51 protein-coding genes (1 of these 51 only partly in view) are annotated in these 55,437 nt (G+C 69.6%); 22 read left to right on the top strand and 29 right to left on the bottom strand.

Features of this window, described 5'->3' with window-relative positions:
• On the bottom strand, positions 1 to 951 hold the 5' portion of the coding sequence (locus AC1DMS_RS15795) for a Bug family tripartite tricarboxylate transporter substrate binding protein (RefSeq protein ID WP_012748670.1). Its footprint begins 54 nt before the window's first position; only the first 951 of its 1,005 coding nucleotides appear in the window; its start codon is at positions 949 to 951; the stop codon falls past the left edge of the window.
• A 105-nt stretch (positions 952 to 1,056) separates the two neighbouring features.
• Between AC1DMS_RS15795 and AC1DMS_RS15790 the strand changes: the two genes are divergently transcribed.
• Positions 1,057 to 1,581, top strand: a complete 525-nt coding sequence (locus tag AC1DMS_RS15790) for a MarR family winged helix-turn-helix transcriptional regulator (protein WP_018906324.1) — start codon at positions 1,057 to 1,059, stop codon at positions 1,579 to 1,581.
• Here AC1DMS_RS15790 and AC1DMS_RS15785 read toward each other — a convergent pair.
• Positions 1,553 to 2,563: a Bug family tripartite tricarboxylate transporter substrate binding protein gene (locus AC1DMS_RS15785; protein ID WP_436311303.1), complete on the bottom strand. Its 1,011-nt coding sequence runs from the start codon at positions 2,561 to 2,563 to the stop codon at positions 1,553 to 1,555. The two genes, AC1DMS_RS15790 and AC1DMS_RS15785, sit on opposite strands and share 29 nt — an antisense overlap.
• A gap of 125 nt (positions 2,564 to 2,688) precedes the next feature.
• Between AC1DMS_RS15785 and AC1DMS_RS15780 the strand changes: the two genes are divergently transcribed.
• Both AC1DMS_RS15780 and AC1DMS_RS15775 read left to right on the top strand, forming a co-directional pair.
• The gene (locus tag AC1DMS_RS15780; RefSeq protein ID WP_026284198.1) at positions 2,689 to 3,657 is read left to right on the top strand and encodes a LysR substrate-binding domain-containing protein; all 969 of its coding nucleotides are present in this window, start codon (positions 2,689 to 2,691) and stop codon (positions 3,655 to 3,657) included.
• Positions 3,654 to 4,871: a DUF418 domain-containing protein gene (locus AC1DMS_RS15775; protein ID WP_478181355.1), complete on the top strand. Its 1,218-nt coding sequence runs from the start codon at positions 3,654 to 3,656 to the stop codon at positions 4,869 to 4,871. Before AC1DMS_RS15780 ends, AC1DMS_RS15775 begins: the two co-directional genes overlap by 4 nt.
• Here the strand turns inward: AC1DMS_RS15775 and AC1DMS_RS15770 are convergent.
• Positions 4,844 to 5,470 carry a LysE/ArgO family amino acid transporter gene (locus AC1DMS_RS15770; protein ID WP_478181354.1) on the bottom strand — a complete coding sequence of 209 codons (627 nt, stop codon included), beginning with the start codon at positions 5,468 to 5,470 and terminating at the stop codon, positions 4,844 to 4,846. The genes AC1DMS_RS15775 and AC1DMS_RS15770 overlap by 28 nt on opposite strands.
• Before the next feature lie 107 nt (positions 5,471 to 5,577).
• Here AC1DMS_RS15770 and AC1DMS_RS15765 point away from each other — a divergent pair, with 107 nt between their 5' ends.
• On the top strand, positions 5,578 to 6,036 hold the full coding sequence (locus AC1DMS_RS15765) for an Lrp/AsnC family transcriptional regulator (protein WP_478181353.1): 459 nt from the start codon (positions 5,578 to 5,580) through the stop codon (positions 6,034 to 6,036).
• 19 nt (positions 6,037 to 6,055) lie between these two features.
• Here the strand turns inward: AC1DMS_RS15765 and AC1DMS_RS15760 are convergent, their stop codons facing one another.
• From AC1DMS_RS15760 to AC1DMS_RS15750, 3 genes are read right to left on the bottom strand one after another with little or no spacing between them, the layout of a single operon-like run.
• On the bottom strand, positions 6,056 to 7,117 hold the full coding sequence (locus tag AC1DMS_RS15760; RefSeq protein ID WP_018906330.1) for a mechanosensitive ion channel family protein: 1,062 nt from the start codon (positions 7,115 to 7,117) through the stop codon (positions 6,056 to 6,058).
• Complete coding sequence (locus AC1DMS_RS15755) at positions 7,117 to 9,357, bottom strand: FUSC family protein (protein ID WP_478181478.1); 2,241 nt, start codon at positions 9,355 to 9,357, stop codon at positions 7,117 to 7,119. The genes AC1DMS_RS15760 and AC1DMS_RS15755 overlap by 1 nt, the downstream gene beginning before the upstream one ends.
• Positions 9,357 to 10,418 (bottom strand): inositol monophosphatase family protein, encoded by a 1,062-nt coding sequence (locus AC1DMS_RS15750; RefSeq protein ID WP_278880231.1) that lies wholly within the window; start codon positions 10,416 to 10,418, stop codon positions 9,357 to 9,359. Before AC1DMS_RS15750 ends, AC1DMS_RS15755 begins: the two co-directional genes overlap by 1 nt.
• Positions 10,419 to 10,539: 121 nt before the next feature.
• On the opposite strand from AC1DMS_RS15750, the gene AC1DMS_RS15745 reads away from it, so the two are divergent.
• A complete protein-coding gene (locus AC1DMS_RS15745; RefSeq protein ID WP_478181352.1) occupies positions 10,540 to 11,271 on the top strand; it encodes an RNA methyltransferase in 732 nt (243 codons plus the stop codon).
• Complete coding sequence (gene cysE, locus AC1DMS_RS15740; protein WP_478181477.1) at positions 11,268 to 12,122, top strand: serine O-acetyltransferase; 855 nt, start codon at positions 11,268 to 11,270, stop codon at positions 12,120 to 12,122. The genes AC1DMS_RS15745 and cysE overlap by 4 nt, the downstream gene beginning before the upstream one ends.
• A gap of 168 nt (positions 12,123 to 12,290) precedes the next feature.
• Here cysE and cadR read toward each other — a convergent pair whose 3' ends face one another.
• Positions 12,291 to 12,764 (bottom strand): Cd(II)/Pb(II)-responsive transcriptional regulator, encoded by a 474-nt coding sequence (gene cadR / locus AC1DMS_RS15735; protein ID WP_478181351.1) that lies wholly within the window; start codon positions 12,762 to 12,764, stop codon positions 12,291 to 12,293.
• Between the two features lie 73 nt (positions 12,765 to 12,837).
• Between cadR and AC1DMS_RS15730 the strand changes: the two genes are divergently transcribed.
• Together AC1DMS_RS15730 and AC1DMS_RS15725 are read left to right on the top strand one after the other, a co-directional pair.
• Positions 12,838 to 15,117: a heavy metal translocating P-type ATPase gene (locus tag AC1DMS_RS15730; RefSeq protein ID WP_478181350.1), complete on the top strand. Its 2,280-nt coding sequence runs from the start codon at positions 12,838 to 12,840 to the stop codon at positions 15,115 to 15,117.
• An 85-nt stretch (positions 15,118 to 15,202) separates the two neighbouring features.
• Positions 15,203 to 16,465, top strand: a complete 1,263-nt coding sequence (locus AC1DMS_RS15725) for a cation:proton antiporter (RefSeq protein WP_478181349.1) — start codon at positions 15,203 to 15,205, stop codon at positions 16,463 to 16,465.
• A gap of 7 nt (positions 16,466 to 16,472) precedes the next feature.
• Here the strand turns inward: AC1DMS_RS15725 and AC1DMS_RS15720 are convergent, their stop codons facing one another.
• Both AC1DMS_RS15720 and AC1DMS_RS15715 read right to left on the bottom strand, forming a co-directional pair.
• Complete coding sequence (locus tag AC1DMS_RS15720) at positions 16,473 to 17,804, bottom strand: heavy metal sensor histidine kinase (RefSeq protein ID WP_478181348.1); 1,332 nt, start codon at positions 17,802 to 17,804, stop codon at positions 16,473 to 16,475.
• Positions 17,801 to 18,478 carry a heavy metal response regulator transcription factor gene (locus tag AC1DMS_RS15715; RefSeq protein ID WP_012748654.1) on the bottom strand — a complete coding sequence of 226 codons (678 nt, stop codon included), beginning with the start codon at positions 18,476 to 18,478 and terminating at the stop codon, positions 17,801 to 17,803. The genes AC1DMS_RS15720 and AC1DMS_RS15715 overlap by 4 nt, the downstream gene beginning before the upstream one ends.
• A 162-nt stretch (positions 18,479 to 18,640) precedes the next feature.
• On the opposite strand from AC1DMS_RS15715, the gene czcI reads away from it, so the two are divergent.
• The 4 genes from czcI (at position 18,641) to AC1DMS_RS15695 (ending at position 24,958) form a co-directional block, all read left to right on the top strand.
• Positions 18,641 to 19,015 carry a cation efflux protein, CzcI family gene (gene czcI, locus AC1DMS_RS15710; RefSeq protein WP_018906339.1) on the top strand — a complete coding sequence of 125 codons (375 nt, stop codon included), beginning with the start codon at positions 18,641 to 18,643 and terminating at the stop codon, positions 19,013 to 19,015.
• 103 nt (positions 19,016 to 19,118) lie between these two features.
• The gene (locus AC1DMS_RS15705) at positions 19,119 to 20,441 is read left to right on the top strand and encodes a TolC family protein (protein WP_478181347.1); all 1,323 of its coding nucleotides are present in this window, start codon (positions 19,119 to 19,121) and stop codon (positions 20,439 to 20,441) included.
• Positions 20,442 to 20,458: 17 nt separating this feature from the next.
• Positions 20,459 to 21,760, top strand: coding sequence for an efflux RND transporter periplasmic adaptor subunit (locus AC1DMS_RS15700; protein ID WP_478181346.1), 1,302 nt, complete (start codon positions 20,459 to 20,461; stop codon positions 21,758 to 21,760).
• Positions 21,761 to 21,769: 9 nt separating this feature from the next.
• Entirely contained in the window at positions 21,770 to 24,958 is a 3,189-nt protein-coding gene (locus AC1DMS_RS15695; protein ID WP_478181345.1) for a CusA/CzcA family heavy metal efflux RND transporter, read from the top strand.
• Here AC1DMS_RS15695 and mog read toward each other — a convergent pair.
• Both mog and yjgA read right to left on the bottom strand, forming a co-directional pair.
• On the bottom strand, positions 24,948 to 25,532 hold the full coding sequence (mog, locus tag AC1DMS_RS15690; RefSeq protein ID WP_018906343.1) for a molybdopterin adenylyltransferase: 585 nt from the start codon (positions 25,530 to 25,532) through the stop codon (positions 24,948 to 24,950). The two genes, AC1DMS_RS15695 and mog, sit on opposite strands and share 11 nt — an antisense overlap.
• Positions 25,533 to 25,653: 121 nt before the next feature.
• The gene (gene yjgA / locus AC1DMS_RS15685; protein WP_307592049.1) at positions 25,654 to 26,310 is read right to left on the bottom strand and encodes a ribosome biogenesis factor YjgA; all 657 of its coding nucleotides are present in this window, start codon (positions 26,308 to 26,310) and stop codon (positions 25,654 to 25,656) included.
• Positions 26,311 to 26,415: 105 nt separating this feature from the next.
• Between yjgA and pmbA the strand changes: the two genes are divergently transcribed.
• Positions 26,416 to 27,786, top strand: coding sequence for a metalloprotease PmbA (gene pmbA / locus AC1DMS_RS15680; RefSeq protein ID WP_478181344.1), 1,371 nt, complete (start codon positions 26,416 to 26,418; stop codon positions 27,784 to 27,786).
• Between the two features lie 16 nt (positions 27,787 to 27,802).
• Here pmbA and AC1DMS_RS15675 read toward each other — a convergent pair whose 3' ends face one another.
• Complete coding sequence (locus tag AC1DMS_RS15675; protein WP_018906345.1) at positions 27,803 to 28,597, bottom strand: fumarylacetoacetate hydrolase family protein; 795 nt, start codon at positions 28,595 to 28,597, stop codon at positions 27,803 to 27,805.
• A gap of 174 nt (positions 28,598 to 28,771) precedes the next feature.
• Between AC1DMS_RS15675 and AC1DMS_RS15670 the strand changes: the two genes are divergently transcribed.
• Complete coding sequence (locus AC1DMS_RS15670) at positions 28,772 to 29,716, top strand: helix-turn-helix transcriptional regulator (RefSeq protein WP_412511391.1); 945 nt, start codon at positions 28,772 to 28,774, stop codon at positions 29,714 to 29,716.
• On the opposite strand, the gene AC1DMS_RS15665 is transcribed toward AC1DMS_RS15670, so the two are convergent.
• Positions 29,713 to 30,648, bottom strand: coding sequence for a LysR family transcriptional regulator (locus AC1DMS_RS15665; RefSeq protein ID WP_062366385.1), 936 nt, complete (start codon positions 30,646 to 30,648; stop codon positions 29,713 to 29,715). The genes AC1DMS_RS15670 and AC1DMS_RS15665 overlap by 4 nt on opposite strands.
• Before the next feature lie 94 nt (positions 30,649 to 30,742).
• Here AC1DMS_RS15665 and AC1DMS_RS15660 point away from each other — a divergent pair, with 94 nt between their 5' ends.
• From AC1DMS_RS15660 to AC1DMS_RS15635, 6 genes are all read left to right on the top strand, one after another.
• Complete coding sequence (locus AC1DMS_RS15660) at positions 30,743 to 32,578, top strand: gamma-glutamyltransferase family protein (RefSeq protein ID WP_478181343.1); 1,836 nt, start codon at positions 30,743 to 30,745, stop codon at positions 32,576 to 32,578.
• 52 nt (positions 32,579 to 32,630) lie between these two features.
• Entirely contained in the window at positions 32,631 to 33,596 is a 966-nt protein-coding gene (locus AC1DMS_RS15655) for a Bug family tripartite tricarboxylate transporter substrate binding protein (protein ID WP_062366389.1), read from the top strand.
• Positions 33,589 to 34,152, top strand: coding sequence for a GAF domain-containing protein (locus AC1DMS_RS15650; protein ID WP_244883753.1), 564 nt, complete (start codon positions 33,589 to 33,591; stop codon positions 34,150 to 34,152). The genes AC1DMS_RS15655 and AC1DMS_RS15650 overlap by 8 nt, the downstream gene beginning before the upstream one ends.
• Positions 34,153 to 34,230: 78 nt before the next feature.
• Positions 34,231 to 37,299 (top strand): helix-turn-helix transcriptional regulator, encoded by a 3,069-nt coding sequence (locus AC1DMS_RS15645; protein WP_478181342.1) that lies wholly within the window; start codon positions 34,231 to 34,233, stop codon positions 37,297 to 37,299.
• 119 nt (positions 37,300 to 37,418) lie between these two features.
• Entirely contained in the window at positions 37,419 to 37,778 is a 360-nt protein-coding gene (locus AC1DMS_RS15640; protein WP_062366395.1) for a group I truncated hemoglobin, read from the top strand.
• A gap of 70 nt (positions 37,779 to 37,848) precedes the next feature.
• Positions 37,849 to 38,319 (top strand): cupin domain-containing protein, encoded by a 471-nt coding sequence (locus AC1DMS_RS15635; protein ID WP_018906353.1) that lies wholly within the window; start codon positions 37,849 to 37,851, stop codon positions 38,317 to 38,319.
• A 3-nt stretch (positions 38,320 to 38,322) separates the two neighbouring features.
• Here the strand turns inward: AC1DMS_RS15635 and AC1DMS_RS15630 are convergent, their stop codons facing one another.
• On the bottom strand, positions 38,323 to 38,598 hold the full coding sequence (locus tag AC1DMS_RS15630) for a DUF4242 domain-containing protein (protein ID WP_012748641.1): 276 nt from the start codon (positions 38,596 to 38,598) through the stop codon (positions 38,323 to 38,325).
• 70 nt (positions 38,599 to 38,668) lie between these two features.
• On the opposite strand from AC1DMS_RS15630, the gene AC1DMS_RS15625 reads away from it, so the two are divergent.
• Positions 38,669 to 39,211: a nucleoside 2-deoxyribosyltransferase gene (locus AC1DMS_RS15625; protein WP_038107903.1), complete on the top strand. Its 543-nt coding sequence runs from the start codon at positions 38,669 to 38,671 to the stop codon at positions 39,209 to 39,211.
• A 24-nt stretch (positions 39,212 to 39,235) separates the two neighbouring features.
• On the opposite strand, the gene AC1DMS_RS15620 is transcribed toward AC1DMS_RS15625, so the two are convergent.
• Positions 39,236 to 40,141 carry a LysR family transcriptional regulator gene (locus tag AC1DMS_RS15620; protein WP_012748639.1) on the bottom strand — a complete coding sequence of 302 codons (906 nt, stop codon included), beginning with the start codon at positions 40,139 to 40,141 and terminating at the stop codon, positions 39,236 to 39,238.
• A gap of 102 nt (positions 40,142 to 40,243) precedes the next feature.
• Between AC1DMS_RS15620 and AC1DMS_RS15615 the strand changes: the two genes are divergently transcribed.
• Positions 40,244 to 41,011: a sulfite exporter TauE/SafE family protein gene (locus tag AC1DMS_RS15615; protein ID WP_478181341.1), complete on the top strand. Its 768-nt coding sequence runs from the start codon at positions 40,244 to 40,246 to the stop codon at positions 41,009 to 41,011.
• 24 nt (positions 41,012 to 41,035) lie between these two features.
• Here the strand turns inward: AC1DMS_RS15615 and AC1DMS_RS15610 are convergent, their stop codons facing one another.
• From AC1DMS_RS15610 to AC1DMS_RS15545, 14 genes are all read right to left on the bottom strand, one after another.
• Positions 41,036 to 41,509 carry an NUDIX domain-containing protein gene (locus AC1DMS_RS15610; protein WP_278880448.1) on the bottom strand — a complete coding sequence of 158 codons (474 nt, stop codon included), beginning with the start codon at positions 41,507 to 41,509 and terminating at the stop codon, positions 41,036 to 41,038.
• Complete coding sequence (locus AC1DMS_RS15605) at positions 41,509 to 41,961, bottom strand: GatB/YqeY domain-containing protein (RefSeq protein ID WP_018906356.1); 453 nt, start codon at positions 41,959 to 41,961, stop codon at positions 41,509 to 41,511. The genes AC1DMS_RS15610 and AC1DMS_RS15605 overlap by 1 nt, the downstream gene beginning before the upstream one ends.
• Before the next feature lie 107 nt (positions 41,962 to 42,068).
• Positions 42,069 to 42,281 (bottom strand): 30S ribosomal protein S21, encoded by a 213-nt coding sequence (gene rpsU / locus AC1DMS_RS15600; RefSeq protein ID WP_007833691.1) that lies wholly within the window; start codon positions 42,279 to 42,281, stop codon positions 42,069 to 42,071.
• Positions 42,282 to 42,431: 150 nt separating this feature from the next.
• On the bottom strand, positions 42,432 to 43,664 hold the full coding sequence (locus AC1DMS_RS15595) for a BaiN/RdsA family NAD(P)/FAD-dependent oxidoreductase (RefSeq protein WP_478181340.1): 1,233 nt from the start codon (positions 43,662 to 43,664) through the stop codon (positions 42,432 to 42,434).
• Between the two features lie 5 nt (positions 43,665 to 43,669).
• On the bottom strand, positions 43,670 to 44,458 hold the full coding sequence (locus AC1DMS_RS15590) for a YaeF family permuted papain-like enzyme (RefSeq protein WP_418145686.1): 789 nt from the start codon (positions 44,456 to 44,458) through the stop codon (positions 43,670 to 43,672).
• The gene (locus AC1DMS_RS15585; protein WP_012748633.1) at positions 44,458 to 45,588 is read right to left on the bottom strand and encodes a sterol desaturase family protein; all 1,131 of its coding nucleotides are present in this window, start codon (positions 45,586 to 45,588) and stop codon (positions 44,458 to 44,460) included. The genes AC1DMS_RS15590 and AC1DMS_RS15585 overlap by 1 nt, the downstream gene beginning before the upstream one ends.
• 111 nt (positions 45,589 to 45,699) lie before the next feature.
• Complete coding sequence (locus AC1DMS_RS15580; RefSeq protein ID WP_478181339.1) at positions 45,700 to 46,590, bottom strand: ABC transporter permease; 891 nt, start codon at positions 46,588 to 46,590, stop codon at positions 45,700 to 45,702.
• 353 nt (positions 46,591 to 46,943) lie between these two features.
• Complete coding sequence (locus AC1DMS_RS15575; RefSeq protein ID WP_478181338.1) at positions 46,944 to 47,861, bottom strand: ABC transporter permease; 918 nt, start codon at positions 47,859 to 47,861, stop codon at positions 46,944 to 46,946.
• Between the two features lie 4 nt (positions 47,862 to 47,865).
• Complete coding sequence (locus AC1DMS_RS15570) at positions 47,866 to 49,134, bottom strand: ABC transporter substrate-binding protein (RefSeq protein ID WP_012748630.1); 1,269 nt, start codon at positions 49,132 to 49,134, stop codon at positions 47,866 to 47,868.
• 88 nt (positions 49,135 to 49,222) lie between these two features.
• Positions 49,223 to 50,341, bottom strand: coding sequence for an ABC transporter ATP-binding protein (locus tag AC1DMS_RS15565; RefSeq protein ID WP_478181337.1), 1,119 nt, complete (start codon positions 50,339 to 50,341; stop codon positions 49,223 to 49,225).
• Positions 50,342 to 50,481: 140 nt separating this feature from the next.
• Entirely contained in the window at positions 50,482 to 51,288 is an 807-nt protein-coding gene (gene cobA / locus AC1DMS_RS15560; protein ID WP_478181336.1) for a uroporphyrinogen-III C-methyltransferase, read from the bottom strand.
• Complete coding sequence (ybiB, locus tag AC1DMS_RS15555; RefSeq protein WP_478181335.1) at positions 51,285 to 52,190, bottom strand: DNA-binding protein YbiB; 906 nt, start codon at positions 52,188 to 52,190, stop codon at positions 51,285 to 51,287. Before ybiB ends, cobA begins: the two co-directional genes overlap by 4 nt.
• Positions 52,191 to 52,237: 47 nt before the next feature.
• A complete protein-coding gene (locus tag AC1DMS_RS15550) occupies positions 52,238 to 55,033 on the bottom strand; it encodes a nitrate reductase (RefSeq protein ID WP_478181334.1) in 2,796 nt (931 codons plus the stop codon).
• A 23-nt stretch (positions 55,034 to 55,056) separates the two neighbouring features.
• On the bottom strand, positions 55,057 to 55,437 hold a 381-nt coding region (locus AC1DMS_RS15545), incomplete at its 5' end, for a nitrite reductase (NAD(P)H) small subunit (protein WP_478181333.1).

Genomic DNA, 55,437 nt, shown 5'->3' with positions numbered 1-55,437 from the left:
GTCCTCGCGCATGGTCTTGAGCAAGGCCTCGCTGCCGTCGGCGATCGGGTACATGCCGTTTTGCAGCAGCAGCTGGCGCACCTCGCGGGCATTGACGGCGCGGGTGAATTCGGCGCGCAGCTTGTCGATGACGGGCTGCGGCGTCTTGAGCGGCGCATAGTAGGCAAACCAGGCGGTGGCCACCACGTCCTTGTAGCCGGCCTCGACGAAGCAGGGCAGGTTGGGCATGAGCGGCGAGCGCTTCTCGCCGCTGGTGGCCAGCACCTTCGCGCGGCCCGTGGGCAGCATCTGCTGCGCGCCGCCGACGGTGTCGAAGTACACGGGCACGGTGCCGCCCATCAGGTCCTGCCGCGCGGGCGTGGAGCCGCGGTAGGGCACGTGCACCATCTTGAGCCCGGCCGCGCGGTTGAGCATCTCGCCAAGGAAGTGCGAAGGCGTGCCCGCGCCGTAGGAGCCGAAGCTCAGCTTGTCGCCCTGCGCCTTGGCCCAGGCGATGAATTCGGACAGCGTGTTGGCGGGCACGTCCTTGTGGACGGTGAGCGCCAGCTCGAAGCGCGCCGCGTTGATGATGGGCACGAAATCCTTGATCGGGTCGTACGACAGGCTGCGGTACGCGCTCGGGAACATGGTCATCATGCTGGCCGTTCCCAGCAGCAGCGTGTGGCCGTCGGGCGCGGCCGTCTTGACGGTTTCGGCCGCGATGCGGCCCGCCGCACCCGCGCGGTTGTCGATGATGAGCGGGCCCAGCGCATCGCGCACCTGCTGCGCGATGGCACGCGTCAGCACGTCCTGCGTGCCGCCGGCGGGCACGCCGATCAGCACCTTGATCGGCTGGCCGGGCCTGAAGGCCTGGGCCTGCGCGTCGAGCGCGAGCGGCGCCAGGGCGAGTCCGCCCAGCGCGGCAAGTGCGCGGCGGCGGTCGAAGCTCAAGGAAAGGGGCGTGCTGGGCATGGGGCGTTGTCTCCGGGGTCTTATAGGGTTGGCGTTGGATCCCGAAGGACTTTAGAGACGCTACATTCGATTGATCTAATCAACCATCCCCCGGACTAACCCCGAATGACCGCGCCGCGCCGTTCGCCCGACGACCTGCTGCTGTACCGGCTCGCGCGGCTGATCGGGGTTGCGGGCAGCATGGTGATCCGGCTGTGCGAGGGCCGCTTCGGCATCACGCGGCGCGAGTGGCGGCTGATCGCGGTGCTCGCGAGCCGCGGCGAACTGGGCTCCTCGCAGCTGGCCGAGCACGCCCAGCTCGACCGCGCCCGCACCTCCAAGACGATCGGCTCGCTGGTCGAAAAGCGGCTGGTCTCGCGCGTGGCCCGCGCGGGCGACCGGCGGCAGGTGCTGCTGGGGCTGACCGAGAGCGGGCAGGCGCTGTACGAGGAGCTTTTTCCGCTGGTCACCCAGATCAACGCCGAGCTGATGGAAGCGCTCGACAAGGAAGACGCGGCGCGCCTGGACGCATTCCTGGACCGCCTGCAGGCGCAGGCCGAGCGCATGGTGCAAAAGGCCGTGCTGCCCAAGGCCGACCGCGGGCGCCGCGGCGCGGGCGGCATCAGTCCACCTTCATCCCGGTCGCCTTGACGATGCGGCCGTAGCGCGCCTGGTTGGCTGCCAGGCGCTCGGCCGCAGGTGCGCCGGTCTCGCCGAGCGCCACCATGTCGAGCGAAGCCAGGCGCGCCTTGACCTCGGGCAGCGCCAGCGCCTTCTGCAGCGACTGGCGCAGCACCTGCACCACAGGCTCGGGCGTGGCGGCCGGCACCATTGCGAGGTAGAGCACCTCGAATTCCAGGTCCTTCAGGCCGAGCTCGCCCACCGTGGGCACCTCGGGCAGCAGCGGCGAGCGCTGGCGGCCGGTCACGGCCAGTGCGCGCAGCTTGCCGGCCTGCACCTGCGGCAGCAGGCCCGGCGTGGCGAGGATGCCGGCCTGCACCTCGCCGCCCAGCAGCGCCATCACGGCCGGCGCATTGCCCTTGTAGGGCACGTGCGTGATCCGGGCGCCGGTTGCGGTCGAGAAGATGCCCGCCGCAAGATGGCCCGGGCTGCCGTTGCCGGCCGAGCTGAAGGTGGCGGGCTCGGCCTTGGCCTGCGCGATGAATTCCGGCAGCGTCCTGGCCTTCACGGCGGGCCCGACGCCGAAGCTCAGGCCGGACGAGCTGAAGATCATCAGCGGCTTCAGGTCCCTGGCCGCGAAGGGCATCGACGCGTACAGGTGCGGGTTGATGGTGAAGGTGCTGTCGATGCTCAGCAGCACCGTGTAGCCGTCGGGCGGGCTCTTGGCGACGAGGTCGGCGCCGATGTTGCCGCCGGCGCCCGGCCGGTTGTCAACCACGAAGGGCTGCCTGAGCTCCTTCTGCAGCACGTCGCCCAGCGCGCGGCCGAGAATGTCGAGCGGACCGCCGGCCGGGAAGTTGGTGATGAACTTCACCGGCTTGGCGGGGTAGGCCGCGTCGGCATGCGCGGCCGGGCTGCCGAGCGCGAGGCAAAGCGCAGCACAGGCGGCGGCGGCAAGGGCCAGGCGGCGCGATGCGCCCGGGGCGTTCTTCTTCGAGAAACCGGTGGTCATGTCTTTGCTTGTCTCCGTATCGGGGGCCACTCTAGAAGGCGGAAGCGGCCCGCACAACTGAAAGCTCTTCTGCCAGCTATTCCCTCTGGTTATATTTGGATGGCCGCTCCACAGGGGAGACACCCATGTCAGCCATGAACAACTTTGCGCGCCTCAAGCTGCGCCACCTGCAATGCCTGGTGATGGTGGCGCAGGAGCGCAACCTCGTGCGCGCGGGCAAGGCCCTGGCGCTCACGCAGCCCGCGGTGTCCAAGACCATCGCCGAACTCGAGGAGATCGTCGGGCGCCAGTTGCTGCTGCGCCGCCGCCGCGGCGTCGAGCTCACGCCGGCGGCCGAGGTGCTGGTGCGCCATGCCGTCTCCGCGCTGCGCGGACTGCGCGAAGGCATGGGCCTGGCCATGGACCAGCCCGAAGCCGACCAGCTGCGCGTGGCCGTGGGTGCCCTGCCCAACATGGCGGCCAACCTGCTGCCCGAGGCCGTCGCGCGGCTGTATGCCTCGCACCCGGCGCTGCGCGTGCGCGTGGTGAGCGGCACCAACGCGCAGCTGATGACGCAGCTGCGCCAGGGCGAGATCGACCTGGTGCTCGGCCGCCTCGCGCAAGCCTCGGCCATGGCCGACCTGGCGTTCGAACAGCTCTACAGCGAACCGCTGCTGCTGGTGGTGCGACCCGGCCATCCGCTCGCCGCGCGGCGCAGGCCCACGCTCGATGCATTGGCCGCCCATCCGCTGGTGCTGCCGGTCTCGGGCACGCTGATCCGGCATACGGCCGATGCCTTCCTGATCGCACAGGGCATGGCGCTGCCCAGCCGGCTGGTGGAGGCGACGGACACCAGCTTCGTGGTCGGGCTGCTGCAGCGCTGCGATGCGGTGTGGTTTGCGCCGCAGGGCGCCGTCGAGGGCTTGATTGCTCAGGGCGCGTTGAAGCGCGTGGCCATCGACACCTCGGGCACCGAAGGGCCGGTGGGCTTCACGGTGCGGCGCGGCGGCGAAGCGGGCGAGGGCGCGCGGCTGCTGGTCGAGGCGATCCGCGGCATCGTCGCGGCCGCGGCGCGCGGAGGCCGGGCCAATGCCGGCATCGGGAAACCCGCATGAACACGGCCCCGAACGAACGCCAGCAGATGGTCGATGCGCTGCGCGGCTTTGCGCTGCTGGGCATCCTGGTGGTCAACATCGCGAGCTTCGCATCGACCTACTACGGCCTGGGCATTCCCGATCCGATGGCCATCTCGCCGGCCGACCGCGGCGCCTCGTTCGTGCGGGCCCTTGTGTTCGAGAGCAAGTTCTACCTGCTGTTCTCGTTCCTGTTCGGCTACAGCTTCACGCTGCAGATGCGCGCGGCCGAGCGCGACGGCAAGCCTTTCGTGCCGCGCATGGTGCGGCGGCACTTCGGGTTGTGGGTCCTCGGCGTGGCGCATGCCGTGCTGCTCTACTACGGCGACATCCTCACTGCGTACGCCGTGCTGGGTGCCTTGCTGCTCATGCTGCGGCGGCGCAGCGATGTGTTCCTCGCGTGCGCGGCCATCGCGCTGGTGCTGCTCACTTCATTGCTGTGGGCCGCCGTCGGCCAGATGTACACGCATGCGGACATGCTGATGGCGGCGCAGGCGGCCTACGGCGAAGCCGCCGCGGCGCTGGCCGCCTACCGCGCCACGCCCGCCATGGTGGTGGTGCAGCACTTGCGCGATCTCTCGCAGACCTGGTGGATCACGGCGCTGGTGCAGGCGCCCGAGGCGCTGGCCATGTTCCTTGCGGGCTTCATCGCCGGCAAGCGCGGGCTCCTCGCGCAGGCCGAAGCGCATCGCACGCTGTGGTGGCGCGTGTTCTGGTGGGGGCTTGCCCTCGGCCTGCCGGGTGCGCTGGCCTACGCCTGGCCGACCCTGCGGCTGAACGACCCGGTGCGCGACATCCAGGGCCTCGCGCTCACGCTGCTGACGGCGCCGTTCCTCTCGGCTGCGTATGCGGCCGGCCTGCTGCTGGTGTTCCAGCGCCGGCGCGGCCGGTGGCTGGCGCAGCTGCTGGCGCCGGCGGGCCGCATGGCGCTGTCGAACTACCTGCTGCAATCGGCGGCCTGCGCGTGGATCTTTCTGGCCTATGGCCTGCGCTGGATCGGGACGGTCGGGCCGCTCGCCACGTTCGCAATTGCCTTCGCGATCTTCGCGGGCAACCTGGCGCTGAGCCATTGGTGGATGCAGCGCTTCGCCTACGGCCCCGCGGAGTGGCTGCTGCGGGCCTTCACCCACCTCGAGCGCCCGCCGCTGCGCCGGCGCCGTCATGCGGATCAGCGCGACAGCAGCGCCGCGAGCTGAAACACCGCAAAGCCCAGCAGCAGTGCGCCCGACAGCCGGTTGATGGACTGGAGCACCTGCGCACCGAGCCTGTGCCGCACCATCGACACCACGGTCGACAGGCCCAGCCACCACGTCGCCGACCCGAGGAAAACGCCCGCCACCATCGTCATGGCAGCGCCGCTGCCGTTGCTGCTCGCATGCCCGGTGCCGATCGATGCGAACACCGCGACGAAGGACAGGATCGTCATGGGGTTCGCGAGCGTGAGCATGAAAACGGACAGCATGGCTTTCAGCGGAGTGGCGGCGTCCTGCGCGGCGCGGGCCTGGGTGGCGGCCGGCGCGCGCAGCAGCTGCACGCCCATCCAAGCCAGGAAGGCCGCGCCGCCGAGCGCCAGCGGCACGCGCGCCGCCACCATGGACGAAATGACCGCCGACACGCCGAACGCGCCGATGGCGCCGTAGCACGCATCCGCCAGCGCGGCGCCGAGGCCGCTGAAAAAACCGATGGCACGGCCGTGCGCGAGCGTGCGCTGGATGCAGAGCAGCCCGATGGGGCCCACGGGTGCGGCGATCGACAGCCCGATGACCAGGGCCTTGAGGAAAAGAGAAAAGTCCATGCCTTCGATTGTTCGGCGCAGCCTGCATGGCGAGAATGACGGAATTCAGGCGCGCAGCGTGCCTGGCCTGAAATCGGAAGTGAAATTCCCAACTGCACCTTAGATTCATGGAAATCGACTCCAAGAACTGGCAAATCCTCGACGCGCTCCAGCAGGACGCGCGCACCTCGCTGACGGCGCTGGCGCGGCAGGTGGGCTTGTCCGTGCCCTCGACCTCGGAGCGCGTGAAGCGGCTCGAGGAGGCCGGCGTGATCGAGGGCTACCGCGCGGTGGTCCCGCCGCGCAAGGCGGGCTACACGGTAACGGCGCTGATCGGCATCACGACCGCGCAGCCCGACAAGGCCCGGCTGCTGAAGCTGCTCGACGGCCGGCGCGAGGTGCTCGAGTGCTTTCACGTCACGGGCCAGGACTCCTACGTGCTGAAGGTGGTGGCCCGGGACATCGAGCATCTCGAGGCCTTCGTGAGCAGCATCAACCATCTGGGCGAGACGCGCACATCGATCGTCATGTCGGTGCCGATCCCGGCGCGCGCGGTGGCGGTGCCGGCGGGCGCCGCGCCCGGCTGAGGCGCCGCGGCGCGCTGCGTCAGCCCGCCGCCGCGCCCTGGAGCGGATCGGCCTCGATGCGCATCTTCGGCAGGAACTGCGGGTACTCGCGCTGCATGAAGTCGAGGAGCCCTTCGCGCACGGTGCAGCGCAGGTCGAAGGCCAGGCCCGAGGTGGCGGCGGTGCACAGCACCCGAACCTGCATGCTGCGCTCGGTGGCGTCGGTCACGCGCATGTTGAAGAAGCGGCCGTCCCATTCGGGCGCGGCCTTCACGATGCGCTCGACCTCTTCGCGCAGCGGCGCGAGCGGCATGCCGTAGTCGACGTGGATGAAGACGGAGCCCAGCAGCTGCGACGAATGGCGCGTCCAGTTCTGGAACGGCTTCTCGATGAAGTAGCTGAGCGGCAGGATCAGGCGCCGGTCGTCCCAGATCTTGAGCACCACGAAGGTGCCCGTGATCTCCTCGACGCGGCCCCATTCGCCCTCGACCACCAGCACGTCGTCGATGCGGATCGGCTGGGCCAGCGCGATCTGCAGCCCGGCGATCAGGTTGCTGAACACCGGCTTGGCCGCGAGGCCCGCCACGATGCCGATCACCCCCGCGGAGGCCAGCAGGCTCGCACCGACCTGGCGCGCGCCCGGAAAGGTCATGAGCATCATCGCGCCGCCGGCCACCAGCACCACCGACATGGCCGTGCGCGCGAGCACGCGCGTCTGCGTGAGCACGCGGCGCGCCTGCAGGTTGTCGGCCACGTCGGCCGGATGCTGCGCGAGCACGCCGTCGGCAAAGCCGCTGATGGCCCGCACCGCGAGCCAGGTGGTCGCGGCGATCAGCAGCAGGCCGTTGAAATGCCGCACGCTGCCAAGGAAGCGCAGGTCCTCGGGTGCGGCCTGGAAGATGAGCAGCAGCGCCACCAGCGGCAGCACCAGCCGCGCCGGTGCGTTGCAATTGACCACCATCGCGTGCACCGCGGGCGCGGGGCGGGTGATGCGTTTCAGCACGAGGCCGCCGATGCGGTGGACCAGGAGAGCGAGCGGGACGGCGACGAGAACGGCAATCCAGGTGCCGAACCAGGGGTGGGCAAGTATCTCTTGGGTCATCAGGCGGGGGTCGTGGCTGCTTCTGTTGTCTCGTCCAGGTGTTGAAGAATGCGCGCGGCGTCGTCGCGCAGCTGCGTCGAAAGTGCCGTGGCCAGGTCGAGCCGGCGCAGCAGCCAGGGGCTGATGTCGTTGTCGAACGGGTCGGGCAGGGGAATCGGGCCGCCCACGGTGGTGGAGCCGGTGCTTTCGGGGAGCGAGGGGCCGGTGGTCGGCGCGCTGCCGATCGCGGCCTCGATGCGCTGCGCGGTGCGCGCGAGCGGGCCTTCGATCTCGGCGGCCGTGAGCCGGTCGCGCCTGAGCACCAGCATCGACTTGACGGCGCTGAGCTGCGCGAGCAGCTGGTAGCTGTGCGCCTGGAGGTGTTCGAGCGGCTCCAGCGGCGGCTGCACCGCGCGCGGCTCCGACAGCGAACGCTGCGTGGCCTGCACCAGCGCCGAGAGGCTGTCGTAGGCCTCGCGGCGCGCGAGCCGCCATTCGAGCTCGGGGCTGCTGTCGACGGCCTGCAGCTGGCCGAGGCCGAGCGCCAGCCGTGCATGGCGCGCCTGCGCGGTGAGCGTGCGCGCCACCAGCGCCGGAATCTGCCCGCGCTCCCACGAGGGCAGCACATAGCAGAAGCCCCAGGCCAGCGCGGCGCCGATCAGCGTGTCGGCAATGCGCTCGAACAGCGCGAAGATGGGCGCGGCKCCCACGTTGAGCATGTGCGCCTGCACCAGGCCCAGCACCGTGGCCGCCACCGCCGTGATGAGGTAGCGCCGCACCGCAAAGCTGTGGGCAATGGCCTGCGCCACCGTGAGGATGACCAGCAGCGCGAGCGGCGACGGATGCGCCGAGAGCAGGCCCACCGCGAGCACGCTGCCCAGCAGCGTGCCGGCGACGCGGCTGTTGCGCCGCTCCAGCGTCTGCGAAAGGCTGCCGCGCAGCACCACCACGATGGTCAGCAGGATCCAGTAGTCGTGCGAACCCCAGGGCAGCGACACCGCAATCGTGTAGCCGGCCGCAATGGCCAGCGCCGCGCGAATGGCGTGGCGCAGCGGCGGCGCGTCCCAGCGCCACAGCGTGAGAAAGGGCCGCAGCGACCAGTCGGTCGGGCTCACGAACATCTGCCAGTTGGCGCGCACCACCGCAAGATTGGGTTCGGCATCGCCGCGCGCCATGGCCGACAGGCGCAGCACCTCGTCGTTGATGTGGCCGATGCGGCTGGCCAGGCCGCGCGCGAGCATGGCGGCGTTCGGGCCCGGCAGGCCGTGGCTGGCGATGTGGTCTTCGCCCGAAAGATGGATCGACGCGAGCCGCGGGCGCCGGTCGGCCACCGCCTCGGGCTGGCGGCCCATCAGCAGCGCGTCGCCGAGCGCGGTGGTGTCGTCGGCCAGTTCCTCGAGCACGCGGCGCATCTCGATGAGCGCCTCGGCGTGCGCGGGATGGCTCTTGAGCGCGTCCAGGTCGAGCTCGCTCGCGAGCAGCTGGTCGCGCATCTCGAGCACGATCACCAGCATGGCGGCCAGCCGCTGCCGGCGCGGCGTGCGCGGCGATTCGAGCACGATGTCGCGCGTGGCCTGCAGCTGGTCGGCCAGCGCGGCCTGTTCGCGCAGCAGCCGGCCCAGCAAAGGCGCGGGGGTTTCGCGGATGTCGCTGGTGTCGTCGCGCGGCGTGAACTGGCTGGCCTCGGTGCGCATCAGTGCGGCCAGCGAATACAGCACGTCCGAGACCGACTGCACGCGAAAGCGCGAATTCAGCGCATGGTTGGCGAGCGTGGCCCAGATCACGTAGAGCCCGGCGCCGATGCCGAAGTGCCAGGTGCGCTCGAGCGCCTCGGCCATGCCGCTGGGTGCGGGCGTGGCCATCGAGAAGATCATCGAGAACATCACCGCGATGGCGATGGGGATGCCCCGCTTGCCCCATGCCATCGCCAGGAAGGCGACGAAGGTGGCGGGCACCAGCACCAGGCCCAGGCGAATGGGCGCGGCGTGCAGCAGCTGCACCAGGAAGAACAGCGGCAGCCCAATCAGCGGGGCCGGCAGCATCTGGAAGAACTTGCCGCGGCGCGGGCCGGGCAGGTCGGGCGGGGCCGTGACGATCACGCCCACCGCGGCGGCCGAGGCCGCGACGGCGCCGAGCCACAGGTGCGCGCCGGCCGAGATCACGAGCAGGCCGAGCGCGACCGTGAGGCCGCTGGCGACGTACTGGCTCAGCGCAATGCGCAGCGCCGCACGGAAGCGGAGGGCGGCGCCTGGCCCCTGCATCACTTGGCGGAAGCGTCGCCTTCGGAGGAGCCGCCGCCGGCCGGCGCGTCGCGGCGCACGCGCGTGAGCTTGCGCGGCACGGGCGCGGCCGGTGCGGCGGCGGGAGCGGGCGCCTCGCCGTCGAGCGGCGCGGCCGTCAGGTCGGTCACGGTGCTGCGGGCGTACAGGTCGACCGATTCGTCGGCACCGGGCCGCGCGGCGGCCGACACGGCGCGCACGCGGTCGCTGGCGCGCATCTTGTCGTCGATGCCCGCGAACTTGGAGTACTTGGCGAGCAGCGGCACCAATTGGCCGTAGATGCGCGGTGCGCCGGCCAGGCATTCGCGCTGCTCCAGGAAGTCGGGCTCGCCCGTGAAGTTGCCGATCAGGCCGCCGGCCTCGGTGACCAGCAGCGAACCCGCGGCCACGTCCCAGGGATTGAGGCCGGTCTCGAAGAAGCCGTCGGTGAAGCCGGCCGCCACGTAGGCCAGGTCGAGCGCCGCGGCGCCGGGGCGGCGCAGGCCCGCCATGCGCGGCATCATGTCGGCCATGATGGCCAGGTACTGCTTGAAGTTGTCGCCGCTGCGGAACGGAAAGCCCGTGGACACCAGGCATTCGCTGAGCCGGGTGCGCTTGGACACGCGGATGCGGCGCTCGTTCATGTAGGCGCCGCGGCCCTTGGTGGCGGTGAACAGGTCGTTGCGGCTCGGGTCGTAGATGACCGCCTGCTCGATCTTGCCGCGCACCGACAGCGCGATGGACACGCAGTAGACCGGGAAGCCGTGGATGAAGTTGGTGGTGCCGTCGAGCGGATCGATGATCCAGACGTAGTCGGAATCCTTGGCGCCATGCTCGGTGCCCGATTCCTCGGCCAGGATGCCGTGCCCCGGATACGCGCCAAGCAGCGTTTCGATGATGACCTGCTCGCTGGCGTGGTCGACTTCGGTGACGAAGTCGTTGACCTGCTTTTGCGAGATGCGCACGGCCTCGACGTCGAGGGCGGCGCGGTTGATGATGGCGCCGGCGGCGCGTGCGGCCTTGACGGCCACATTGAGCATGGGATGCAGGTTGGGGGACGACATTCTGGATTGTGAGAAGAGCGGTGGGGTAGGTCCCCTGGAGGCGACCCTGCGGTCCGGCGATGCGGGCGGCGAGAATCGGGCATTTTACCGGCTCTGCCGCCTTGTGTCTCCCAACCCCGCCATGCGCACCCGTTTCATCCTGATCCAGACCAGCCACGCCGGCAATGTGGGCGCTGCCGCCCGCGCCATGAAAACCATGGGTTTCGACGACCTGGTGCTGGTCGCCCCAAGGTGGGCCAACGTGCTGCGGCGCGAGGAAACCATCCAGCGCGCGAGCGGCGCCCTCGACGTGCTGGCCAATGCCCGCATCGTCGAGACGCTCGACGAGGCGCTCGACGGCGTGACCCATCTGTGCGCCACCGCCATGATCCCGCGCGACTTCGGCCCGCCCACGCGCACCCCGCGCGAGCACCTGGAGCCGCTGGCGAAGCAGGGTGACCAGCACGTGGCCTTCCTGTTCGGCTCCGAGCGCTTCGGCATGCGCAACGAAGACGTCTACCGCTGCAACGTGGCGCTCAGCATCCCCACCGATCCGAAGTTCGGCTCGCTCAACCTTGGGGCCGCGATCCAGGTGGTGGCCTACGAATGGCGGCTTGCGCTGGGCGGCTACGAGGTGCGCGATGCCACCGCGCCCATCGAGGCGGCCGATGCCAAGGCGGTGGCCGGCATGCTCGAGCACTGGGAGCGTTCGCTGGTGGAGATCGGATTTCTGGACCCGGCGGCGCCCAAGAAGCTGATGCCGCGGCTGCAGCAGCTGTTCAACCGCGCCCAGCCCACGCCGGAGGAGATCCACATCCTGCGCGGCATCGCCAAGGCCATGGCCGACGCGGCGCGCGGGCCGCGCAATGGCTGACAAAACCCCATCGGCGATGCGCGAAGACGGCCGGCCTTAGACTTCGCGGCCCTATCGATATAACGACAACAAAGGCTGCGATGTTCTCTCGATTGCGCGCCGACATCCGGTGCATCCTCGAACGCGACCCGGCCGCGCGCAGCGCCTGGGAAGTGATCACGGTCTATCCCGGCTTCCATGCCGTGGTGCTGCACCGCTGGGCGCACGCCTGTTGGACGCACGGCTTCAAGTGGCCGGCCCGCTTCATCGCGCACGTGGCGCGCGGGCTCACGGGCATCGAGATCCACCCGGCGGCGAAGATCGGCGAGCGGGTGTTCTTCGACCACGCAATGGGCGTGGTGGTGGGCGAGACCGCCGAGATCGGCGACGGCTGCACCATCTACCAGGGCGTGACGCTGGGCGGCACCTCGCTCTACAAGGGCACCAAGCGGCACCCGACGCTGGGCAAGAACGTGGTCGTGAGCGCGGGCGCCAAGGTGCTGGGCGGTTTCCTCGTTGGCGACGGCGCCAAGATCGGCAGCAACGCGGTGGTCATCAAGCCGGTGCCGGCGGGCGCCACGGCGGTGGGCATTCCCGCACGCATCATCCCGTCGAAGGCCGGCGAGAGCGCCGACGTGGCGGCGCCGCAGAAGTTCTCCGCCTACGGCATCACGCAGGAGGACGACCCGCTGAGCCAGGCGATGCGCGGGCTGATCGACAACGCCGCAGGCCAGGAACACCAGATCGCGCTGCTGTGGCAGGCCATCGAGAAGCTGTCTGCGCATCCCGGCACCAAGGACTGCGTACCCTGCGACGCGGCGCGTGATGAGAGCTTCGAGGCGGAGAAGCTGACGCAGCTGATCGGGAAGTAAACCGGGGTTTCAGGGTGCCTTTGTTCGGGGCGCGTGCACAGGCCACCGGGTACTCCCCTCCGCGAATGTCCCCCGGCCTTCGGCCTCCTCCTTGATTTCGCTGCGGGGAGCACCCGATGCCCTGTGCACGAGGGCATGCTCGTTGTGCATCGCTGAACTACATCACCCTCAAGCCGAACGCTTCGCGGACGCGCCGTGCAGCGACCCATGCACATGCCCCGCGTGCTGCCCGAAAGGCTCGGCCGCGGGCGCGGCGGTGTCCAGCTCCTGCAGGATGCCGCAGTTGCGTGCTGATTCGGGCCCGCAGCATTGCTGGCGCAGCGCCTTCAGCTGCTTCTCCAGCGTCTTGAGCTCGCGGATGCGCGCGGCCACGTGGCCGATGTGGTCGTCGAGCAGCTGGTTGACCTCGCCGCAGTCTTCGCCCGGCGCATCGCGGAACCTCAGCAGGTTGCGGATCTCGTCGAGCGTCATGTCCAGCGAACGGCAGCGGCGGATGAAGCCCAGGCGCTGCGCATGCTCGTCGTCGTAGATGCGGTAGTTGCCTTCGGTGCGCGCGGGCGCGGGCAGCAGCTGCTCGCGCTCGTAGTACCGGATGGTTTCGACCGGCGTGTTCGCGGCCTTGGCCAGGTCTCCGATTTTCATGATGCGGCAAGATGAATGAGTGGAGGAATGGTCGTTTGACTCTACACCTGCTTCAGGGTTTCCAATCGGATTCATGACGAACCAGAATGCCCTGAAACCGATGGCGCCGCATGCCCACTCCCATGCGCCGGCCGCTCCCGAAACGGCCTGCTGCGGCAACCCCGCCTGCGGCTCGCCGGCCGTCGCCATGCCCGCTGCCGACATTCCGAAGGGCGCCTTGCTCTTTCGCATTCCCTCGATGGACTGCGCGGTCGAAGAGTCCGAGATCCGGCGCGCGCTCGAACCGGTCGCGGGTGTGCGCGGGCTGCGCTTTCGTCTCGGCGAACGCACCATGGCCATCACGGCCGACGAAGGCGCCTTGCCCGGTGCGCTCGACGCCATCCGCAAGGCAGGCTTCAAGCCCGAGCCGCTGAACGACGCGGCAGGCAGTCCGGCCGACGGTGCGCAGCCGGTGGCCGCTCCTGCAGGCATCGCGGGCATGAGCAGCGGCCTCGTGCGCCTCGTTGCCGCGCTGGTGCTCGCCATCGCGGCCGAGGCCGTTGCCTTTCTCGCACCGGAGGGCGCCGGGTCCATGGCGGCGGAGATGGGGCTCGCGCTCGCGGCCATCGCACTGGCCGGCCTCGACACCTACAAGAAGGGCTTTGCCGCGCTGCTGCGCGGGCGCCTGAACATCAACGCGCTGATGGCCGTGGCGGTCACGGGCGCCTTCCTGATCGGGCAATGGCCCGAGGCCGCGATGGTGATGGCGCTCTATGCCATTGCCGAGCTGATCGAGGCGCGCGCCGTCGATCGCGCGCGCAACGCCATCCAGGGCCTGCTGGCGCTGGCGCCCGACCTGGCCGAGGTCAGGCAGCCCGACGGCCGCTGGAAGACGGAAAAGGCCGAGACGGTGGCGCCCGATGCCGTGGTGCGCATCCGGCCCGGCGAACGCGTGCCGCTGGACGGCGTGGTGACCGAAGGGGCGAGCGCCATCGACCAGGCGCCGGTCACGGGCGAGAGCATCCCGGTCGACAAGGCGGTGGGAGACCCGGTGTTCGCGGGCACCATCAACCAGACGGCCGCGCTCGAATTCCGCGTCACCGCGGTGGCGGCCAACACCACGCTCGCGCGCATCATCCATGCGGTCGAAGAGGCGCAGGGCACGCGCGCGCCCACGCAGCGCTTCGTCGACCGGTTCGCGGCCGTCTACACGCCCGCGGTCTTCGTGCTGGCCATTGCCGTGGCGCTGCTCACGCCCTGGCTCATGGGCTGGAGCTGGACCGAGGCCATCTACAAGGCGCTGGTGCTGCTGGTCATTGCGTGCCCGTGCGCGCTGGTCATCTCGACGCCCGTCACGGTGGTGAGCGCGCTGGCCTCGGCCGCGCGGCGCGGCATCCTGATCAAGGGCGGCACCTATCTCGAAGAGGCGCGCAGGCTCAAGGCCGTGGCGCTCGACAAGACCGGCACCATCACCGAAGGCAAGCCGAAGCTGGTCGCATCGCGCCTGCTCGACCCCGCGGCGGATGAAGCCGCGATCTTCGCCATTGCCGCGAGCATCGCGGGCCGCTCCGACCATCCGGTGTCGAAGGCCATTGCCGACGGGCTGAACCGCGAGCACCAGCCGGTCGGCGGCTTCGCGGCCTTGCCCGGACGCGGCGTGCAGGCCGTGCACGAAGGCCGCAGCTATGTGCTTGGCAACCACCGCCTGATCGAAGAGCAGGGGCTGTGCAGCCCCGCGCTCGAAGCCGAGCTGAAGCAGCATGAGGAAGCGGGGCGCACCGTCACGCTGCTGGCCTCCGGCCAGGCCGTGCTGGCGCTGTTCGCGGTGGCCGACACCATCAAGCCCTCTTCGAAGGCCGCCATGGCCGAGCTGCGCGCGCTGGGCGTCACGCCCGTGATGCTGACCGGCGACAACGCCGCCACGGCCAGGGCGATCGGCCTGCATGCGGGCATCGACGACGTGCGCGGCAACCTGCTGCCCGAGCAAAAGCTCGATGCCATCAAGGCGCTGCAGCAGCGCCACGGCATGGCCGGCATGGCGGGCGACGGCATCAACGATGCGCCCGCGCTCGCGCAGGCCGACATCGGCTTTGCGATGGGCGGCGCCGGCACCGACACCGCCATGGAAGCGGCCGACGTGGTCATCATGAACGACGACCTGCGGCGCCTGCCCGAAACCATCCGCCTCTCGCGCCATGCGCATGCGGTGCTGTGGCAGAACATCACGCTCGCGCTCGGCATCAAGGCCGTGTTCTTCGTGCTCGCGGTGTTCGGCAGCGCCACCATGTGGATGGCGGTGTTTGCCGACATGGGCGCCAGCCTGCTGGTGGTGGCCAACGGATTGCGGCTGATGCGCGCGCCGAAGGGTGGCTGAGGAGCTGCGCCCGCGCGGCGTTGCGGACGAGGCGCCCGAACAAAACTAACATCGGCTGCTCCGCTCACCCCAGGTCCCCGGTTCCATGTCCGCCACTTCGCTCCTGCTGCAACTCATCGTCATCCTGAGCACCGCGCGCATCTGCGGCTGGGTGCTGCGCCACGTGGGCCAGCCCGGCGTGGTCGGTGAAATGGCGGCGGGGCTCATGCTGGGGCCGGTGGTCATGGGTGCGCTGTTCCCCTCGCTGCATGCGCAGCTTTTTTCCAAGAGCCATCTCGAAGGCCTGTCTTCGCTCTCGACCGTGGGCCTGGTGCTCTTCATGTTCGTGGTGGGCCTGGAACTGCGGACCACGCAGGGCGTGCGCGCGCAGCTGAAGGCGGCGGGCTATGTGGGCGCGCTCAGCGTCATCGTGCCGATGGTGCTGGGCCTGGCGATCTCGCCGGCGCTGCATCCAGCGCTCGCGCCCGCGGGCGTGGGCTTCTGGCCGTTCGCGCTGTTCATGGCTGCGGCGCTGTCGATCACGGCCTTTCCGGTCATGGCGCGCATCCTGAAGGACCGCGGCCTCACGCGCACGCCCTTCGGCCAGCTGTCGCTCGGCGCCGCGGCGGTGGTCGACGTGTTCGCCTGGATCCTGCTGGCGCTGGTGGTGGCGCTCGCGGGCGCGGGAGAGGGCTACGCGGGCTTTTTGAAGACCACGGCCGGCGTGGCGGTGCTGCTGGCCGTGCTGTTCTTCGGCCTGAAGCCGGCCTTCGCATGGATCCTGCGCACGCGCGCACCCGACGGCGAACCGTCGACCACGGTCATGGCCTCGCTCATGATCGGCCTTCTGGCCTGCGCGATGGTGACCGAATGGCTGCACCTGCATGCCGTATTCGGCGCCTTCCTGTTCGGTGCCTGCCTGCCGCGCGACGACCGCCTGCTGAGTTCGCTCACCGAGCGCATCGAGCCGATCTCCATCGTCGTGCTGATGCCGCTGTTCTTCGCGTTGGCGGGGCTCGGCACCACCACCCATGCCTTCTCGGGCGCGAGCATCGGCGCCATGCTGCTGATCGTGGCGGTGGCCACCATCGGCAAGCTGGCCGGCGGCGCCATCGGCGCGCGCATGGCGGGCTACGGATGGCGCGACAGCCTGGCCACCGGTTCGCTGATGAATGCGCGCGGGCTGATGGAACTCATCGTGATGAAGATCGGGCTGGACGCCGGCCTGATCGGCCCCGAGCTCTTCACCATGCTGCTGGTGATGGCGCTGGTCACCACCGCGATGACCGGGCCGCTCATCAACCTGGTGATGGGACGCGCCAAGGCCCCCGCCGGAGCCGAAGAGGCCGAGGCGCACGCCAAGCCCTGATGCGCCGTCAGCGCGCGAGCGGCACCGCGAAGCCGATGCGGGTCTCGCCGTTCGCACTCGAGGCGAACACGCGGCCGCCATGCATGCGCGCAATGGCCTCCACGATCGAGAGCCCCAGGCCGTGGTGGCGCGCCGACCGGTCCCTTGCGGGATCGGCGCGGTAGAAGCGCTCGAACAGGCGCGGCAGCGTCTCGGCCGCGATCGGCTCGCCGCGGTTCACGACGCTGAGCGTGGCCTCGTTCGGACCCTTGCCGATCTCGATGCCGATGCTCGATGCCGGTGCCGCGAAGCGGATCGCATTGCCCAGCAGGTTGGAAAGCGCACGCCGCACCAGCGACGCATCGACGTCGGCCACGGCCTCGCCGGTGACCGTGGCCGCGAGTCCGGCCTCCTCGAGCATGGCTTCGTGGAAGTCGACCACGTCGCGCGCCTGCGCGGCCAGGCTGGTGCCGGCCTTCACGCGCAGCGGCGCACCGCGCTCGGCCTGCGAGAGAAAGAGCATGTCGGTGACGATGCCCGAGAGCCTGCCGACCTCCTCGAGATTGGAGGCCAGAACGGCCTGCAGCTCGTCGTTCGGCCGCGGGCGCGACAGCGCAAGCTCGGTGGTGCCGATCAGGTTGGCGAGCGGTGTGCGCAGCTCGTGCGCGACGTCGGCATTGAACGACTCGAGCTGCACATAGGCCTTCTGCACGCGCAGCAGCAGGGCATTGAACTGCGTGATCCACGGATGCAGTTCGCGCGCGAATGCCGACGCATCGATGGGCTGGTTGATGTGGTCCGGCGTCAGCGCCGCGGTGCGCTCGGCCAGCGCCTCCAGCGGCCGCAGCCCGCGCCGCACCAGGTGCGCGCCGGTCAGCGAGACCAGCAGCGTGCCCAGCACCGCGGCTGCAAGCAGCGTCCATGCAAGCCGGCGCAGCAGCACCACGTCCCGTGCCACGTCGATGCCGATGCGGATCGAAAGCGGCGTGCCGCCGCTGGCCTGGCCCCATGTGTGCACGAAGTCGCGCTGGAGCCAGCGTCCGCCCGCGGGCGGTTCGGAGCGGAAGAACACGCTGCCGTCGGACTGCCGCGCGATCGACAGGCGCACGTCGTCCTGCAGCGAGAAGAAGTCCTCGAGCTTGTGGCGCAGGAACGAAAGGTCGCCGTCCTTCTCGCCTTCCTCGAGCAGGTGCTGCACCAGCTGCGCCTTGTGGTCGAGCTCGGCGTCCTGCTTCTCGCCGAAGCTCCATGCGGTCACCAGGTAGACCGCGAGGCAGGCCACGCTCAGGCAGAAGAAGGCCTGCGCGGCAAACCAGGAGGTGAGCCGGTTGCGGATCGAATGCGGCCTTGCCGGGCTCACGACCAGGAACGATCCTCGAGCACGTAGCCCATGCCGCGCACCGTGTGCAGCAGCTTGACCTCGAACGGATCGTCGATCTTGCTGCGCAGGCGGCGGATGGCCACCTCGACCACGTTGGTGTCGCTGTCGAAGTTCATCTCCCACACCTGCTCGGCCAGCGTGCTGCGCGAAAGTATCTGCCCGCGGCGGCGCAGCAGCACCACCAGCAGCGTGAACTCCTTGGCCGTGAGGTCCAGCCGCGTGCGGTTGCGAAAGCACTTGCGGCTGGCCAGGTCGAGCTCCAGGTCGGCCAGCCGCAGCACGGTGGACTCCTGCGGCTTGCCGCGGCGCAGCAGCGCCTGGATGCGCGCCAGCAGCTCGGAAAAGGAGAAGGGCTTGACGAGGTAGTCGTCGGCGCCTTGCTGCAGGCCGTTGACGCGGTCCTCGACCTTGTCGCGCGCGGTGAGCACCAGCACGGGCACGTTGCTGGTGCGCCGGATCGCCTGCAGCACCGCGAAGCCGTCGATGCCGGGGAGCATCACGTCGAGCAGGATCAGCGCGTAGTCGCCCTCGGTGGCGAGGTAGCGGCCTTCGATGCCGTCGCGCGCGATGTCGACCACGTAGCCGTTCTCTTCCAGGCCCTTCTTCAGGTAGTCGCCCAGCTTGGGCTCGTCTTCAATGACCAGAATTCGCATCGACGGATGTTAACGATGGGGCAGGAGCGCAGGAGGTTACGAATTCGTAATGAGAGCGACGGGCAAAAGCCCGCACGCCTGTCGTACATTGCGCCGCAACCTGCAAACCGCAGGGGCATTGCAGGCCAGCATGCCATATGCCGCCGATATACTTTTTGCTCCATGCGCCGCTGGCTTCTGATCTTTCTGCTGCTTGTGCTCCCGTTCCAGTTCAGCTGGGCGGCCTCGGCCGCCTATTGCCAGCACGAGCGCGACGCGCAGCCAGGCCACTGGGGCCATCACGAGCACGCACCGGACCGCAGCGCGGACGGTTCGCGCACCGACGATGCGCAGAAGAGCCCCGGCACCCAGCCCAATGCCGTGCTCGGCGATTGCGCCGCTTGCCACCTGGGGCAGGCGCAACACCTGCCGCCGGCAGCCGATCGCGCGCATGCGCCCTTGCCCATCGCGCAGGCGCTGCGCGCCATGCCCGCCGAGCATTTCATCTCGCACATCTCCGAAGTGCCCGTGCCTCCTGCGTGGCCTCTCGCCCTTTGATTCGGCGAGAGAACAAGCACCCCCACCCCTGATACCCGACATCAGCCGCTGAGCCCTCTCGCCGAATTCGTCCGCCCGTTGTTTTGCAACCCAGGAGAATTCGATGCGCACGCTCTTCGTGCCGCTGGCCGTCATGGCCTTGGCGGTGCCCCCGGCATTTTCACAACCCGCTGCCGGTTCCAACCTTTCGCCGATCCGGCACACGGCCGCGGCAACGGCGGAGCCCGCCGGCCCGCTGGACCTGCGCAGCGCGCTCGCGCTTGCGCTGCGCTTCAATCCCGGGCTCTCGTCCGCCTCGCGCGAGCGCGAGGCCGGCGATGCGGCCGTGCTGCAGGCCGGTGCCTGGCCCAATCCGGTGTTCGAGGCGCAGGTGGAAGACCTGCGCCGCGGCAACCGCACCACCACGCTGCAGCTGAGCCAGCCCATCGAGCTGGGCGGCAAGCGCGCGGCCCGCGTGACGGCGGCCGAGCGCGCGCGCGACCAGGCCGCGTCGGCGCTGCTCGCGCGGCGCTCCGAATTGCGCGCATCGGTGATCACGCTGTTCTTCGAGGTGCTGGCCGCGCAGGAGCGCCTGCGCCTGGCGCAGGATTCGGTCGGGCTTGCAGAGGCGGCCACCCGCGCCGCCGCCAAGCGCGTGGCGGCCGGCAAGGTCTCGCCGCTGGAAGAAAGCCGCGCGCGCGTGGCCGAGGCCGGCATCCGCGTCGAGCTGCTGCAGGCCGAAGGCGCGCTGCGTTCGGCGCGCCAGCAATTGGCCGCGCTCTGGGGCAACCCGAACCCGCGCTTCACGCAGGCGGACGGCGCGCTCGACCGGCTGCCGGCCGATGCTGCTGCGGCGGATGTGGAGGGCCGGCTCTCCGCGGCGCCGGTGCTGCGGCAGGCGCGGCTCGAGGTCGAGCGGCGCCAGGCGCTGTCGGACCTGGAGCAGGCCCGGCGCGTGCCCGACGTCACGGTGTCGCTGGGCGCCAAGCGCGTGCCGGCCGATGAGGGCATGGGCAGCAGTCGCAACCAGGTCGTGGTGGGCCTGTCGGTGCCGCTGCCGATCTTCGACACCAACCGCGGCAATGTGGCCGAGGCGCTGAGCCGCGAAGAGAAGGCGCGCGACGAGCTCGCCGCGGCCGAGCTGCAACTGGGCGCCGACGCGGCGCGGGCCACCGAGCGCCTGCGCTCGGCGCGCGCCACCGCCCTGACGCTGCAGCGCGATGCACTGCCCGGCGCCGAAGCCGCCTACAAGGCCGCTGCCAGGGGCTTCGAGCTCGGCAAGTTCAGCTTTCTAGAAGCGCTCGATGCGCAGCGCACGCTGTTCCAGGTGCGCAACCAGCACCTGCTGGCCGTGGCCGAGGCGCACCGCGCGGCCGCCGAGCTCGACCGGCTGCTCGGCACCGGCGCCGATGAAGAAACCCCTGATGCGGCACCCGCCGTGCGCTGACAAGGAATGCACCAATCATGAACACCGAAGAAGAACGCAAGTCTTTCGCCGAGCGCATCGGCAGGAAGCAGTGGATCGCCATCGCGGTCGTGCTGGCGCTAGGCCTCGGCGCCGGCGCGATGATCCTGCGCACTGCGCCGCCCGCGCCCGAAGCGGCGGGGCATTCGGAAGCCGAGGGGCATGCCGATGGCGAGCACCATGAGGAAGGCAAGGCCGAGGGCAAGGACGAGCACGGCCACGGCCACGGCGAAGCCAAGGGCCATGCCGCCGAGGAGCACAACGAGGAAGAAGAGAAGAAGATCGCCTTCACCGACGCGCAGATCCAGGCCGCCGGCGTGGCCATCGAAAGTGCCGGCCCGGCGCGCATCAAGACCACGCTGCAGCTGCCCGGCGAGATCAAGTTCAACGAAGACCGCACGGCCCACGTGGTGCCGCGCGTGGCGGGCGTGGTCGAGAGCGTGCCGGCCAACCTCGGGCAGGAGGTCAAGCGCGGACAGGTGCTGGCGGTGCTCTCGAGCCCGACGCTGTCGGAGCAGCGCAGCGAGCTTCGGTCGGCACAGCGCCGGCTCGAGCTCGCCCGCACCACCTACCAGCGCGAGAAGAAACTCTGGGAAGAAAAGATCTCGGCCCAGCAGGACTACCTGCAGGCGCAGCAGGCCGTGCAGGAGGCGCAGATCGCCGTGGCCAATGCGAACCAGAAGCTGCTGGCGCTGGGCGCCGCGCCCGCTTCTTCGGCCCTGGGCCGCTACGAGCTGCGCGCGCCCTTCGACGGCATGGTGGTCGAGAAGCACATCTCGCTCGGCGAATCGGTGAAGGAAGACGCCAGCGTCTTCACCATTTCCGATCTCTCGACCGTGTGGGCCGAGATCAGCGTGGCCGCCAGCAACCTGAACCTGGTGCGCATCGGCGAGCCGGTGACCATCCGCTCCAGCGCATTCGAGCAGGCGGCCAGCGGCACGGTGTCCTACGTGGGCTCGCTGATCGGCGCGCAGACGCGCACCGCCACGGCACGCGTCACGGTGACGAATCCGCAGCGCATCTGGCGGCCCGGGCTGTTCGTGAACGTGGAGCTCGTCTCGTCGGAGGCCGAGGCCGCGGTGACGGTGTCGGCCGACGCGGTGCAGACGGTGGAAGACAAGCCCACCGTCTTCCTCAAGGTGCCGGGCGGCTTCATGCCGCAGCAGGTGCAGACCGGCCGCAGCGACGGCCGGCGCATCGAAGTGTTGAGCGGCCTGAAGCCCGGCACGGCCCACGCCGCCAGCGGCAGCTTCGTCGTGAAGTCGCAGCAGGGCAAGAGCTCTGCCACCCACACCCACTGAGGACGCCGCATGTTCGAACGAGTCATCCGGTTTTCCATCGAGCAGCGCTGGCTGGTGCTGCTGGCCGTGCTGGGCATGGCGACGCTCGGCGTCTTCAGCTACCAGAAGCTGCCGATCGATGCGGTGCCAGACATCACCAACGTGCAGGTGCAGATCAACACCGCCGCGCCCGGCTACTCGCCGCTCGAGGCCGAGCAGCGCGTGACCTATCCCATCGAGACGGTGATGGCCGGCCTGCCGGGGCTGCAGCAGACCCGGTCGCTGTCGCGCTACGGCCTGTCGCAGGTGACGGTGATCTTCGAGGACGGCACCGACATCTACTTTGCGCGGCAGCTCGTGAACGAGCGCATCCAGTCGGCGCGCGGGAGCATGCCCAGCGGCATCTCGCCGGTGATCGGGCCGATATCGACCGGGCTCGGCGAAATCTATCTCTGGACCGTGGAGGCCGAGGAGGGCGCGAAGAAGGCCGACGGCAAGCCCTATACGCCCACCGACCTGCGCGAGATCCAGGACTGGATCATCAAGCCGCAGCTGCGCAACGTGAAGGGCGTGACCGAGATCAATTCCATCGGCGGCCATGCCAAGGAGTTCCAGATCGCGCCCGACCCCGCCAAGCTGCAGGCGCACGGCCTTGCGATGGCCGACCTGGTCAGCGCACTGGAGCGCAACAACGCCAACGTGGGCGCGGGCTACATCGAGAAGCGCGGCGAGCAGTACCTGATCCGCGCGCCGGGCCAGGTGAAGTCGGTGGAGGACATCGGCAACGTGATCCTCGCGAGCTCCAGCGCGAGCGCGGCCGGCGTGCCGCTGCGCGTGCGCGACGTGGCCGAGGTCGGCATCGGCCAGGAGCTGCGCACCGGCGCGGCCACTGACAACGGCCGCGAGGTGGTGCTGGGCACGGTGTTCATGCTGATCGGGGAGAACAGCCGCACCGTCTCGCAGGCGGTCGACAGGAAGATGCAGCAGATCAACCGCACGCTGCCCGAAGGCGTGAAGGCCGTCACCGTGTACGACCGCACGGTGCTGGTCGACAAGGCCATTGCCACGGTGAAGAAGAACCTGTTCGAGGGCGCGGTGCTGGTGATTGCGGTGCTGTTCCTGTTCCTCGGCAACATGCGCGCGGCGCTGATCACCGCGCTGGTGATTCCGCTGTCGATGCTCTTCACCTTCACCGGCATGGTGAACCAGAAGGTCAGCGCCAACCTCATGAGCCTGGGCGCGCTGGACTTCGGCATCATCATCGACGGCGCGGTGGTGATCGTGGAGAACTGCGTGCGGCGCCTCGCGCATGCGCAGGCGAGGCACGGGCGGGTACTGACGCGCAGCGAGCGTTTCCACGAGGTGTTCGCGGCCTCGCAGGAGGCGCGGCGGCCGCTGCTGTTCGGCCAGCTGATCATCATGGTCGTGTACCTGCCGATCTTTGCGCTCGCGGGCGTGGAGGGCAAGCTGTTCCACCCGATGGCCTTCACCGTGGTGATCGCGTTGCTGGGGGCGATGATCCTGTCGATCACCTTCATTCCCGCGGCCGTGGCGCTCTTCATCGGCCACAAGGTGAGCGAGAAGGAGAACCGCCTGATGCAGTGGGCCCGGCGCGGCTACGAGCCGCTGCTGGCGCGCGCGATGGCGGCCAGGCCGCTGGTCATCACCACGGCGGTGGTGGCGGTGCTGCTCTCGGGGCTGCTGGCAACGCGCCTGGGCACGGAGTTCGTGCCGAGCCTGGGCGAAGGCGACTTCGCCATCCAGGCGCTGCGCATTCCGGGCACCAGCCTCACGCAGTCGATTGAGATGCAAAAGCAGATCGAACGCACGCTGAAGGCGAAGTTTCCGGAGATCGAGCGCGTGTTCGCGCGCACCGGCACGGCCGAGATCGCGTCGGACCCGATGCCGCCGAACATTTCCGACGGCTACATCATGCTGAAGCCCGAAGACCAGTGGCCCGTATTCCAAGGTACATCGCGGCGCACGCGCGACGCGCTGCTGTCCGCCGTGCGGGAAGAAGTCGAGAAGCTGCCGGGCAACAACTACGAGTTCTCGCAGCCGATCCAGCTGCGCTTCAACGAGCTGATCTCGGGCGTGCGCAGCGACGTGGCCGTGAAGATCTTCGGCGACGACATGGAGGTGCTGAACAAGACGGCGGCCGAGGTGTCGGAAGCATTGGGCAAGATTCCCGGCGCGGCCGAAGTGAAGGTCGAGCAGACCACGGGCCTGCCGATGCTCACGGTGAACATCGACCGCAGCAAGACCGCGCGCTACGGCCTCAACGTGGGCGACGTGCAGGACGCGGTCTCCATCGCGGTGGGTGGCCGCGAGGCGGGCACGCTGTTCGACGGCGACCGGCGCTTCGGCATCATCGTGCGGCTGCCCGAGAACCTGCGCACCGACCTGGAGGCGATCAAGCGCCTGCCGCTGGCGCTGCCCGTGGGCGCGGGCGCGCAGGCCCCGCAGCGCGCCAGCTTCATCCCGCTCGGCGAAGTCGCCACGCTGGAGCTTGCGCCGGGCCCGAACCAGGTGAGCCGCGAGGACGGCAAGCGGCGCATCGTGGTGAGCGCCAATGTGCGCGGGCGCGACCTCGGCTCCTTCGTGGCCGAGGCCGAGGAGGCGATGCGCAAGGTGCGCATTCCGCCGGGCTACTGGACGGCCTGGGGCGGCCAGTACGAGAACCTGGCCTCGGCCGCCGAGCGGCTGCAGGTGGTGGTGCCGGTGTCGCTGCTGCTGGTGTTCACGCTGCTGTTCGCGATGTTCGGCAACCTGAAGGACGGGCTGCTGGTGTTCACCGGCATTCCGTTCGCGCTCACGGGCGGCATCGTCGCGCTGTGGCTGCGCGGCATTCCGCTGTCGATCTCGGCGGCGGTGGGTTTCATCGCGCTGTCGGGCGTGGCGGTGCTCAACGGGCTGGTGATGATCTCGTTCATCCGCAAGCTGCGCGAGGGCGGGCTGCCGCTCGACGCGGCAATCCGCGAAGGCGCGCTCACACGGCTGCGGCCGGTGCTGATGACCGCGCTGGTCGCATCGCTGGGCTTCGTGCCGATGGCCATCGCCACCGGCACCGGCGCCGAGGTGCAGCGGCCGCTGGCCACGGTGGTGATCGGCGGCATCCTGTCATCGACCGTGCTGACGCTGCTGGTGCTGCCGCTGCTCTACCGCATCGCGCACCGGCGCGATGCGGATGAGGAAGAGGCCGGCCCGCTCAGCGCCTGATGGCCGACTTGGGCCGGAAGGCCTTGCAGACCGTGTCGTCCGTTTCGAGGTACGGCCCGCCGATCAGGTCGATGCAGTAGGGCACCGCCGCGAAGATGCCGGGCACCACCTGCACGCCTTCGGTGTCCTTGAGCCCTTCGAGCGTTTCCGCGATCGACTTGGGCTGCCCCGGCAGGTTGATGATCAGGCTTTGGTCGCGGATCACCGCCACCTGGCGCGACAGGATCGCGGTGGGCACGAAGCGCAGGCTGATCTGGCGCATCTGCTCGCCGAAGCCGGGCATTTCCTTGTGGGCCACGGCCAGCGTGGCCTCGGGCGTCACGTCGCGCAGCGCCGGGCCGGTGCCGCCGGTGGTCAGCACCAGCGAGCAGCCGGCGTTCACCAGCTCGATCAGCGTGGCGCTGATGAGGGCCGCTTCGTCGGGAATCAGCCGGGCCTCGAAATCGATCGGATTCTTGAGCGCGCGGGCTAGCCAGGCCTGCAGCGAGGGCAGGCCCTTGTCCTCGTAGGTGCCGCTGGAGGCGCGGTCGCTGATGGAGACGATGCCGATGCGGACGGGGTCGGGTGTGGTCATGGTGTTGCTCCTTCCCCTTCCGGGGGAAGGTTGGGATGGGGGCAGCCAGGGCGCCCGATGGATGCGCCGCATGCCCCCACCCCGGCTCTCCCCCGGAAGGGGAGGGAGAAAGAGAGATGGCTCATGCGTCCTCTTCCCGGTCCTGCGCGGCAGCCGCCGCCGCATGGTCCGCACCACCGTGCACCGCGAGTTGCGCGCGCACCAGCTGGAAGACCTCGCGGTAGGCCTTGCCCTGGCGCGGCGCCTCGCCGGCGGGCCCGGCCTTCAGGTCCTTGCGGGCCTGGCGCACCAGGGCGCGCAGCTGCTGCGAATCGGTGGCGGGGTGGGTTTCGATCCAGCCGCCCAGCGCATCGTCGTCGGCAATCAGCCGGTCGCGCCAGCGCTCGGCCTCGTGCAGCGCGGCGGTTTCGGCCGCGGGCACGCTGTTCTGCTCGGTCAGGGCGAGCTTCACGGCTTCGAGCACTTCGGGTTCGAGCTTGCGCATCAGCTTGCCGATGAACTGCATCTGCCGCCGCTTGCCCTCGAAGTTGGTGATGCGCTTGGCCTCGGCGACGGCGTCGACCAGTTTTTCGCCCAGCGGCAGCGCATCGAACAGGCCGGCGCGCAGGCCGAGCAGCTCGGTGCCGAGCTTTTGCAGTTCGTCGCTTTCGCGCTTGAGATCGGTGCGGCTGGCTTCGTCGGTGCCCTTGAGCTCGCGCTTGAGCTCCAGGTCGAGCTCGCTGCCTTCGGCAACGAACTGGCCACGGACGAAATAGCCTTTTTTGGGTTTGCGGGACATGGGGTGGATTCTGGGCCGCACCGTGCGGCGTTGCAACGCGTGCAATGCGCAACGGAAAGCCGGGACAAAACGGGATATGGGGGGCGCAAGTATCATAGCCACCACATGACGACATCCTCCTCGCGCGCCGATTCCGGCTTCGCCTACAGCCGCTCCTTCTTCGAAAACCTGGTCGACACGGCCCTGGCCCACGCCAAGAAGCTCGGTGCCACCGACGCCGGCGCCGAGGCCTCCGAGGGCTGCGGCCTCAGCGTCTCGGTCCGCAAGGGCGAACTCGAGAACGTGGAGCGCAACCGCGACAAGTCGCTCGGCATCACGGTCTACGTGGGCCACCGCCGCGGCAACGCCAGCACCTCCGACTTCTCCGAGGCCGCCATCGCCCAGACCGTGCAGGCGGCCTACGACATCGCCCGCTTCACCGCCGAAGACCCGGTCAGCGGCCTTCCCGACGAGGAAGACATCGCCAAGGAGCACCCCGAGCTCGACCTGTTCCATCCCTGGAGCGTGACCAGCGAAGAAGCCGCCCGGCTCGCGCTCGAATGCGAAGAGGCGGCGCTCTCGACCGACAAGCGCATCACCAACAGCGAAGGCGCGGGCGTCTCGGCCCAGCAGAGCCACTTCTTCAGCGCCCACACGCACGGCTTCCGCGGCGGCTACGCCAGCTCGCGGCATTCCATCTCGGTCGCGCCGATCGCCGGCAAGGGCGACGACATGCAGCGCGACTCCTGGTACAGCTCCATGCGCTCGGCCGGCGAGCTGGCCAGCCCGCAGGCGGTGGGCCGCTATGCCGCCGAACGGGCGCTGAGCCGGCTCAAGTCGCGCAAGATCAAGACCACCGAATGCCCGGTGCTGTTCGAGTCGCCGCTGGCCGTGGGCCTGCTGGGCGGGCTGGTGCAGGCTGTGAGCGGCGGGGCGCTGTACCGCAAGAGCACTTTCCTGCTCGATTCGCTCGGCAAGCCGGTGCTGCCCAAGCACATCGACGTGGCCGAAGACCCGCACATCCTGCGCGGCAAGGGCAGCTCGCCCTTCGACGACGAAGGCGTGGTGACCCGTGCGCGCAAGGTGGTGGATGCGGGCCGGCTCGAAGGCTACTTTCTGTCGACCTATTCCGCGCGCAAGCTGGGCATGAAGACCACCGGCAACGCCGGCGGCTCGCACAACCTGATCCTGAGCTCGCGCCTCACCCAGCCGGGCGACGATCTCGACGCCATGCTCGCCAAGCTCGGCACCGGCCTCTTCGTGATCGAGCTGATGGGGCAGGGCGTGAACTACGTGACCGGCGACTACTCGCGCGGCGCGAGCGGCTTCTGGGTCGAGAAGGGCAAGATCGCCTTCCCGGTGCATGAGATCACCATTGCCGGCAACCTCAAGGACATGCTGATGGGCATCGAGGCCATCGGCGCCGATGCCTACACCTTTGGCGCCAAGACCACGGGTTCGGTGCTGGTCAACCGCATGAAGGTGGCCGGCAGCTAGCCGGCCGGCGCATCCATCAGACGATGCGCACCGACAGGTTCGGCAGGCCGTCGATGTGGATCTCGATCACATCGCCGCGCACCACCGGTCCCACGTTCTCGGGCGTGCCCGAATAGATGATGTCGCCGGGCATCAGCTCGAAAGCCTGCGACAGGCGGCTGATCTGCTCCGCCACCGACCAGATCATGTGCTTGAGCGTGGCGTTCTGTTTGGTCTGGCCGTTCACCTTGAGCCAGATCGCGCCGTCGGTGTAGTGGCCGACCTTGGCCACGGGATGGATCGGCCCGATCGGCGCCGAGCGGTCGAAGCTCTTGCCGATCTCCCAGGGCTTCTTCTGGTCGCCCATCTCGCGCTGCAGGTCGCGCCGGGTCATGTCCAGCCCGAGCGAGTAGCCGTAGACCAGGTCCAGCGCATCCGCCGCCGCGATGTTGCGCCCGCCCTTGCCGAGCGCGACCACCAGTTCCACCTCGTAGTGGTAGTTCTTGGTGAGCGAGGGGTACGGATGGTCGGCCACGGTGCCGGGCGTGACGACCTGGATCGCATCCGCCGGTTTCTGGAAGAAGAAGGGCGGTTCGCGGCTCGGGTCGGAACCCATCTCGCGCGCATGGGCCGCATAGTTGCGGCCGATGCAGTAGATGCGGCGCACCGGAAACGCCTGCTCGCTGCCGACGATCGGCACCGTAGCCTGTGCGACCGTGAAGGGCGTGGGCGCCGGGCGCGATGCGCCGCCGGCCGGCAGCGCGCAGCCGGCCATGGCGCTGGCGGCCACGGCGGCGGAACCGGCCAGCAGGCCGCGTCGTGAATTGGACATGGTCTTTGTCTCCTGGATCTTTGATGAAAGGCGATGAAGGCCGGCCGCAGCCGGCCGGGCCATTCTGGAGCGCGCCGCGGCGGCGCTTGCGCACGCATCTACGCAAAAACAGGACGAAAGCAACACCGTCCCGCCTGTCGGGGCGGCCCTGGGCGAGGGGCTTACCATCGCGCCATGTCGTCGGCTCTTCCATCCAGCAGCCTGCGCCTCTATGGCATGCAGGAGCGCGCGAACCACCTCGACTTCGACATCCGCTTCGAAGGCGCGCGCGACGTGCTCGCGCGCCCGCACCGGCACGAGTATTTCCAGATCCAGGTCAGCATCCACGGCGGCTCGCAACAGGTAGTTGGCGGCGCGGTGCGGCCGTTCACCGCGGGGCACCTGAGCTTCGTGCTGCCTTACCGCGTGCACGTGGTGCCGCATCCGCCCGGCGCGCGCTATGCCATCGTGAACTTCGACCAGGGCTTTCTCTGGCCCGAACTCGCGGTCGAGGCGCTCGACCTGGAGGAGGTGCCGGCCGCGCGCCAGCCGGAGCTCGCACCCTTCCTGTTCCAGGAATACATGGACTTCCACTTCGGCGATGCCGATTTCGCGCGCATCCTCGGATGGCTCGATGAGCTTGCCGCGCTGAACCGCGGGCGGCGCTTCGGTGCCGTGGGCGCGATCCGCGGCATCCTGCTGCAGCTGATGGCGCTGGTTTGCCACCGGCACGAGGCGCCGCTGCTCGCGCAGGCGGCGCTGCAGAGCGGCCGCAGCGCGGGCCACGATGCGCTGCAGCGCGTGATGCGCTACGTGCGCGAGCACCTGGCCGAGGAGATGTCGCTCAACGACGCCGCGGCGGCCGCCATGCTTTCGCCCAACTACCTCGCGCACCTGCTCAAGAAGCAGACCCAGCGCACCTTCACCGAACTCGTGACCGAGCGCCGCCTGGAGCGCGCGAAGGAACTGCTGGTGACCTCGAACGCCCGCATCGGCGACATCGCGCGGCAGTGCGGCTTCGGCGACGCCGTGTACTTCAGCCGCCGCTTCAGGCTGCAGAGCGGCGTCACGCCGCGGCAGTTCCGCAGCCAGGCGGATGCCGGGCTGGCCACTGCCACCCAGGCGCTTTCGAGCCGCTAGGGCCGCGCGCTGCGAAGCGCCTCGGCCATCGCATCCACGATGGTCGCGTTGGCCGCATCCTGCAGCCGTACCACGCCCACGGGCGGCAGGTTCCACTGCAGGCGCTGGGGCATCACGCGGGCGCCGCTCGCGTCGGCCACCTCCTGCGCAATGTCGTCGGGCAGGATGGTGATCGCGTCGGGCATGTGCCGCAGCACCGACACCAGCGTCTTGTGCGCGTAGGCCTCCAGCAGGGGCACCGGCACCGGCTGCCCGGCCGAGGCGAAGATCGAATGGATCATCTGGCGGATCGGCGTGTCCGCCGGCGGGAAGATCCAGTGCAAGGACACGAAGGCCTCCCAGTCGAGCCCGCGCCGCAGCAGCCGCTGGGCGGCCGCGCGCGACACCACGAGGCGCGGTTCCTGCTCGTAGAGGAACTGCTGTGCCAGCCCAGCTTCGGCGCTGGCCGGCGTGAAGCGGCAGATCGCGCAGTCCAGCGTGCGCGCCCGCACGGCCTGCACGAGCGCATGGGTCGTGGCCTCTTCGACCACGAAGCCCAGGCGCGGCCGCACCGCCAGCAGGTGCTGCCAGACGGCGTCCTGCGTGACGCGCGAAAGAAAGGGAATGACCCCGATGCGCAGCCGTCCCTGCAGCCCGGTGCCGAGCGCGGCCAGGTCCTCGCCCAGCGATTGCGCATCGGCCAGCGCAACCCGCGCCCGCGCCAGCACCAGCAGGCCCGCGGCCGTGGGCTCCAGCCCGCGCCGGCCGCGCGTGAACAGCGGCGCCATGAAGATGTTCTCGATCTCGCCCAGCGCGCGCGTGACGGTGGGCTGGCTCAGGCCGAGATGCTGCGCCGCGCGGCTGACCGAGCGCTGGCGCTCGAGTTCCGCGAGAAGGGCGAAGTGGCGCAGCTTGAGCCGCGGCGTGAGGTGTTGCAGTGTCGGCGCCGGCATGCCGCCGATCCTATGCGAGAGCCATAGCAGCCAATGCATGGATTCATCAGAAAATATGCAGAAGCAGCTATTCGTTGTTTCTACACTCGGCCGGATGTTCACGACCCGTCCTGAAATCGCCGGCACCTTCGGCGTCGCCTCTTCGACCCACTGGCTGGCCTCGCAGACCGCGATGGGCGTGCTCGAGCGCGGCGGCAACGCCTTCGACGCCGCCGTGGCCGCCGGCTTCGTGCTGCAGGTGGTGGAGCCGCATCTCAACGGCCCCGGTGGCGAGGTGCCGATCCTGCTGTGGAGCGAACGCGAGCGGCGCATGCATGCCGTCCGCGGACAGGGCTGCGCACCGGCCGAGGCCAGCGCCGCGGCGTTTCGCGCGCTCGGCTTCGAGCAGGTGCCGGGCATCGGCCTCCTGGCGGCCACGGTGCCGGGTGCGTTCCCTGCCTGGCTCACCATGCTGCGCGAGCACGGCACCTGGTCGCTCGCCGACGTGCTCGCTCCGGCGATCGGCTATGCGCGCGACGGCTTTCCGCTGGTGCCGCGCGTCGCCGAGGCAATTCTTGCCGTGCGCGGCCTGTTCCTCGAACACTGGCATTCGTCGGCCGAGGTGTGGCTGCCCGGCGGCAAGCTGCCCCAGCCGGGGTCGCTGTTCCGGCTGCCGGCGCTGGCCGCCACCTACAGCCGCATCGTCGAGACCGCCGAGCGCGAAGGCAGCGGCCGCACCGGCGTGATCGATGCGGCGATCCGCACCTGGCAGCAGGGCTTCGTGGCGCGCGAGATCGACAGCTACTGCCGCGGCACGGCCGTGCGCGACAGCAGCGGCGAGGCGCATGCCGGCCTGCTGCGCTACGAGGACATGGCCGCATGGCGCGTTGCCACCGAGGCGCCGCTCACGGCGCAGTTCGGCCGCTACACGGTCGCGAAGTGCGGCTTCTGGAGCCAGGGGCCGGCGTTCCTGCAGCAGATCGGCATGCTGCGCCATGCGGGGCTCGAGCAGCATGCGCCTGGCACGGCGGGCTTCGTGCACCGCATCACCGAAGCCGCCAAGCTGGCCCTGGCCGACCGGCTGGCATGGTATGGCGCGGCGTCCGGCGCGCGCGCCGATGCGCAGCAGGCGCTGCTGTCGGATGCCTACCTGCGCGAACGCTGGGCCATGGTCGATCCAGGGCGCGCGTCCGATGTGCTGCGGCCCGGCGAGCCGCTCGGCCTTGCGCCGCGCCTGCCCGACCTGGACGTGAGTGCGCGAACCCTGCGCACGGCCGACACGCGCTTCGGCGTCGGCGAACCCACTTTCGCCGCGCTGCCGCCGGTCGCCGAATGGGCGGAGCGCGAGATCTTCGTGGGCGACACCTGCCACATCGACGTGATCGACCGGCACGGCAACATGGTCGCGGCCACGCCTTCGGGCGGCTGGCTGTCCTCGAGCCCCGCGATTCCGGCGCTGGGCTTCGCGCTGAACACGCGGTTGCAGATGAGCTGGCTCGACGAGGGGCTGCCCAGCTCGCTCGAGCCGCGCGTCGCGCCCTGCACCACGCTGTCGCCGTCGATGGCGCTGCGCGACGGCGAGCCCTGCATGGCGTTCGGAACGCCCGGTGGCGACCAGCAGGACCAGTGGTCGGTCGGCTTCTTCCTGCGCCATGCGGTGCACGGCCTCAACCTGCAGCAGGCCATCGACGCGCCGGCCTGGCACGTCAAGCATGCCCCCGGCTCCTTCTGGCCGCGCCAGACCACGCTCAACACGCTCACGCTGGAATCGCGCTTCGACCCCGAGACGCTCGAACAGCTGCGCGCAATGGGCCACCAGGTGCAGGTTGGCGATGCCTGGTCCGAAAGCCGCATGTCCGCCTGCAGCCGCGAACACGACGTGCAGGGCCGGCTGGTGCTGCGTGCCGGCGCCAACCCGCGCGGCATGCAGGGCTATGCCGTGGGCCGCTGATTTCCATCTCGTCTTGCTTCAACTTCCTCACCTTCGTTCCAAGGACATCACCATGCTCCAACGTGCCTTGCGGGGCCTGCTTCTGCTGGCCCTCTCATGCGCCGCGCAGGCCGCGCCGGCCACCTACCCCGAGAAGCCGATCACGCTGGTCGTCCCCTGGGCCGCCGGCGGCTCGACCGACATCCTGGCGCGCGCCATTGCCGAGCAGCTCGGCAAGTCGATGGGCCAGCCGGTGGTGGTCGACAACCGCGTCGGCGCTTCCGGCAACATCGGCTCCAACTTCGTCGCCAAGGCCAGGCCCGACGGCTACACGCTCCTGATCGGCTCGATGAGCACGCACGCGATGAATCCCGCGCTGATGCCCGGCATGCCCTTCAAGGGCGCGGATGACTTCACGCCCATTGCGCTGGTGGCCAACGTGATCAACACGATGGTGGTCAACCCCTCGGTGCCGGCCAAGGACCTGCGCGAGTTCATCGCCTATGCCAAGGCCAACCCCGGCAAGCTGGCATACGCCTCGGCCGGCGGCGGTTCCACCAACCACCTGAGCGCCGAGATGTTCAAGAAGGCGGCCGGCATCGACATGCTGCACGTGCCCTACAAGGGCGGCGCGCCGGCGGTACTCGACACCGTGGCCAACCAGACCCAGGTGCTGTTCTCCGCCGGCACGCAGACGCTGCCGCACGTCAAGGCGGGCAAGCTGCGCCTCCTGGCCGTGACGGAGCCCAGGCGCTCCGCGCTGCTGCCCGACACGCCCACCGTCGCCGAGACGCTGCCCGGTTATGAGATGAGCGTTTGGTACGCCGCATTCGGACCGGCGGGCATGCCCGCCGAGCTGGTCGCGCGGCTCAATGCCGAAATCAACAAGGCCCTGGCGGTGCCCGAGGTGCGCGCCCGCATGGATGCGATCGGCGTCGAGCTGGTGAAGAGCACGCCCGAGCAGCTGGCCGCCGCGTTGCGCAGGGACACCGAGCGCTACGGCAAGGTCATCAAGGACCTCGGGATCAAGCTTGACTGAGGGGCTGTCCACCGAAGTGTGCGAGCGGCTGTGCGACGCTTTGCCGCGGGCCGCCACGGTCGATGCCGCGCTGGGGCACATCGAGTCGGCGCGCCGCGCGCTGCTCGGGCCGGGGCTGCTCACGGTGAACCTGAACGCGACGGCCCCGGGCGATCCGCCGGACGAAGTGCAGCTGCAGCGCCTCTGGTCATCCGACCCGCAGGCCTACCCGGTGGCCGGCCGCAAGCGCAAGACGCTCACGCCATGGACGCAGCAGCTGCTGCTGCGCGCCGAGGTCTTCGTCGGTGAAGGGGAGGCGGCGCTGGCCGAGGTGTTCGACGACCACGCCCTCATTGCCGCGCTGGGCCTGCGCGCGGTGGTGAACGTGCCGCTGCTGGAAGACGGCCGATGCGCGGCCACCTTCAACGTGCTCGGCACACGCGCGCGCTGGACGCCGCAGGAGATTGCGCTGGTGCGGCTGCTGGCCCTGCTGGCCACGCCGTGGGTGCTGCGCGCGCGCCGCGATGTGCGGGCATCGGAGCTGCCGGGCTCTCGGCCTCCCTTCACCGTCGCGTAAGTCCTAAGTCCTATAGGCATTCGCCGCGCGCAGACTTGCGCTTGCCGGTCCCGTGGCCGGCAAAGCACAAGGAGCGGCATGGCTGCACTGGACCGGATCGGCTGTCATCGCTGCGGGCGCGTTCGCCTGCATGCCGATGCGCCATGTCCGGCCTGCGGTGCGGCGCCTGCCGCGGGAGCGGCGGTGGCGGGCGCGAGCGAGCCCTTCGTCGGGCGCCGCGGCGAATTGCAGCTGGCGCACGATGCGCTCGGCGGGGCGCTGGCCGGGCGCGGCCGCGTCGTCATGCTGAGCGGCGAGGCCGGCATCGGCAAGACGCGGCTCGCCCAGGAGGTGGCGACGCTGGCCCTGCGGCGCGGCATGCTGACCCTGTGGGGCCGCTGCCTCGAGGAACCCGGCGCGCCGCCTTTCCTGCCGTGGAGCCGCGCGATGCAGGCCTGCCTGCGGGCCTGCCGCGACGAGCGCCTGCCCGCGCTGCTCGGGCGCGAGGCCGCCGCGGCGGTCGAGATCGCGCCCGAGCTCGCCGGGCGGCTGCCCCCCGGCATCGCGCTGCCGGCGATCGGCGAGGGCGACCAGGCACGCTTCCGGCTGTTTGCCTCGATCACGCATTTCTGGCGCCAGGTGGCGACGCTGCGTCCGCTGCTGCTGATCCTGGACAACCTGCACTGGGCCGACGCCTCGTCGCTGCGGCTGCTGGCCTTCATCGCCCAGGACGTCGGCGAATCCCGCATCCTGCTGCTCGGCTCCTACCGCGAGGCCGGCCTGTCGCGCCAGCATCCGCTGGCTGCCACCCTGGCCGAGCTGCTGAACACCCGGCAGTTCTGCCGCCTGCCGCTGCAAGGGCTGAGCCTCGAGGAAACCGAGCGGATGGTGGCCGCGGCCAGCGCCGTGACGCCGCCGCCCGCCGTGATCGCGACCATGCATCGCCGCACCGAGGGCAACCCGCTGTACCTGGTCGAGACGCTGCGCTTCCTGCAGCAGGGCCCCTGCGGCAACGACCCGCACGCCGCCGCGGCGCGGGCCGAGACCGTGCCGAGCGGCATCCGCGCGGTGATCGGCCAGCGGCTCAACCAGCTCTCGGCGCCGTGCTGCGAACTGCTCGCGATCGCCGCATGCATCGGCCGCGACTTCGACTTGCCGCTGCTGGCCGAGCTGGCCGGCGCCGGCAGCGAGGCCGCGTTGCTAGGCAGGCTCGACGAGGCGCTGGCGCAGCGCGTCATCGAGGCCGTGCCGCCCGGGCCGCAGTACCAGTTCAGCCACGTGCTGATCCGCGAGGTGCTCTATGACGAGCTGCCCGCGGCGCGCCGCGTCGCGCTGCATGGGCGCATCGCCGAGTCGCTCGAGGCGCGCCACGCCGGGCGGCTCGACGCGGTGCTGGCGCAGCTCGCCTACCATGCGGCCGCGGCCCTGCCCGCGGGCAACGCGGCGCGCGCGCTGGACATCGCGCAGCAGGCCGCCGCGCGCGCCGTGGCGCTGATGGCGCACGAAGAAGCCCTGCGCTGCTACCGCCTCGCGCTGCAGTTGCAGGAGCGCTGGCTGCCGGCCGAGCGCGCGCGACATGGCGCGCTGTTGCTGGCGCTCGGTGCGGTGCAGATGCATGCCGGCGAGAACGACGCCAGTGCCGCCACCTTCCTGGAAGCGGCCACGCTGGCGCGCACGCTCGGCGACGCGGACCTGTTCGCGCAGGCGGCGCTCGGCTTCGAGAACAACGGCTGGCGCATCAGCCGCCCGGGCGAGCAGGCGGCGGCGCTGCTCGAAGAGGCGCTGGCGCCGTCAGACGGTTTCGACGCCGCGCTGCGGGTCGATCTGCTGGCCGCGCTGTGCCGCGCCTGCATCTTCTGCGGCCGCCAGCCGCAGGCCAACGCGGCGCAGCACCAGGCCGTTGCGCTGGCGCGCGAACTGGCGATGCCGCACCCGCTGTTCAAGGCGCTGGCCGCGATCCTGCCGGCGCGCGCCGATCCCGCCCAGCTCGACGAGCGCCTGCGCTGCGCGCGCGAGGCACTCGAAGTGGCCGAGCATGCCGGCCACATGGAGTGGGTCGACGCGCTGGCCGGCTGGTACTTCGGCGACCTGGTCGAGAAGGGAGAACTCGCCGCGGCGCGCCCGCTGGCGCAGGTCCATGCGCGGGTGGCGGATGCGATCCGCCAGCCCTTCATGCAGGCCATGGGGCTCGCCAGCCTCACGCTGCTCGCCGCCTACGAGGGCCGCTTTGCGGATGCCGAACGGCTGGCCGGCCAGACCTTCACGATCGGGCAGCGCTTCCTGCCCGGCAATGCGCAGGGCGCCTACAGCCTGCAGATCTTCGTGCTGCGGCGGCACCAGGGCCGCCTTGGCGAGGTGCTGCCGGTGCTGCGCGGCCTGGTCGGCAGCGTGCCGCGCGACAGCCTCTGGCAGCCCGGCCTCGCACTGATCTGTACCGAGCTCGACCTGCACGAGCCGGCCCGCGAGGCCTACGAGGCACTCGCGGCCGACGGCTTTGCCGGCATTGCGCGCGACGGCATGTGGCTGACCAACACCGTCTTTGCGGCCGAGGTCTGCGCCCGCCTCGGCGACCGGCCGGGCGCGGCGCTGCTGTACCGGCTGCTCGCGCCTTACGCCGGCCGCAACGTGGTGACCGGCACCAACATCGCCTGCTTCGGCGCCGTGGACCGCTACCGCGGCATGCTGGCCGCGCTGGCCGGCGACGATGCAAAAGCCGCGGCGCATCTGGAGGCCGCGGTCGCGCTGGACGAGCGCTGCGGCGGCCGCCCCTGGCTGGCGTACAGCCGCTTCGAATGGGCGCGCTGGCTGGCCGCGCGCGGCGATGCAGCGGCCGCGGGCACGCAGCTCGATGCGGCACTTGCGCTCGGCCGCGAACTGGGCATGGCCAGCCTGGCGCGGCGCTGCGAGGCGCTGCAGCGCGAACTGGCAGGCGCCGGCGCGATGCCGTCCGCGTCCCCCGAGGGCCTGAGCCGGCGCGAGCTTGCCGTGCTGCGGCTGCTCTGCGCCGGCTGCAGCAACCAGGCGATCGCCGAGCGCCTGTTCATCAGCCCGCACACGGTGGCGCACCACGTGCGCCACATCCTCTCCAAGACCGACTGCCGCAGCCGCACCGAAGCCGCGGCCTGGGCGCACCGCCACCGCGTCGCCGAGGGCCTGGAGCCATCCTGATTGCCGGGGTGGCCCGGCGCGAAATGGTCAATTCGGGCGATGCGCGGCCGCGCGCCCAGGCCTAACTTCGGGTCTCGGGCTCGGCGCCGCCGGGCCCTCAACCCGAAGGAGTGCGCCCCATGCCTGCAACCCTGTACGAACGACTTGGTGGAGAGGAGCGCATCCAGCGGCTCGTCACCGACGTCGTCGAGAACCACTACACCAACCCGCTCATCCGTTCGCGCTTTGCGAACAGCAACCGCGCCGAGGTCGAGCGCCATGTGGTCGAGTTCCTCTGCTCCGGCAGCGGCGGCCCGCAGTGCTACACCGGCAAGGACCTGGTGTCGGCCCACAAGGGCATGAACATCAGCGAGCAGGAGCTGGTCGCCGCAATGGACGACATCGTCGCGGCCATGACCAAGAACGGCTACGACCAGGCCGAGAAGAACGAGGTGGTCGCGATCCTCTATTCGCTCAAGGGCGACGTGGTGCGGCTGTAGACGCAGCCGCAGCTCTCGCTCGCGCTCCGGCGGCGCTTCGCCGGTGACACGGAAGGAAAGGAAGCTCACCATGACACGCCAGCCATTTGCCGCCTGGGCGATCGGCGCCGCCCTGATCGCGGGCATCGCCACCAGCTGGGCCCAGTCCGGCGATCACCGGATGATCTCGCCCGCCGACCTCAAATGGGCCGATGTTCCCTCGCTGCCGCCCGGCGCGAAGCTCGCGGTGATCGAAGGCCCGATGAGCGAGGCCGTGCCTTTCACGGTGCGCCTCAAGGTGCCGGCCAATTACCGGATTCCGTCGCACTGGCATCCGGCCGTCGAGCGGGTGACCGTGCTCTCGGGCACCTTCCACATGGGCCTGGGCGACAAGCTCGACATGCAGAAGTCGATGCCGGTGGTTGCGGGCGGCATGATGATCCTGCAGCCCAAGACGCCGCACTTCGCCTGGACCAGCGAGGAAACGGTGGTGCAGCTGCACGGCACCGGCCCCTGGGGCGTGACCTACGTCAATCCGGCGGACGACCCGCGGGCAAAATGAACTTCAGGCCGACAGGAGGTCGGCCGGCAGCGGCGGCGGGCGCAGCTCGCCGACCTCGACCACCACATCGGCCGGCAGTCCGTTGCGCCGTGCCGCCTCGCGGATCGGCTCGATGCCGGGGGCTTCGTACAGGCAGTACGTCTTCTTCTTGTCGGCGCTGAGGAACGAATACAGCCAGCGCACGCCGACGTCGTCGTTGACGCGGATGATGCCGGCCGCGGCCTCGGGCGAGACCTCGAGTTGATCCGCAAAATTGCGCTCGATCAGATAGAGAGGCATGGCGGCTCCTTCGTCGTGAGGAAGTGCCATCGTAGTACGGCGGGCCGCAAAAACCTAAGATGTGCCCTTCATGGACACATCCCCTGACAACCCGGCGCGCCCGCGGATCTACCTTGCCGGCCCCGACGTCTTTCGCCCGGACGCCAGGGAGCACTTCGTGCGGCTCGCGGCGGCCTGCGACGCGCTGGGGCTGGCGGCCCTGCTGCCGGCCGACGGCAACGAGGAGCCGGCTGCACAGGCGCCGGAAATGCAGATCTTCCAGGCCAACATGCAGCGCCTTCGCGGCGCCGACGGCGTGGTGGCCAATCTCGCGTGCTTCCGCGGCCTGGAGCCCGATTCGGGCACGGTGTTCGAGGTGGGCGCCGCGGTGGCGCTGCAGATTCCGGTCGTGGCCTACGGCGTGCCCGCAGGCAGCTATGCCGACCGTGCCCGCGCGGCGCTGCAGTGCGCGCCCGATGCGGCCGGGGTGCTGCGCGAGAGCGGCAGCGGCATCGCGGTGGAGGACTTCGGGCAGCCGCTGAACCTCATGCTGGCCTGCTCGATCCACATCGCGCCGACGCCGGAAGCGGCGCTGCAGAAGATGGCGGAACTGCTCGCCGCACCGGCGCGCTGAGCCGCCCGGGGAAGGGCGCCGCGGCTACTTCGCCGCCACCTGTTCCACCGGTGCCACCAGGTGCTCGAGCATGCGCCGCGCATTGAGCGGCAGTTCCTGCGACGAGCGCACGCATGCCATCAGCGTGCGCTCGGCCCAGGCGTCGCCGAGCGCGGCGCGCGCGATCTTCATCGAGCGGGCGCAGCGTTCGGCCGCCGTCTGCGGCACGATGCCCACGCCGATGCCATGCGCCACCATGCGGCACACGGCCTCGAAGTTGCCCACGCGCACCCGGTACGCCAGGTGCTTGCCGAGCGCGCGGGCGTGCTGCGTGAGCAGCAGCTGCAGCGCACTGTCGGCGGGCAGGCCGACGAATTCGCTGTCGATCACCTCGGCCAGCATCACGCGCCGGCGCCCGGCCAGCGCATGGCCGCGCGGCATCACCAGCACCAGGTCGTCGCGGCGGAACGGATGGCATTCGAGGCCCTCGGTGTCGATGGCGTCCGAGACGATGCCGATGTCGCAGCGGCCGCCGCGCAGCGCATCGACGGTGTCGGGGCTGGGGCGCTCCTCGAGGTCGACCGAGATGCGCGGATGCTGCATGAGAAAGCGGCTCAGCACCTCGGGCAGGTGCTCGGTCAGCGCCGAGGTGCCGCACATGAGCCGCACATGGCCCTTGAGGCCCTGGCCGTACTCGCCGAGCTCGCCGCGCAGGCGCTCCATCTGCTGCAGCACGACGCGCGCATGGTGCAGCAGCGTGCGGCCGGCCTCGGTCGGGCGCACGCCCTGCGCATGGCGCGTGAGCAGCGGGCTGCCGAGGGCGTCTTCCATGCCGCGCACGCGCTGGCTGGCCGAGGCGAGCGTCATGTGCGAGCGTGCCGCGCCGGCCGTGAGGCTGCCGGCCTCGACCACATGGAGGAAAAGCCGCAGGTCGGTGAGATCGAATCGCATGGTGAGGCCGCAAGGTAGCACGGGAGCCTCAGCCTGTGCCTGAGGCCGGCTGCGCGAATGCCGCATTTCCAGGCGCGGCGGTGGCCGGCAGACTGCGCCGCAATGACGATTTCGAATGATCTTGCAGAACTGGCAACGGGCCACTGGGCGGCGGCCACCCTGGTGTTTCTCCTGGCCGGCGTGGTCAAGGGCGTGATCGGGCTCGGGCTGCCGACGGTGTCGATGGCGCTGCTTGCGCTCTGGATGCCGCCGGTGCGCGCGGCGGCGCTGCTGATCGCGCCATCGCTCGTCACCAACCTCTGGCAGACCGGGCCGCGCGCGAGCTTCTGGCCGGTGCTGCGCCGCATCGGCGGCCTGCAGGCGGGCATCGTGGCGGGCACCCTGGGCGGCGCACTGTGGCTCGGCGTGCCGGCGGGCGAAGGGGCCTCGGTGGCGCTGGGCGTGGCGCTGGTGGCTTACGCGCTCTGGGGCCTCACGGGACGGCAGCTGCAGGTGCCGGCGGCGCACGAGCGCTGGCTCGGGCCGGTGGTGGGCGCCGCCACCGGGTTGGTCACGGCGGTGACCGGCGTGTTCGTGGTGCCGGCCGTGCCCTATCTGCAGGCCCTGGGCTTCCAGCGCGATGCGCTGATCCAGGCGATGGGCATTTCGTTCACCACCTCGACCGTGGTGCTTGCCATCGGGCTCGCGGGCAACGGCGGCTATCCGGTGGCGGCGGTGGGGGGATCACTCGCGATGCTGGTGCCGGCCCTCGGCGGCATGGCGATCGGCACCTGGCTGCGCAAGCGGCTGCCGGTGGCGGTGTTCAGGCGCTGCTTCCTGGCCGGGCTGGCGCTGCTGGGGCTCTACATGGTGGTTCGCGCGCTGGCGTGAGCCCGAAGCACCTGGCGACGAGCCCTAGGCTGCGAGCAGGGCCGCGCGCACGCGCTCGATGGCCTGCCGGTAGGGCAGGGTGAAGCTGGCTGTGTCGTCGCCGGCCGCGAGCCAGCTGAACGAGAACACCAGGCCGTCTTCCTCGGGGCTGCCCATGGCCACGTGGTCGAAGGTTTCGGGCAGCGGGCCATCGGCGCGCATCAGGAACAGGTGCCACAGCTGGGGGTGGCGCAGCGTATTGCCTTCGATGCCGGCTTCGCAGTCGCGCTGCAGGGTGCCGAGCGGCTGCAGCTCGCCGACGTGGTCGATGCCCGATTCCTCCAGCAGCTCGCGCCGCACCGCCACCTCGGGCGATTCGCCGGGCTCGACGGTGCCCTTGGGCAGCTGCATGTTGCCGTCGCCGGGGTGGCGGAACACCAGCAGCCGGCCCCTGGCGTCGACCAGGCAGGCGCAGGCCTTCAGGATCGGGCTGGTGCGGCCGCTGCTGCTGTCGTTCATCAGGCGTTGTTCGCGAGGGCGGCCTTGACGGCGGCGCTCACCTGGCCCATGTCGGCCTTGCCTGCGAGGCGGGTCTTGACCGCGCCCATCACCTTGCCCATGTCGCCGGGGCCCTTGGCGCCCAGTTCGGCCACGATGGCCTTCACTTCGGCGGCCACCTCGTCGGCGCCCATGCGCTGCGGCAGGTAGACCTCGAGCACCTTGATCTCGGCCGATTCCTTGTCGGCCAAGTCGGCGCGGCCGCCGGTGGTGAACGCGGCGATCGAGTCCTTGCGCTGCTTGACCATCTTGTCGACGATGGCAACGACCATGGCATCGTCGAGCTCCACGCGCTCGTCGACTTCCTTCTGCTTGAGCGCGGCCAGCAGCAGGCGGATGGTGCCCAGGCGCTCCGAGTCCTTGGCGCGCATGGCGGTCTTCATGTCTTCGGTGATCTGTTCTTTGAGTGTCATTCGGCACAACCTTTCGGAAAAAACAAAAGCCGCGGCAGGTTTCCCTGGCGCGGCTGGGGCAACGGGGCTGGCGGCGACTTTCGTCGGCGGCCGGGCCCGGGTGTTGCTTAGTACAGCTTCTTGGGCAGCTGCATGCTGCGCACGCGCTTGTAGTGGCGCTTGACGGCGGCTGCCTTCTTGCGCTTGCGCTCGGCGGTCGGCTTTTCGTAGAACTCGCGGGCACGCAGGTCGGTCAGCAGGCCGAGCTTTTCGATGGTGCGCTTGAAGCGGCGCAGGGCGACGTCGAAAGGCTCGTTTTCTTTAACGCGGATGGTGGTCATTGATGAATCGTTGAACTGAATTTGGCCTGGGGAGATCGAGGCCCCAAGCCGGGGTTCCTCAACTGAAAATTTTTGCGGCCGTTGAGGGAAGGCCAGAAGTTAGCCCGCGAGTATAGCACTCCGCGAGGCCTCGCGCGCCTCGCGGCCTTTTCAGAAGGAGGTGGCGCAGGCGTGCGCGCTGGCCCAGGCCCACTGGAAGTTGTATCCGCCCAGCCAGCCCGTCACATCGACCACTTCGCCGATGAAATACAGGCCCGGCTGCTTCGATTCCATGGTCTGGGAGGACAGCTCGCGGGTGTCGACGCCGCCGGCCGTGACTTCGGCCTTCTTGTAGCCCTCGGTGCCGCTGGGGGTGATCTGCCAGCGGGCAATGCGCTCCGCCAGGGCGGCCAGCGCCTTGTCGGCGGCCTCGTTGACAGGCCGCTGCAGGGCCGGATCCTGCCCGATCCAGGCATCCGCCAGCCGGGAGGGCACCAGCGCGGCCAGCTCGTTGGCGATGCGTTTCTTCGAGCGCAGCTTGGCTTCGGCCAGGGCCTCGGCCACGTCCACGCCGGGCGCGAAGTCGAGCGTGAGCGGGCTGCCGGGCTTCCAGTAGCTCGAAATCTGCAGTACGGCCGGGCCCGACAGGCCGCGGTGGGTGAACAGCAGGTCCTCGAGGAAGGCCATCTTTTCCTTCTTGGCGCCGGTCTCGATGCGCACCGGCAGCGCCAGCCCGGCCAGTTCGGCATACGGCGCCCAGGCCTCGCCGCCGAAGGTGAGCGGCACCAGCGCCGGGCGCGGCGTGACGACGCGCAGGCCGAACTGCTCGGCCAGGCGGTAGCCGAAGTCGCTGGCGCCGATCTGCGGAATCGACAGGCCGCCGGTGGCGACCACCAGCCTGGGCGTTTCGATGGGACCCCGGGTGCTATCGATCCGGTAGCTGCCTGCGCCCGATGTGCCGCCGCCGGCGGCCGAGAACGCGATCTTTCCGAGCTTGCAGGGCTGCCAGCGCGTGACGCCGCCGGCCTCGCACTCCGCCAGCAGCATGTCGATGATCTGCTGCGAGGAGCCGTCGCAGAACAGCTGGCCCTTGTGCTTTTCGTGATACGCAATGCCGTGCTTGTGCACCAGGTCGATGAACTGCTGCGGCGCATAGCGCGACAGCGCCGAGCGGCAGAAATTCGGGTTGTCGCCGATGAAGTGGCGCTGCGGCGCGCGCACGTCGAGGTCGCGGTTGGTGAAGTTGGCGCGGCCGCCGCCCGAGATGCGGATTTTTTCCGCGATCTTTTCGCTGTGGTCGACCAGCAGCACCTTGAGCCCGCGCTGGCCGGCCAGGCCCGCGCAGAACAGCCCGGCCGCGCCCGCGCCGACCACCACCACGTCGAAATGAGAAGGAGCGCTCAAGCCGGTCAGGGTCCATCGGCCGCCAGCAGCGGCGGCGCGTTGTACTTGAGGTGGCCCACGTAGCGCAGCGGCTGCGTGGCGGCAATCGAGGGCACGTCGCCCTCGCGCATGTGCAGCAGGTCGGCCGGGCTGACCCAGCGCGGGTCGGCGTCGGTGATCGGCAGGCCGGCCTGGCGGTAGGCCTCGAGCACGAACTGCGAGCAGAAGAACTGGTCGTCGCGGCTCGCGCCCAGCTGCACCATGGCCATGCCGCTGATGCAGTAGTGGCTCACGGCGGAGGGAATGAGCGGCAGCTCGCACAGGCGCCGGTTCAGCACGAAGGGCGCATTCAGCAGCACGCCGGTGGTGTTGTAGCGGATGCCCACCTGCGAGTTGGCCCAGGCGCGCAGTTTCCGGGCCCCCGAGTCATCGAGCCCGGGCACGCGGAAGGCCACGACCATCTGCTCCTCGTCCACCACGTCGGCCAGCGGCCGCGCGCGCACGCCGCTGCCGACCGCCTCGGCGACCAGGCCGTCGCCCAGGTAGAGCACGGCGTGGCTCACGGGCGAGAAGGTGCCCAGCCGGATGCCGAAGGAATTGACCGTGGCGATGGAGGTCAGCAGGATGTCGCCGGGCTGCAGCGCATCGGCGGCAATGAGCTCGCCGCCGTTGCCGGGCGCGATGACCGAGCTCTGCACGCGCAGGCGCAGCCCCGCATCCTTGGACGGCAGGTCGACGCGGGTGGCGCAGGCCGACAGCAGCAGCAGCGATGCGCAAGCGGCAAGCGCCGCCGCGCGGAGATGGCGCCGCGCCATCATCCCTTCCAGACGAAAGGAAACTTCAGCTGCTTGAAGAAGCCGTTGGGCACGTAGTCGCCGAGCACGCCGTACTTCTCGGGCCAGAGCTTGGTGCTCTTCACCGCTGTGCCGAAGAGATAGTCGAGAAAGGCGTAGTGCGCCGAATAGTTCTTGTCGAGCGCCTCCACGTCCTGGCTGTGGTGCCAGTGGTGGAAGTTGGGCGTGACGATGATGTAGCGCAGCGGCCCGAGCCGCACGCTCACGTTGCAGTGGTTGAACACCGCCTGGAAGCCCACCACCACGATGTACGCGTCGATCACTTCCTTGGAGAAGCCCAGCACGTAGATCGGCGCCAGCACCAGCGTGCGCGTGATCAGCAGCTCGAGGATGTGCTGGCGCGAGCCGGCCATCCAGTCCATGCTCTTCACGCTGTGGTGCACCGCGTGCAGGCGCCACAGCACCGGCACCTCGTGGTAGGCGCGGTGGGTCCAGTACTGCACCAGGTCGGCCACCAGGACGATCAGCAGCAGCCCGGCCCAGAACGGCAGGTTGCCCACCCAGCCGCGCACGCCGTCGTTGGCGGCCCAGCCGAAGAACTTGTGCACCATCAGGTTGGTGGCCAGCAGCACGAAGCCCACGATCATGTGGTTGACCACGAAATGGTGGAAGTCGGTCTGCCATTCGGCGCGGAACACCGGCTGGTCCTTGCGCAGCGCGAACAGCTTCTCGATGAAGATGAAGATCAGCGAGGAGCCCAGCAGGTCCAGGATGAACCAGTCCAGGCCGATGTAGGGCGTGTTGTCGGCAAAGTCGTTCACCGGCACCTTGTGCCCGCCCAGCAGCGCGGCCGCAGCCACCAGCAGGAAGGCGGCCGAGGACAGCCAGCGCGAGCGGTTGAAGATGATGTTCACCAGCGCCAGCCCGCCCGAGACCACCATGGCCGCCAGCAGGATGAAGCGCATCACGTCGACGTTGTAGCTCTTGCGCAGCTCGGGCGTCGTGAGGTACTGCGGAAAATGGAAGGCCAGCACGCCAAGGAAGCACAGGATGCCCAGGCTCAGGGCGATGGTTCCGGTGACGAGGCCGCGGCCGCGCTGCAGCTCGCCATGGTTCTGTGTGAATTCGTTGAGTTTGTCGATGTCCAGCATGCCCGCCTCTCTCTCTTTTGCTTGCGCTTTTGTTGGAGCGCGATTTTAGGCGGCTGTAGGAAAACGCTCACGTCGACCAAAAGGTCTAGACGCGGCCGCCGGTCTCCGGTATCAGCGCGGCCGGACCGCGCGCCGGCGCAGCAGCGCGGCCGTGCCCAGCGCCACGGCCATCACCAGCAGCGAAACGACGGTGGTCACGGTGCCCAGCGCATAGATGGAAGGCGTCGTGACGGTCGAGGTCAGGCCCTGCAGCTCGAGCGGCAGCGTGTTGACGTCGCCGATGGCTTGCGAGGTGCGGGCGATCTCGTCCCACGACAGCGTGAATCCGAACATGCCGATGCCCACGATTGACGGCCCGATCAGCGGCAGCACCACGAAGCGGAAGGCCTGCCACGGCGTGGCGCCGAGGTCGCGCGCGGCTTCCTCGTAGGCCGGGTTGAAGCGGTTGAACACCGCGAACATGATGAGCAGGCCGAAGGGCAGGGTCCAGGTCAGGTGGGCGCCGAGCGCGGAGCTGAAGAGGCCGAGCGCGGTGCCGTAGCCTTCGAGCAGGGCGGTGGCGTCCATTGCCGCGAGCAGGCTCTTGATGCCGGTGTCGAGCAGCCGGAACTGCAGGCCGATGCCGAGCGAGATGATGATCGACGGCATGATGAGGCTCGCCACGGTCACGAAGAAGAGGGCGTTGCTGCCCTTGAGCTTCTTGCGGAACGCGAGCCCGGCGAGCACCGACAGCACCACGGTGAAGCCCATGACCACGGCGCCCAGCGCCAGCGAGCGCCGGAAGGCCGCGCCGATGTCGACGGTGCCCAGGCCCTCGGCCAGCTTGTGGAACCAGTGCAGCGAGACGCCGCGCAAGGGGAAGGTCAGGCCGCCTTCGGGGCCCTGGAAACTCAGGATGAAGATCGTGATCATCGGGCCGTAGAGGAACAGCACGAAGAGGGCGAACACGATCGCTAAGGGCCAGAAGCCTGGGCTTCTTTGTTCTCCTATGCGTTGGCTCATTTGTGTTTTTCTTTCAGGGGCTGTTGTTCGGGGCGCTGTTGTTCGGGGCGCTGTTGTTCAGGGCGCGTGCACAGATCACCGGGTACTCCCCTCCGCGAATGTCCCCCGGCCTGCGGCCTCCTCCTTTATTTCGCTGCGGGGAGCACCCGATGCTCTGTGCACAGGGGCGCGCTCTGGGTGTTCCGCTGATCAACGAGTGCTCTGTCCAACGCTCCCGTCGATGGGGTGCCTTGCGCAGCGAAATAAAGGAGGAGCGCGAAGCGCGGGGGACATTCGCGGAGCAAGGTACCCCGTCGGCGGGAGCGCGCCCTGAACAACGAAGCCCGAATCGAACAAAAGAGCCCAAGTTCACCCTAAAGCTCCTTGCGAATATCGACCAGCCGCGTCAGCCCCCAGATGATCATCAGCACCACCGCCAGCAGGATCACCGCGTTGGCCGCGGCCAGCGGAAACTGCAGGTACGAGGTCTGCACCTGGATGATCTTGCCGATCGATGCGATCTGCTGCCCGCCCATCACGCCGATGGTGACGAAGTCGCCCATCACGATCGTGATGACGAAGATCGAGCCGATCAGGATGCCGGTGCGCGACAGCGGCACCACCACGTTCCAGAGCGTCTGCCAGCCCGAGGCGCCCGCATCGCTCGCGGCTTCGAGCAGCGAGCGGTCGATGCGCATCATGCTGTTGAAGATCGGCACGATCATGAACATCGTGTAGAGGTGCACGAAGGCGAGCACCACCGAGAAATTGGAGAACAGCAGCCACTCGACCGGATGGTCGACGAGGCCGAGCCCGGTCAGCATCTGGTTGACCAGCCCGTTGCGGCCCAGGAGCGGTACCCACGAGATCATGCGGATCACGTTGGAGGTCCAGAACGGCACGGTGCACAGCACGAACAGCGCCGTCTGCATGCCCGGCGATCGCACGTGGAACGCGAGAAAGTAGGCCACCGAAAAACCGACCAGCAGCGTGATGCCCCACACCAGCAGGCAGAACTTGAAGGTGCTCAGGTAGGTGTTGAGCGTGACGCACAGGTCGCCGTTGTCGGTGAGCTGCGAGCAGCCCTCGAACAGGCTCAGGTAGTTGCGCAGCGTCACCGCCGGGATCAGCTCGTACTCGTTGAAGTTCCACAGGCTCACCATCGCGACCAGCGCCAGCGGAACCAGGAAGAACAGCAGGAACACCAGCGCGAACGGCGCCGCCTGCCACCATGCCTTGACGGCGTGGACGGACGGGCTGGGCGCATGCGCGCTGGCGGTGGGGGCGCTCACGGGTTCAGGCTGCGACGAACTCGTTCCACTTTCTGACCATGTACTCGTTCTCGTCCATGACGGCATTCCAGCAGGCGATGCCGCCCATGCGCTGCTCGTAGCTGCCGCCGTCGCGCACCGCGCCGGCCTTGGCGATCACGTCGCCCTGCGGGCTCTTGATGTCCTGCGCCGCGGGCTTGCCTTCCATCCAGTAGGCCCACTCGTAGGCTTCCATCTTGGTCTTGGCTGTGTCGAGCACGGCGCTGTAGTAGCCCTGGCGGTTGAGGTAGGCACCGGCCCAGCCGTCGAGGAACCAGTTGATGAACTCATAGGCGCCGTCGAGCTTCTTGCCCGAGAGCGTGGCCGGCAGCCCGAAGCCCGAGGCCCAGGCGCGATAGCCTTCCTTGAGCGGCTGGAACGTGCAGTCGATGCCCTTGCCGCGCACGGCCGTGACCGCGGGCGACCACATCGACTGGATCACCACCTCGCCCGAGGCCATCAGGTTCACCGACTCGTTGAAGTCCTTCCACAGCGCGCGGAACTGGCCGGCCTTCTTGGCTTCGATCAGGGTCTTGATCGTGAGGTCGATCTCGGCCTTGGTCATGTTGCCCTTGTCGGCGTACTTGTGGATGCCCTTGGCCTCCACCACCATCGCGGCGTCCATGATGCCGATCGACGGAATGTTCAGGATCGCGGCCTTGCCCTTGAATTCCGGATTGAGCAGTTCGGCCCAGGAGCCGATGGGGCGCTTGATCAGGTCGGGGCGGATGCCCAGCGTGTCGGCGTTGTAGGTGGTCGGGATCAGCGACATGAACTGGGTGGGCGACTTGGCAAAGGCCTTGCTCTTCTCGCCTTCGAGATAGATCACCTTGATGGGCGCCGTGCCCTGGTCGCCGACCTTCTTGCCGCCCACTTCGCCCTTGGTGAAGAGCGAGGTGATCTTGCCGGCGTTCTTCACGCGCTTGGTGTCGATGCCCTTCAAGTTGCCGGTGGGCACGATCTTCTTGAGCGAGAAGAACTCGGTGTCGATCAGGTCGAAGCTGTTGGGCGCGGTGACGGCGCGCTTGGTCACGTCGTCGGTGGTCACGGCCACGTACTGGATCTCGATGCCGGTGTCGGCCTTGAACTTCTCGGCAATGGCCTTGTCCTGGTTCACCGCCGTGCCCAGGTAGCGCAGCACGATCTTTTCCTGCGCATGCACGAAGGGCGCAATGCCCGTGGCCAGGATGCCGGCGGTGCCTTGCAGCAGGGTGCGACGCTGGAGGCCGGCGGACGAGTCGATGGGGTCGGTCATGGAAGAGTCTCCGTGGAAGAAAAAAGCAGGGGAGGGAACGTAAAAAAAAGCGGACGGAAATGCAGGCAATGCAAGAACGGCCGCGCGCTCACAGCGGCATGCTCGCGAGCGCGGCCAGGTCGTCGCGTGCGGGCCGGCTGCCGCTCGCGGCCGGCACCGGCACGCGTTCGGCGGGCGGCTTGGCGCCGGGGCCGAGCACGCGCGCATCGGCTTCGGCCCAGGACAGGCGCACCGCATCGCCGGGCGCATGGGGGCTGGCAAGAAAGGCGGCTTCGCCCAGCAGCACCGAGACGCTGCCGCGGCCGGGCGCGGCGTCCTGCAGCGCGAGGCCGAGCAGCACGTAGGTGCCCTGGTATTCGACGTCGGTGACCGTGGCGGCCAGGCCGCCGGCTGCATCGCCGCGGGCGATCCGCATGTGGTCGTTGCGCACGGCGACCGGGCCGGTGGGCGTGTCGAACACGTTGTGGCCGCCCATGAAGCGCGCCACGAATTCGCTCGCCGGATGGTTGTAGACCTGGTGCGGCGAACCGACCTGCTCGATCACGCCATGGTTCATGACCACCATGGTGTCGGCCAGCGCCATCGCTTCTTCCTGCGAGTGCGTGACGTGCACGAAGGTCAGCCCCAGTTCCTTCTGCCAGCGGCGCAGTTCGGCGCGCATCTGGATACGCAGGAACGGATCGAGCGCCGACAGCGGTTCGTCGAGCAGCAGCACGCGCGGCTCGGTGATGAGCGCGCGCGCGAGCGCCACGCGCTGCTGCTGGCCGCCGGAGAGTTCGCCGGGCTTGCGCTCGGCCAGGTGGCCCATTGCCACGCGCTCGAGCAGTTCGCGTGCGCGCTTCTGGCGCTCGGCCTTGCCGACGCCCTTCATCTTGAGGCTGAAGGCCACGTTGTCCAGCGCCGAAAGATGCGGGAACAGCGCGAAGCTCTGGAACATCATCGCGGTGCCGCGCGCGGCCGCGGGCAGGTTGGTGATGTTGCGGTTGTCCAGCAGGATGTCGCCGCTCGTGACCGACTCGTGGCCCGCGATCATGCGCAGCGTGGTGCTCTTGCCGCAGCCCGAGGGGCCCAGCAGGCAGCAGTAGCTGCCGCTCGCGATGCGCAGGTCGATCTGGTCGACGGCGGCGGGCGTGCCCGCGGCATAGCGCTTGCTGAGCGCGACGACCTCGACGGCGGCGGGCGGGGGCGCGATGGCGGCGGCGCTCATCGAGGGGCCCGGGGGGCGAAAAATGATCGGAAGGCGAGCATGCTGGCGTTAAGCACGCTCCATGCCACGTCGGTGGCTTGCGGCCCCGAGGCACTGCGCGTGCGATGCCCGCCGGGCCTTCGCCGCGGAACCCCGGAAGCCTAGGTGCCGAAGCGGTTCGCGTCGGCCGGCAGCGCCGCCGCGGCCAGTCCGCGCAGCACGTCGCCCACCACGATCACCGCGGGGCTCGCGATGCCGGCTTCGGCAATGCCGGCCTGCAGCTTGCCGAGCGTGGTCGCCACGTGGCGCTGGTGCGGCAGGCTCGCGTGCTGCACCACGGCCACGGGCGTGTCGCCGGGCAGGCCGTGCAGCAGTTCGCGTTCGATGTGGCCGGCGCCCGCCACGCCCATGTAGATCACGAGCGTGAGCCGCGCGCTGTGCGCGGTGGCGGCCAGCGCGCGCCAGTCGGTCGGGTCTTCGGCCGCGCCGGCGCCGGTCTTGGCATGGCCGGTGACGAACACCACGCCCTGCGCATGGTCGCGGTGCGTGAGCGGCACGCCCAGCGAGGTGGCGGCCGCGAGGCCGGCCGTGATGCCGTTGACCACCGTGCATTCGATGCCGGCTTCGCGCAGGTGCTCGACCTCTTCGCCGCCGCGGCCGAAGATGAAGGGGTCGCCGCCCTTGAGCCGGACCACGGTCTCGCCTTCGCGCACCGCGGTGATCATGAGCCGCTCGATGAAGGCCTGCGGCGTGCTCTTGCAGCCGCCGCGCTTGCCCACGTGCACGAGGCGCGCATCGGGCCGCGCATACGAGGCCAGGATGCTGTCGCTCACGAGGTCGTCCACCAGCAGCACCGTGGCGGCCTGGATCGCCTTGACGGCCTTGAGGGTCAGCAGTTCGGGGTCGCCGGGGCCGGCGCCCACCAGCGTGCAGCTGCCGGCGGTGGATGAAGAAGTGGCTTTGTTCATGCGTGGGATGCCAGTTGCGTGATGTGCCTCACCTGCGTTGCGATGGCCTCCGGCACGGGAAGCTCGCCATTCAGCACACGCCGCGTGTACGCGGCCGTGGTCGCGACGTCGATCTCCTTCGGCAGGCCCGGTACCTCGCTGGCCGTGCCGCTTTCCTGGGCCTGCAGTTCGCTGCGCACGCCGCGCACGAAGCCGTCGATCTGCGCGGTGCGGCGCGGGTCGGACACCACTTCGCCCTCGAGGCCGCGCGAGAGCAGGGCGGTCATGCCCATGAGCTCGAAGGTTTCGCCCATGGTGCGCGCGTATTCCGGATGCGTGTAGCTTGCCACGATCACGCAGGGACCGGTGGTCGGCTGCATCAGCTTGACCACGCTGTGGCCAGGGTTGCGCAGGCCGACCACGCGGCGCACGTCGAGCAGCCGCTTGAGCGCGGGATTGAGCAGTTCGGTCGGCGCAAAGCCCACCTCGCCCGAAGGAATCTTGCGGATGGCCGGCAGCGCGGGCACGTCCAGCGCCTCCAGCACGTTCGACGCCAGCACGCGCGAGGTTTCGGTGGCGCTGCCGTGCACCAGCACCGGCAGGCCTTCGCGCGCCAGCAGCAGCGCCAGCAACGGCGTGAGCACCGGCAGCCGGCGCGCGCCGTTGTAGCTCGGCAGCACGATGAGCGGGCGGTCGGCCGCGGGCAGGCGGTTGAGCCTGGCATGCGTGGCATCGAGGAAGCCCGCCATCTCCTCTGGCGTTTCGCCCTTGATGCGCATGGCAAGGCAGAAGCCGCCGATCTCCAGGTCGGTGACGGTGCCGTCCAGCACCTGGCCGAACAGGTCCGTGGCCTGTTCGCGCGTGAGCGGCTTGGCGCCTCGCGCGCCGCGGCCGATTTCCTTGATGTATTGGCTGATTCCCATGGGTGCGCCGATTGTCCCGCAATGCTTATGCCGGAATGCAAGTCGGCTTATGCACCCTCGGCCACGGTCTCGGCGGGCGTTGCGCGCACCATGCGCTTGAGCTCGGGCAGGCAGGAGCCGCAGTTGGTGCCGCATTTCAGCGCACCCTGCAGCGCGGCCAGGCGCTCGTCGGGCGTGCCGGTGCAGCGGCCCAGTTCGGCCTGGATCGCCAAGTCGGTCACGTTGAAGCAGGTGCAGACCGGATGTCCGCGCGACTGCACCGCCACCGGCGCGCGCGCGCCCGGCGACAGCAGCAGCCGGCCGTAGCTCTGCGCCGGAATCTCCTCGCGCAGCAGGGTGCCGATCCAGGCTTCGGCGCTGGTGTCGCCGCCCAGCAGGAAGGCTTCGAGGCCGGCATTGCCGTCGGCGCGCCGCACCAGCCGCGCCACGCGGCGCTGGCCGCGCCGGCGGTCGGCGTAGCGCAGGGCATCGCTGCCGCGCAGGCCGAGCAGGCCTTCGATGCGGTCGATGGTTTCGTCGGCCGGTGCATCGTGCGCGGCGGCGCGGAACAGGATGCCGCTGCGTTCCTCGCCCGGCGTGTTGCCCGAGAACGGCACGCAGGTGGCAAACGGAAACATCGCCATCATCGGCTTGAGCGCCTGGTGCGCGGCCAGCGCGGCGTCGGGCGGCAGCCAGGCCATGGCCAGGAGCGACCAGGGCAGCTCGGCCTTGAGGATCTTGACCGGCGTGTGCTTGAGTTCGGGCTGCTTCGAGGTGGGGCAGTAGGCCGAGGTGGTCAGCGCATTGATGCCCGCGAGCGGCGTGCCGGTCGACGAGCAGCCGCTCAGGTATTCCTCGCCCCAGTGCATGGCGACGAAGGCCTGGCTCAGGCCGATCTCGGCGCTGGCCTGCACAGGCATCAGGATCGAGCCGCGCTTGGAGGTCAGGTGCACGAGGTCGCCGTCCTTCAGCTGGCGGCGCGCCATGTCCTGCGCATTCATTTGCACCAGCGGCTCGGCCACATGGCCGAAGAGGCGGCCGACGGTGCCGGTGCGGCTCATGCCGTGCCACTGGTCGCGCAGGCGCCCCGTGTTGAGCGAGAACGGATAGCGCGCCTCGCGCGCCTCGGCCACCGGTTTGTAGACCGTGTCGACAAAGCGCGCGCGGCCGTCCGGCGTGGGGAAGACGCCGTCTTCGTAGAGGCGTGCGCGGCCGGTGGCCTCGCCTTCCTTCAGCGGCCATTGCTGCGGTCCCGCGCTGTCGAGCATCGCGTAGCTCATTCCGGTGATGTCGAGGTCGCGGCCACGGGTCGATTCGCGGTGCTCGTTCCAGACCGACTCGGCGGTCTCGTACGGAAACAGCGTGGGCATGGCGCCGAGCCGCTGTTCGAGCCGCCGTGCGAAGTCCACGGCAATCGACCAGTCATGGCGCGCCTCGCCGGGCGCCGCCACCGCGGACCGCACGCGCGAGATGCGGCGCTCGCTGTTGGTCACGGTGCCTTCCTTCTCGCCCCAGGTGGTGGCGGGCAGCAGCAGGTCGGCGAAGGCGCAGGTGGCGGTGGTCGAAAAGGCTTCCTGCACCACCACGAACTCGGCGCGCTCGAGGGCGCGGCGCACCGTGGCCTGGTCGGGCATCGACTGGGCAGGGTTGGTGCAGGCGATCCACAGCGCGCGGATCTCGCCGTCGGCCGCGGCCTGGAACATCTCGACCGCGGTCTTGCCGGGTTTTTCGGGCACCGAGGGCACATTCCACAGCGCCGCCACTTCGGCCCGGTGCGCGGGATTGGCCAGGTCGCGGTGCGCGCTCAAGAGGTTGGCCAGGCCGCCCACTTCGCGCCCGCCCATCGCATTGGGCTGGCCCGTGAGCGAGAACGGGCCGGCGCCGGGCTTGCCGATCTGGCCGGTCGCCAGGTGCAGGTTGATCAGCGCCGCGTTCTTGGCGGTGCCGCTCGACGACTGGTTGAGGCCCTGGCAATAGAGGCTCAGCGTGGCCGGCGAGGTCGCGAACAGGCGCGCCGCGGCGAGCAGGTCTTCTTTCGAGATGCCGCAGATCTGCGCCACCTTGTCGGGCGTGCATTCGCGCACCGTGGTCTTCAATGCATCGAAGCCGCTGGTGTGGCCCGCGATGTAGCCGTTGTCGGTCCAGCCTTCCCACAGCATCAGGTGCAGCATGCCGTTGAACAGCATGACGTCGGTGCCGGGCTGGATCGGCAGGAACAGGTCGGCGATCTCGACCGTGTCGGTGCGGCGCGGATCGGCCACGATGATCTTGAGCCCCGGGTTCGCGGCCTTCGCATCCTCGATGCGGCGAAACAGGATCGGATGCGCCCACGCGGCATTGCTGCCCACGATGAAAAGGCATTGCGCGTGCTTGAGGTCGTCGTAGCAGGCGGGCGGCGCATCGGCGCCCAGCGTCTGCTTGTAGCCGGCCACCGCGCTGCTCATGCACAGGCGCGAGTTGGTGTCGATGTTGTTGGTGCCGACGAGGCCCTTGGCGAGCTTGTTGAAGACGTAGTAGTCCTCGGTGAGCAACTGGCCCGAGACATAGAAGCCCACGGCATCGGGGCCGTGGTCGCGAATGACCTGGGCGAACTTGTCCGTTGCCATGTCGAGCGCGCCGTTCCAGCCGATGGCTTCGGGCGTGGCGCCGCGCTCGGCGCGCCGCATCGGCTGCAGCAGCCGCGTCTGCCGCGTGACCGTGGCCGTCGCCGTGAGATGCAGCGTCGAGCCCTTGGTGCACAGGCGCCCGAAATTCGCGGGGTGATCAGGGTCGCCGCGCACGCCGGTGATCTGGGCGCCATCGGATTCGATGACGACGCCGCAGCCGACGCCGCAATAGGGGCAGGTGGAGCGAGTCTCAGCCATGGATCGATGCCTCTGTTTCGCGTCTAGCTGCCGTGCGGCGCCTGCACGTCGAAGGTCTCGTCGCCCAGCTTGCCGGCCGTGGCGGCGCCGGGGCCGGCGCGCGGCGGTGCCAGGTCGAGGGCATGCGTCTTCAGTTCGACCATGTTCATCATGACCTGGCCATCTTCAAGCTTCACCGCAAACCTCGGCGTGCACCCCACATCGGGCGACTTGGCACACCCATCCTCCAGCCCGATGGCCCAGTTGTGCAGCGGGCACGCCACGCTGGTGCCGAACACGATGCCCTGGCTCAAGGGCCCGCCCTTGTGCGGACAGCGGTCCAGCAGCGCGAACACCTGGTCCTCGGCATTGCGGAACACCGCCACGTCCACGCCCACCGGCCGTGCCACGCGGCGCGCCCCCAG

It is taken from the genome of Variovorax sp. 05T418 (genome assembly GCF_056396385.1).
This window is presented reverse-complemented; position numbering and strand designations above follow the sequence as displayed.

Coding starts and splice junctions, on each gene's coding strand:
- AC1DMS_RS15580 (WP_478181339.1), bottom strand. CDS start 46,590: ATGAGCCAACGCATAGGAGAACAAAGAAGCCCAGGCTTCTGGCCCTTA.
- czcI (WP_018906339.1), top strand. CDS start 18,641: ATGCGCCGCTGGCTTCTGATCTTTCTGCTGCTTGTGCTCCCGTTCCAG.
- AC1DMS_RS15760 (WP_018906330.1), bottom strand. CDS start 7,117: ATGACCCAAGAGATACTTGCCCACCCCTGGTTCGGCACCTGGATTGCC.
- AC1DMS_RS15695 (WP_478181345.1), top strand. CDS start 21,770: ATGTTCGAACGAGTCATCCGGTTTTCCATCGAGCAGCGCTGGCTGGTG.
- AC1DMS_RS15610 (WP_278880448.1), bottom strand. CDS start 41,509: ATGAACGACAGCAGCAGCGGCCGCACCAGCCCGATCCTGAAGGCCTGC.
- AC1DMS_RS15620 (WP_012748639.1), bottom strand. CDS start 40,141: ATGCGATTCGATCTCACCGACCTGCGGCTTTTCCTCCATGTGGTCGAG.
- ybiB (WP_478181335.1), bottom strand. CDS start 52,190: ATGGGAATCAGCCAATACATCAAGGAAATCGGCCGCGGCGCGCGAGGC.
- rpsU (WP_007833691.1), bottom strand. CDS start 42,281: ATGACCACCATCCGCGTTAAAGAAAACGAGCCTTTCGACGTCGCCCTG.
- AC1DMS_RS15605 (WP_018906356.1), bottom strand. CDS start 41,961: ATGACACTCAAAGAACAGATCACCGAAGACATGAAGACCGCCATGCGC.
- AC1DMS_RS15730 (WP_478181350.1), top strand. CDS start 12,838: ATGACGAACCAGAATGCCCTGAAACCGATGGCGCCGCATGCCCACTCC.
- AC1DMS_RS15570 (WP_012748630.1), bottom strand. CDS start 49,134: ATGACCGACCCCATCGACTCGTCCGCCGGCCTCCAGCGTCGCACCCTG.
- AC1DMS_RS15745 (WP_478181352.1), top strand. CDS start 10,540: ATGCGCACCCGTTTCATCCTGATCCAGACCAGCCACGCCGGCAATGTG.
- AC1DMS_RS15585 (WP_012748633.1), bottom strand. CDS start 45,588: ATGCTGGACATCGACAAACTCAACGAATTCACACAGAACCATGGCGAG.
- AC1DMS_RS15705 (WP_478181347.1), top strand. CDS start 19,119: ATGCGCACGCTCTTCGTGCCGCTGGCCGTCATGGCCTTGGCGGTGCCC.
- AC1DMS_RS15725 (WP_478181349.1), top strand. CDS start 15,203: ATGTCCGCCACTTCGCTCCTGCTGCAACTCATCGTCATCCTGAGCACC.
- AC1DMS_RS15640 (WP_062366395.1), top strand. CDS start 37,419: ATGCCTGCAACCCTGTACGAACGACTTGGTGGAGAGGAGCGCATCCAG.
- pmbA (WP_478181344.1), top strand. CDS start 26,416: ATGACGACATCCTCCTCGCGCGCCGATTCCGGCTTCGCCTACAGCCGC.
- mog (WP_018906343.1), bottom strand. CDS start 25,532: ATGACCACACCCGACCCCGTCCGCATCGGCATCGTCTCCATCAGCGAC.
- AC1DMS_RS15665 (WP_062366385.1), bottom strand. CDS start 30,648: ATGCCGGCGCCGACACTGCAACACCTCACGCCGCGGCTCAAGCTGCGC.
- AC1DMS_RS15635 (WP_018906353.1), top strand. CDS start 37,849: ATGACACGCCAGCCATTTGCCGCCTGGGCGATCGGCGCCGCCCTGATC.
- AC1DMS_RS15750 (WP_278880231.1), bottom strand. CDS start 10,418: ATGTCGTCCCCCAACCTGCATCCCATGCTCAATGTGGCCGTCAAGGCC.
- AC1DMS_RS15775 (WP_478181355.1), top strand. CDS start 3,654: ATGAACACGGCCCCGAACGAACGCCAGCAGATGGTCGATGCGCTGCGC.
- AC1DMS_RS15655 (WP_062366389.1), top strand. CDS start 32,631: ATGCTCCAACGTGCCTTGCGGGGCCTGCTTCTGCTGGCCCTCTCATGC.
- AC1DMS_RS15790 (WP_018906324.1), top strand. CDS start 1,057: ATGACCGCGCCGCGCCGTTCGCCCGACGACCTGCTGCTGTACCGGCTC.
- AC1DMS_RS15625 (WP_038107903.1), top strand. CDS start 38,669: ATGGACACATCCCCTGACAACCCGGCGCGCCCGCGGATCTACCTTGCC.
- AC1DMS_RS15590 (WP_418145686.1), bottom strand. CDS start 44,458: ATGGCGCGGCGCCATCTCCGCGCGGCGGCGCTTGCCGCTTGCGCATCG.
- AC1DMS_RS15675 (WP_018906345.1), bottom strand. CDS start 28,597: ATGTCCAATTCACGACGCGGCCTGCTGGCCGGTTCCGCCGCCGTGGCC.
- AC1DMS_RS15785 (WP_436311303.1), bottom strand. CDS start 2,563: ATGACCACCGGTTTCTCGAAGAAGAACGCCCCGGGCGCATCGCGCCGC.
- AC1DMS_RS15780 (WP_026284198.1), top strand. CDS start 2,689: ATGTCAGCCATGAACAACTTTGCGCGCCTCAAGCTGCGCCACCTGCAA.
- AC1DMS_RS15765 (WP_478181353.1), top strand. CDS start 5,578: ATGGAAATCGACTCCAAGAACTGGCAAATCCTCGACGCGCTCCAGCAG.
- AC1DMS_RS15770 (WP_478181354.1), bottom strand. CDS start 5,470: ATGGACTTTTCTCTTTTCCTCAAGGCCCTGGTCATCGGGCTGTCGATC.
- yjgA (WP_307592049.1), bottom strand. CDS start 26,310: ATGTCCCGCAAACCCAAAAAAGGCTATTTCGTCCGTGGCCAGTTCGTT.
- AC1DMS_RS15615 (WP_478181341.1), top strand. CDS start 40,244: ATGACGATTTCGAATGATCTTGCAGAACTGGCAACGGGCCACTGGGCG.
- AC1DMS_RS15660 (WP_478181343.1), top strand. CDS start 30,743: ATGTTCACGACCCGTCCTGAAATCGCCGGCACCTTCGGCGTCGCCTCT.
- cobA (WP_478181336.1), bottom strand. CDS start 51,288: ATGAACAAAGCCACTTCTTCATCCACCGCCGGCAGCTGCACGCTGGTG.
- AC1DMS_RS15565 (WP_478181337.1), bottom strand. CDS start 50,341: ATGAGCGCCGCCGCCATCGCGCCCCCGCCCGCCGCCGTCGAGGTCGTC.
- AC1DMS_RS15700 (WP_478181346.1), top strand. CDS start 20,459: ATGAACACCGAAGAAGAACGCAAGTCTTTCGCCGAGCGCATCGGCAGG.
- cadR (WP_478181351.1), bottom strand. CDS start 12,764: ATGAAAATCGGAGACCTGGCCAAGGCCGCGAACACGCCGGTCGAAACC.
- AC1DMS_RS15715 (WP_012748654.1), bottom strand. CDS start 18,478: ATGCGAATTCTGGTCATTGAAGACGAGCCCAAGCTGGGCGACTACCTG.
- AC1DMS_RS15645 (WP_478181342.1), top strand. CDS start 34,231: ATGGCTGCACTGGACCGGATCGGCTGTCATCGCTGCGGGCGCGTTCGC.
- AC1DMS_RS15550 (WP_478181334.1), bottom strand. CDS start 55,033: ATGGCTGAGACTCGCTCCACCTGCCCCTATTGCGGCGTCGGCTGCGGC.
- AC1DMS_RS15670 (WP_412511391.1), top strand. CDS start 28,772: ATGTCGTCGGCTCTTCCATCCAGCAGCCTGCGCCTCTATGGCATGCAG.
- AC1DMS_RS15630 (WP_012748641.1), bottom strand. CDS start 38,598: ATGCCTCTCTATCTGATCGAGCGCAATTTTGCGGATCAACTCGAGGTC.